Annotated in this window: 54 protein-coding genes and 3 tRNA genes (2 of these 57 only partly in view); 16 read left to right on the forward strand and 41 right to left on the reverse strand. The window is 64.6% G+C overall.

Annotated features, from left to right (window positions below; all coding sequences use genetic code 11):
• The 13 genes from ABB30_RS10230 to uvrB all read right to left on the reverse strand — a co-directional run.
• Positions 1–1,564, reverse strand: the 5' portion of a protein-coding gene (locus tag ABB30_RS10230) for a VirB4 family type IV secretion/conjugal transfer ATPase (RefSeq protein WP_057638208.1). The gene continues 863 nt to the left of window position 1, outside the view; the window shows 1,564 of its 2,427 coding nt (coding positions 1–1,564); it begins with the start codon at positions 1,562–1,564; its stop codon lies beyond the left edge, outside the window.
• A 51-nt stretch (positions 1,565–1,615) separates the two neighbouring features.
• Complete coding sequence (locus tag ABB30_RS10235; RefSeq protein WP_057638209.1) at positions 1,616–1,921, reverse strand: VirB3 family type IV secretion system protein; 306 nt, start codon at positions 1,919–1,921, stop codon at positions 1,616–1,618.
• On the reverse strand, positions 1,914–2,303 hold the full coding sequence (locus tag ABB30_RS10240; protein WP_057638210.1) for a TrbC/VirB2 family protein: 390 nt from the start codon (positions 2,301–2,303) through the stop codon (positions 1,914–1,916). The genes ABB30_RS10235 and ABB30_RS10240 overlap by 8 nt, the downstream gene beginning before the upstream one ends.
• A 60-nt stretch (positions 2,304–2,363) precedes the next feature.
• Positions 2,364–3,182 carry a transglycosylase SLT domain-containing protein gene (locus ABB30_RS10245; RefSeq protein ID WP_083489820.1) on the reverse strand — a complete coding sequence of 273 codons (819 nt, stop codon included), beginning with the start codon at positions 3,180–3,182 and terminating at the stop codon, positions 2,364–2,366.
• A gap of 6 nt (positions 3,183–3,188) precedes the next feature.
• Positions 3,189–4,223 (reverse strand): P-type DNA transfer ATPase VirB11, encoded by a 1,035-nt coding sequence (gene virB11 / locus ABB30_RS10250; RefSeq protein ID WP_425477403.1) that lies wholly within the window; start codon positions 4,221–4,223, stop codon positions 3,189–3,191.
• A gap of 7 nt (positions 4,224–4,230) precedes the next feature.
• Positions 4,231–5,427 carry a TrbI/VirB10 family protein gene (locus tag ABB30_RS10255; RefSeq protein WP_057638212.1) on the reverse strand — a complete coding sequence of 399 codons (1,197 nt, stop codon included), beginning with the start codon at positions 5,425–5,427 and terminating at the stop codon, positions 4,231–4,233.
• Entirely contained in the window at positions 5,427–6,251 is an 825-nt protein-coding gene (locus tag ABB30_RS10260; RefSeq protein ID WP_152980696.1) for a TrbG/VirB9 family P-type conjugative transfer protein, read from the reverse strand. The genes ABB30_RS10255 and ABB30_RS10260 overlap by 1 nt, the downstream gene beginning before the upstream one ends.
• Positions 6,248–7,273, reverse strand: a complete 1,026-nt coding sequence (locus tag ABB30_RS10265) for a VirB8 family type IV secretion system protein (protein WP_083489822.1) — start codon at positions 7,271–7,273, stop codon at positions 6,248–6,250. Before ABB30_RS10265 ends, ABB30_RS10260 begins: the two co-directional genes overlap by 4 nt.
• Before the next feature lie 46 nt (positions 7,274–7,319).
• Positions 7,320–7,748, reverse strand: a complete 429-nt coding sequence (locus ABB30_RS10270) for a TcpQ domain-containing protein (protein ID WP_152980701.1) — start codon at positions 7,746–7,748, stop codon at positions 7,320–7,322.
• 338 nt (positions 7,749–8,086) lie between these two features.
• On the reverse strand, positions 8,087–9,754 hold the full coding sequence (locus ABB30_RS10275; protein ID WP_057638214.1) for a type IV secretory system conjugative DNA transfer family protein: 1,668 nt from the start codon (positions 9,752–9,754) through the stop codon (positions 8,087–8,089).
• A gap of 224 nt (positions 9,755–9,978) precedes the next feature.
• Positions 9,979–10,053 (reverse strand) — tRNA-Val (locus ABB30_RS10280).
• A 70-nt stretch (positions 10,054–10,123) separates the two neighbouring features.
• Positions 10,124–10,198 (reverse strand) — tRNA-Val (locus tag ABB30_RS10285).
• A gap of 79 nt (positions 10,199–10,277) precedes the next feature.
• Positions 10,278–12,314 (reverse strand): excinuclease ABC subunit UvrB, encoded by a 2,037-nt coding sequence (gene uvrB / locus ABB30_RS10290; protein ID WP_057638215.1) that lies wholly within the window; start codon positions 12,312–12,314, stop codon positions 10,278–10,280.
• Positions 12,315–12,487: 173 nt separating this feature from the next.
• On the opposite strand from uvrB, the gene ABB30_RS10295 reads away from it, so the two are divergent.
• Together ABB30_RS10295 and ABB30_RS10300 are read left to right on the forward strand one after the other, a co-directional pair.
• A complete protein-coding gene (locus ABB30_RS10295; RefSeq protein WP_057638216.1) occupies positions 12,488–13,000 on the forward strand; it encodes a GspH/FimT family pseudopilin in 513 nt (170 codons plus the stop codon).
• 50 nt (positions 13,001–13,050) lie between these two features.
• Positions 13,051–13,127, forward strand: a tRNA-Asn gene (locus ABB30_RS10300).
• A 118-nt stretch (positions 13,128–13,245) separates the two neighbouring features.
• Here ABB30_RS10300 and ABB30_RS10305 read toward each other — a convergent pair.
• Genes ABB30_RS10305 through ABB30_RS10330 form a run of 6 tightly spaced genes read right to left on the reverse strand, consistent with a single transcriptional unit; the run spans position 13,246 to position 19,571 of the window.
• Positions 13,246–13,659 carry a type IV pilin protein gene (locus ABB30_RS10305; RefSeq protein ID WP_057638217.1) on the reverse strand — a complete coding sequence of 138 codons (414 nt, stop codon included), beginning with the start codon at positions 13,657–13,659 and terminating at the stop codon, positions 13,246–13,248.
• Between the two features lie 9 nt (positions 13,660–13,668).
• Complete coding sequence (locus ABB30_RS16795; RefSeq protein ID WP_245626481.1) at positions 13,669–17,040, reverse strand: pilus assembly protein; 3,372 nt, start codon at positions 17,038–17,040, stop codon at positions 13,669–13,671.
• Between the two features lie 11 nt (positions 17,041–17,051).
• Positions 17,052–17,579 carry a pilus assembly PilX family protein gene (locus ABB30_RS10315; RefSeq protein WP_057638218.1) on the reverse strand — a complete coding sequence of 176 codons (528 nt, stop codon included), beginning with the start codon at positions 17,577–17,579 and terminating at the stop codon, positions 17,052–17,054.
• Positions 17,576–18,571, reverse strand: a complete 996-nt coding sequence (locus ABB30_RS10320) for a PilW family protein (RefSeq protein ID WP_057638219.1) — start codon at positions 18,569–18,571, stop codon at positions 17,576–17,578. Before ABB30_RS10320 ends, ABB30_RS10315 begins: the two co-directional genes overlap by 4 nt.
• 5 nt (positions 18,572–18,576) lie before the next feature.
• Positions 18,577–19,074 carry a type IV pilus modification protein PilV gene (gene pilV, locus ABB30_RS10325; RefSeq protein ID WP_245626482.1) on the reverse strand — a complete coding sequence of 166 codons (498 nt, stop codon included), beginning with the start codon at positions 19,072–19,074 and terminating at the stop codon, positions 18,577–18,579.
• On the reverse strand, positions 19,071–19,571 hold the full coding sequence (locus tag ABB30_RS10330; protein ID WP_161808853.1) for a GspH/FimT family pseudopilin: 501 nt from the start codon (positions 19,569–19,571) through the stop codon (positions 19,071–19,073). The genes pilV and ABB30_RS10330 overlap by 4 nt, the downstream gene beginning before the upstream one ends.
• Positions 19,572–19,718: 147 nt before the next feature.
• Here ABB30_RS10330 and ABB30_RS10335 point away from each other — a divergent pair, with 147 nt between their 5' ends.
• On the forward strand, positions 19,719–20,744 hold the full coding sequence (locus tag ABB30_RS10335; protein WP_152980697.1) for a sensor histidine kinase: 1,026 nt from the start codon (positions 19,719–19,721) through the stop codon (positions 20,742–20,744).
• Here ABB30_RS10335 and ppnN read toward each other — a convergent pair.
• The 4 genes from ppnN to grxD all read right to left on the reverse strand — a co-directional run bounded on the left by ppnN (position 20,726) and on the right by grxD (position 26,793).
• The gene (ppnN, locus tag ABB30_RS10340; protein WP_057638221.1) at positions 20,726–22,114 is read right to left on the reverse strand and encodes a nucleotide 5'-monophosphate nucleosidase PpnN; all 1,389 of its coding nucleotides are present in this window, start codon (positions 22,112–22,114) and stop codon (positions 20,726–20,728) included. The genes ABB30_RS10335 and ppnN overlap by 19 nt on opposite strands.
• A gap of 110 nt (positions 22,115–22,224) precedes the next feature.
• Positions 22,225–25,434, reverse strand: coding sequence for a TonB-dependent receptor (locus ABB30_RS10345; RefSeq protein WP_083489825.1), 3,210 nt, complete (start codon positions 25,432–25,434; stop codon positions 22,225–22,227).
• Between the two features lie 319 nt (positions 25,435–25,753).
• Positions 25,754–26,440, reverse strand: a complete 687-nt coding sequence (locus ABB30_RS10350) for an SDR family NAD(P)-dependent oxidoreductase (protein ID WP_057638223.1) — start codon at positions 26,438–26,440, stop codon at positions 25,754–25,756.
• Positions 26,437–26,793: a Grx4 family monothiol glutaredoxin gene (gene grxD, locus ABB30_RS10355; protein WP_425477404.1), complete on the reverse strand. Its 357-nt coding sequence runs from the start codon at positions 26,791–26,793 to the stop codon at positions 26,437–26,439. Before grxD ends, ABB30_RS10350 begins: the two co-directional genes overlap by 4 nt.
• A 72-nt stretch (positions 26,794–26,865) precedes the next feature.
• Between grxD and ABB30_RS10360 the strand changes: the two genes are divergently transcribed.
• Positions 26,866–27,438 (forward strand): Fe-Mn family superoxide dismutase, encoded by a 573-nt coding sequence (locus ABB30_RS10360; RefSeq protein WP_057638225.1) that lies wholly within the window; start codon positions 26,866–26,868, stop codon positions 27,436–27,438.
• Positions 27,439–27,490: 52 nt separating this feature from the next.
• On the opposite strand, the gene ABB30_RS10365 is transcribed toward ABB30_RS10360, so the two are convergent.
• Both ABB30_RS10365 and purE read right to left on the reverse strand, forming a co-directional pair.
• Positions 27,491–28,636, reverse strand: a complete 1,146-nt coding sequence (locus ABB30_RS10365) for a 5-(carboxyamino)imidazole ribonucleotide synthase (RefSeq protein ID WP_057638226.1) — start codon at positions 28,634–28,636, stop codon at positions 27,491–27,493.
• Positions 28,633–29,136 carry a 5-(carboxyamino)imidazole ribonucleotide mutase gene (gene purE / locus ABB30_RS10370; RefSeq protein ID WP_057638227.1) on the reverse strand — a complete coding sequence of 168 codons (504 nt, stop codon included), beginning with the start codon at positions 29,134–29,136 and terminating at the stop codon, positions 28,633–28,635. Before purE ends, ABB30_RS10365 begins: the two co-directional genes overlap by 4 nt.
• A 62-nt stretch (positions 29,137–29,198) precedes the next feature.
• On the opposite strand from purE, the gene ABB30_RS10375 reads away from it, so the two are divergent.
• The 3 genes from ABB30_RS10375 to ABB30_RS10385 all read left to right on the forward strand — a co-directional run bounded on the left by ABB30_RS10375 (position 29,199) and on the right by ABB30_RS10385 (position 30,876).
• Complete coding sequence (locus tag ABB30_RS10375; protein WP_057638228.1) at positions 29,199–29,468, forward strand: Trm112 family protein; 270 nt, start codon at positions 29,199–29,201, stop codon at positions 29,466–29,468.
• A 79-nt stretch (positions 29,469–29,547) separates the two neighbouring features.
• A complete protein-coding gene (locus ABB30_RS10380; protein WP_057638229.1) occupies positions 29,548–30,513 on the forward strand; it encodes a DUF2272 domain-containing protein in 966 nt (321 codons plus the stop codon).
• A 9-nt stretch (positions 30,514–30,522) separates the two neighbouring features.
• Complete coding sequence (locus ABB30_RS10385) at positions 30,523–30,876, forward strand: DUF3301 domain-containing protein (RefSeq protein ID WP_057638230.1); 354 nt, start codon at positions 30,523–30,525, stop codon at positions 30,874–30,876.
• A 46-nt stretch (positions 30,877–30,922) separates the two neighbouring features.
• Here ABB30_RS10385 and ABB30_RS10390 read toward each other — a convergent pair whose 3' ends face one another.
• The 6 genes from ABB30_RS10390 to ABB30_RS10415 form a co-directional block, all read right to left on the reverse strand.
• Positions 30,923–31,432, reverse strand: a complete 510-nt coding sequence (locus tag ABB30_RS10390; RefSeq protein ID WP_057638231.1) for a ClpXP protease specificity-enhancing factor — start codon at positions 31,430–31,432, stop codon at positions 30,923–30,925.
• 66 nt (positions 31,433–31,498) lie between these two features.
• Entirely contained in the window at positions 31,499–32,116 is a 618-nt protein-coding gene (locus ABB30_RS10395) for a glutathione S-transferase N-terminal domain-containing protein (RefSeq protein WP_057638232.1), read from the reverse strand.
• A 78-nt stretch (positions 32,117–32,194) separates the two neighbouring features.
• Positions 32,195–32,938 carry a cytochrome c1 gene (locus ABB30_RS10400; RefSeq protein WP_057638233.1) on the reverse strand — a complete coding sequence of 248 codons (744 nt, stop codon included), beginning with the start codon at positions 32,936–32,938 and terminating at the stop codon, positions 32,195–32,197.
• The gene (locus ABB30_RS10405; RefSeq protein WP_057638234.1) at positions 32,931–34,190 is read right to left on the reverse strand and encodes a cytochrome b; all 1,260 of its coding nucleotides are present in this window, start codon (positions 34,188–34,190) and stop codon (positions 32,931–32,933) included. The genes ABB30_RS10400 and ABB30_RS10405 overlap by 8 nt, the downstream gene beginning before the upstream one ends.
• A 2-nt stretch (positions 34,191–34,192) precedes the next feature.
• Positions 34,193–34,813: a ubiquinol-cytochrome c reductase iron-sulfur subunit gene (gene petA, locus ABB30_RS10410; RefSeq protein ID WP_057638235.1), complete on the reverse strand. Its 621-nt coding sequence runs from the start codon at positions 34,811–34,813 to the stop codon at positions 34,193–34,195.
• Between the two features lie 144 nt (positions 34,814–34,957).
• The gene (locus ABB30_RS10415) at positions 34,958–35,884 is read right to left on the reverse strand and encodes a lytic transglycosylase domain-containing protein (protein ID WP_057638236.1); all 927 of its coding nucleotides are present in this window, start codon (positions 35,882–35,884) and stop codon (positions 34,958–34,960) included.
• Between the two features lie 153 nt (positions 35,885–36,037).
• Between ABB30_RS10415 and miaB the strand changes: the two genes are divergently transcribed.
• The 7 genes from miaB to ABB30_RS10450 all read left to right on the forward strand — a co-directional run bounded on the left by miaB (position 36,038) and on the right by ABB30_RS10450 (position 43,083).
• A complete protein-coding gene (gene miaB, locus ABB30_RS10420) occupies positions 36,038–37,444 on the forward strand; it encodes a tRNA (N6-isopentenyl adenosine(37)-C2)-methylthiotransferase MiaB (protein WP_057638237.1) in 1,407 nt (468 codons plus the stop codon).
• Between the two features lie 265 nt (positions 37,445–37,709).
• A complete protein-coding gene (locus tag ABB30_RS10425) occupies positions 37,710–38,714 on the forward strand; it encodes a PhoH family protein (protein WP_057638238.1) in 1,005 nt (334 codons plus the stop codon).
• Positions 38,711–39,196: an rRNA maturation RNase YbeY gene (gene ybeY / locus ABB30_RS10430; RefSeq protein WP_057638239.1), complete on the forward strand. Its 486-nt coding sequence runs from the start codon at positions 38,711–38,713 to the stop codon at positions 39,194–39,196. Before ABB30_RS10425 ends, ybeY begins: the two co-directional genes overlap by 4 nt.
• A gap of 64 nt (positions 39,197–39,260) precedes the next feature.
• Positions 39,261–39,881 carry a hypothetical protein gene (locus tag ABB30_RS10435; RefSeq protein WP_057638240.1) on the forward strand — a complete coding sequence of 207 codons (621 nt, stop codon included), beginning with the start codon at positions 39,261–39,263 and terminating at the stop codon, positions 39,879–39,881.
• Positions 39,882–39,956: 75 nt separating this feature from the next.
• Positions 39,957–40,835, forward strand: a complete 879-nt coding sequence (locus tag ABB30_RS10440) for a CorC family transporter (protein WP_057638241.1) — start codon at positions 39,957–39,959, stop codon at positions 40,833–40,835.
• A complete protein-coding gene (locus ABB30_RS10445; RefSeq protein WP_245626483.1) occupies positions 40,832–42,097 on the forward strand; it encodes a lipoprotein N-acyltransferase Lnb domain-containing protein in 1,266 nt (421 codons plus the stop codon). Before ABB30_RS10440 ends, ABB30_RS10445 begins: the two co-directional genes overlap by 4 nt.
• Entirely contained in the window at positions 42,094–43,083 is a 990-nt protein-coding gene (locus ABB30_RS10450; protein WP_057638242.1) for a magnesium and cobalt transport protein CorA, read from the forward strand. Before ABB30_RS10445 ends, ABB30_RS10450 begins: the two co-directional genes overlap by 4 nt.
• Positions 43,084–43,111: 28 nt before the next feature.
• Here the strand turns inward: ABB30_RS10450 and ABB30_RS10455 are convergent, their stop codons facing one another.
• The 6 genes from ABB30_RS10455 to ABB30_RS10480 all read right to left on the reverse strand — a co-directional run bounded on the left by ABB30_RS10455 (position 43,112) and on the right by ABB30_RS10480 (position 50,223).
• Complete coding sequence (locus ABB30_RS10455) at positions 43,112–44,473, reverse strand: NAD-dependent succinate-semialdehyde dehydrogenase (RefSeq protein ID WP_057638243.1); 1,362 nt, start codon at positions 44,471–44,473, stop codon at positions 43,112–43,114.
• A 72-nt stretch (positions 44,474–44,545) separates the two neighbouring features.
• Positions 44,546–45,391, reverse strand: coding sequence for an ABC transporter permease subunit (locus ABB30_RS10460; RefSeq protein ID WP_152980698.1), 846 nt, complete (start codon positions 45,389–45,391; stop codon positions 44,546–44,548).
• On the reverse strand, positions 45,388–46,302 hold the full coding sequence (locus ABB30_RS10465; RefSeq protein ID WP_057638244.1) for an ABC transporter permease subunit: 915 nt from the start codon (positions 46,300–46,302) through the stop codon (positions 45,388–45,390). Before ABB30_RS10465 ends, ABB30_RS10460 begins: the two co-directional genes overlap by 4 nt.
• On the reverse strand, positions 46,299–47,438 hold the full coding sequence (locus tag ABB30_RS10470) for an ABC transporter ATP-binding protein (protein ID WP_152980699.1): 1,140 nt from the start codon (positions 47,436–47,438) through the stop codon (positions 46,299–46,301). The genes ABB30_RS10465 and ABB30_RS10470 overlap by 4 nt, the downstream gene beginning before the upstream one ends.
• 149 nt (positions 47,439–47,587) lie before the next feature.
• Positions 47,588–48,700 carry a polyamine ABC transporter substrate-binding protein gene (locus ABB30_RS10475; RefSeq protein WP_057638246.1) on the reverse strand — a complete coding sequence of 371 codons (1,113 nt, stop codon included), beginning with the start codon at positions 48,698–48,700 and terminating at the stop codon, positions 47,588–47,590.
• Between the two features lie 122 nt (positions 48,701–48,822).
• Entirely contained in the window at positions 48,823–50,223 is a 1,401-nt protein-coding gene (locus ABB30_RS10480) for a glutamine synthetase family protein (protein ID WP_057638267.1), read from the reverse strand.
• Positions 50,224–50,382: 159 nt separating this feature from the next.
• On the opposite strand from ABB30_RS10480, the gene ABB30_RS10485 reads away from it, so the two are divergent.
• Positions 50,383–51,681, forward strand: a complete 1,299-nt coding sequence (locus ABB30_RS10485) for an NAD(P)/FAD-dependent oxidoreductase (protein WP_057638247.1) — start codon at positions 50,383–50,385, stop codon at positions 51,679–51,681.
• 92 nt (positions 51,682–51,773) lie between these two features.
• Entirely contained in the window at positions 51,774–52,235 is a 462-nt protein-coding gene (locus ABB30_RS10490; protein WP_057638248.1) for a bacteriohemerythrin, read from the forward strand.
• Positions 52,236–52,250: 15 nt separating this feature from the next.
• On the opposite strand, the gene ABB30_RS10495 is transcribed toward ABB30_RS10490, so the two are convergent.
• The 4 genes from ABB30_RS10495 to ABB30_RS10510 all read right to left on the reverse strand — a co-directional run.
• Positions 52,251–53,546, reverse strand: coding sequence for an MFS transporter (locus tag ABB30_RS10495; RefSeq protein WP_057638268.1), 1,296 nt, complete (start codon positions 53,544–53,546; stop codon positions 52,251–52,253).
• A 111-nt stretch (positions 53,547–53,657) separates the two neighbouring features.
• A complete protein-coding gene (locus ABB30_RS10500; protein ID WP_057638249.1) occupies positions 53,658–54,200 on the reverse strand; it encodes a hypothetical protein in 543 nt (180 codons plus the stop codon).
• Between the two features lie 3 nt (positions 54,201–54,203).
• A complete protein-coding gene (locus ABB30_RS10505) occupies positions 54,204–54,932 on the reverse strand; it encodes an ABC transporter ATP-binding protein (protein WP_057638250.1) in 729 nt (242 codons plus the stop codon).
• A protein-coding gene (locus ABB30_RS10510; RefSeq protein WP_057638269.1) for a FecCD family ABC transporter permease crosses the window boundary here: on the reverse strand, positions 54,929–55,824 show its 3' portion. It continues 100 nt past the right edge of the window; only the last 896 of its 996 coding nucleotides appear in the window; the start codon falls outside the window, past its right edge — the gene reads right to left on this strand; its stop codon occupies positions 54,929–54,931. Before ABB30_RS10510 ends, ABB30_RS10505 begins: the two co-directional genes overlap by 4 nt.

Consider the following 55,824-nt stretch of genomic DNA (forward strand, 5'->3'; position numbering starts at 1 on the left):
TGACCAGGTCAGCCAGGAACTGCACGTTGGCATCGCTGCGCTGACACTGGAACGGGTTGAAGCCGGTCGGCTGGCCATTTTCCAGGGCCAGATAGTTGCCGCCGCAGGCGCGCACGAAGATCTCCGCACCCTTGTCCTTGTCGAAGAAGAAGATGGTCGGCGCCGGGTCGTACTTCTGCACCTGGCTGAGCAGGAAGTTGATCAGCGCGGTCTTGCCGGTGCCTGATTTGCCGATGACCATGGTGTTGGCAATGGCCTTTTCACCCAGCGAGTTCTCCGCCGGATGGGTGGCATGGAAATTGAAGTAGTACGGCTGGCCGTTGGTGGTCTGCAGCACCGTGACGCACTTGCCCCACGGGTTGCGGTCCTGCTTGCCGGTGGCAAAGTTGTGCAGCGGCGACAGGCCGAGGAAATTCAGCGAACTGACGTTGGCCTGACGGGTGCGGTAGCGCCAGTTGCACGGCAGCTGCGAATAGAACGAGGCGGCGATGGCCACATCCTCCTTGGCCGAGACAAAGCCTGCGTTGGACAGCTCCGCACGCGCAGTGGCCACCTGCTGCTGCAGCGCCGCCTGGCTGTCGGCATACAGCGCGATGATGTAGTGGTACTCGCCGAGCACGAAATTACCCGAGCTGAGCTGGTCCATGGCCTCGTCCAGCTCGACGATCTGGCTGACCGCCTTGTCGCCGGAGGAGATCATCAGGCCCTTGGTGCGATCCAGCACACGCAAGGCGTCCTGGCGCCCGATCGGGCTGAAGCTGTGGGTGATGACGTACTCGAAGTCCAGGTACTTCAAGCCGTTGAGAATGCCCGGATAGGTGGAATCCGGATATTCCTTGATATTGAGGATGGCTCCGTAGTGATTCTTGCCGGCCGGGGTGGTGATCACATAGTCACCGGTCTTCACCGAGAAGGTCTGGCGGCTGACGGCCAGGTAATCCTTGACCGAGGCATTGAGCACCGGCACCGGCTCGGCCACCCGGTTGAGCAGGTAACCGAAGAATTCCAGGGTTTCGGAAAACACCATGCCGTTGCTGGCTTCATAGATGCCCATGCGCTGCGGCGAGTAATCCTTGAGCACCGCCTCCACGTTCTCGGCCAGTTCCATGACCTTGGAGATCGCCTGCTCCTCCATGGCCCGCAGCTTGCCGATGTCGTCGGTCTTTTCGACAAATGCCTTGCCGCCGGTCACTGGGCGGTAGATCAGGGTCAGGTACAGCTCGTTGACCATGACCCGCTGGCCGGACAGGGAGTCGTAATAGGCCTGCGACAGCTCCTGGTTGAAGCGCTGCGCGTAGCGCGAGTCACCACTGATGCTGCCCTTGCGGCGCACATCGTGGACCCAGAAGGCCACATTGGTGTAATCCGGCGCACGCAGGGTCTGCAGCATGCGGTTGAAGGTGTTGTGGCGATGCTCCAGCTCCCACTCCTCGCGACCGACGAAAGGCAAACCACCGAGGAACCAGGTCATCAGGTAGTCGCCGCCGGTGGTCTTGACCACGGTCGGTGACACATGGCTGGAAAAGGGAACAAATTCGGCGATGGCGGTATCAGGAGAGAACATCACACTTACCAAGGTAGAAGGCCCCGGCACCGCTAAGGTGCCAGGTCCGGGTCAACGCGGAGGCTGCTTGCGATGATCGTTGGGGCTGTACACCCACATGCCATCATTGCCGGCAATGTTGCGTGTACGCAGGCGGAACTGCAGTTTCAGACCGAGAAGGCGAAAAATCATTTCGTCACGCTTGGCCATCATCCGCATCACCATGATCACCAGCGGCACCAGGACGATGAGGAAATAGTTCCGGCTCCACACCATCACCAACAGGACCGCACCCACCCCAACGAAGAACGGCACGACTGGAACGCCCAGGAACATCGCTGGGCGTGTACAGCCGCGGAACATCGCGTTTTTACGCATTCTCGTACTGGCTGGCTTCGATGCTGATGCTGCCGGTGGTGGTGGTCTTGCAGGCTTCGTTGTCCGGCATGATCATCGAGGCGATCTGGCCAGCAGCACCGATCAGCAGGCCACCGATCAGGATCGGCGCCACGTCGGAAATGCGCTTGTGGGCGAAAGCGATCTGGTAACCGGCGAAGATGATGGCGATGGTCACCACGGCGATCGAAGCAATCGACAACAGCCCGTTGATGTTGTCCAGGAAGCCGCACACGCTACCTTCGGTATCGCCGTAACGATCATTGGCCAGTACCGGAGTGATCATGACGGCCAGCAACAGGCCAGCGTTGCGGATGGTCTTGCCGGCGTTGACCAGCTTGTTGTTGATACCTTGCTTTTCCATGGCATTTCTCCTACTTGCAAACAATGGGCACGAGGCCCGGACACGCCGGCTTGCGACCGGCTAGAAAACCCAGGCGCTGTCACGCTCTGGAAGATTGGGTACTGCCATGGTCTGGGCCACGGCAACCGGTACGGCCGGCAGGGCCGATGAAGACACAGCGGCAGTGCTGACAGCCGGGGCCGGCATGACCGTAGTGGACACGGCCACCGGTTGCCCGCGTACCTGCACACTGAGCGGCTGCGCCACGGTCTGGTCGGCTGCAGCAGCTGCGGCGATCGGCGCTGCCACCCGTGATACGGGCTCGGCACGCTGCGGCATCACCGCGTGGGCCAGTCGCTGCGGCACCTCGGCCACGATGCGTCGACTGGTACGGTGCTGTTCGCCACCTGCCAGGGCAATGGCCGACTGCTCGCGTCGCCCCATCAGTGCCGTGGCCTGTGCATCACGTGCCAGCGAGGCAAATACTTTCTGCACGTAACCGTGTCGATAGCCGGTAGTGAAATTTCCGGAGTAATAGCAACTGAAAGCCTTGCCCCAGTCCTGTCCGGAGCGCGCATGGCACTCGGACAGGATGCGCGCACCGGCGCGCACGTTGTTGCACACATCAAAAGCCTGCTCGTAGCTTCCCAGGCCTTGCTTGGACAGGTTGTAACGATTGACCTGGACCAGGCCAACAGAGAAGTTCCTGCCCTGCTCTTCCAGCATTTTGGCCGTGCTCACCGCCTCGGCCAGATTGCGCGGCTGGCGTACCAGACGCCCCCCCACCACACCAATGGCATAGGGGTTGTGCGACGACTCGACCTGGGCAACGTGCTGCATCAGCTGGCCGGGTATGGCCATGTCGTTGCAGGCAGCCATCAACTCCAATCCTGGCAACATGGTCAGTCAGCCTCCCAGCGAGCGTTGCGGATCGAAATCGATCCCGGTGATGTGACGGCTGCCACCATGGGCCGCGATATGCACGACCACGTCGATGGTCAGCTGCAGCAGGCGCTTGATCACGGAAAACTCCAGCCCCGAACCTTCGGCCGATGCCTTGACCATCAAGGCCAGCTGGTCCCAGGTCTGGCCGATGCTGCCGGCGTGACAACTGGTGATCGAACCCGGGTGACCGGAGGCACAGTTGCGGATGAAGTAGAACGATTCATCACCGCGCAACTCGGCCAGGATGATGCGGTCCGGCTTCATGCGCAGGCAGGCCTCCATGCAACTCTTGGCGGTGACATTGGCCGTGCTCTGCCCGCCCTTGGAGTACAGCAGGTGCACCACATTGGGCTGGGTGATGAACAGCTCGCGCGCATCCTCGATGGTGACCAGGCGCTCGTCTTCCGGGATATGGTTGACCAGCGCCTTCATGAAGGTGGTCTTGCCCGAACCGGTCGCGCCTGCCACCACGATGTTCTTCTTGTAATGCACCGCCTTGCGGAAGAAATCCGCATAGCGGCGCTGCGAGCGCAGTTCCAGCAGTTCCTGATCATGTGCACTCAGGCTGGGCGCACCCTCCAGCACCCGCTCGAAGAATCCGTCCTGCTGGTACTGGTCCAGGCTGCGGGTATGGTGCGAAGGCAAACGAATGGTGATGGACACCGTACCCGGTGCGCAGGCTGGCGGAATCACGAACTGGGCACGCTGGCCGGTCGGAAAGGTCAGCGACACCACCGGATCGGTATCGGTGATGCGCTGCCCGGTATTGCTCTCGTTGACAATGGCCACACAGAACTGGCGCGCACGCTCGAAGGTCATGCCTGGGACCTGCACGCATTGCCAGCGCCCACGCGACTCCAGCCAGATCTCGCCCGGCCGGTTGATACAGATTTCCGTCACGTCATTGCTGGCGATGTAATCCCCAATGCCCAGGGCCTGGAACTGGTAGTCCAGGAAGGCGTTGTTGACCGCATCGGTATCGATGGCCATGCCCATGACGTGCTCAGCGCCTCAGGTTGGCCACGACGGAGGAGAAATCCACATCGCGTGCGACATAGACATTGACCACGGTGCCCTGGTTGATGGTCACGGTCGGACGACGGTTGAGCTGCTGGTTGAGCACCTGGTTGGCCATGTTTTCCATGGTGCGTGCCGTGGCACTTTCATACGGCGAGCTGACGATGGTGCCGTTGGCCCCCACTTCATACTCGGCCGGGCCATGCTCGGCAGCGGCGTACTTGAAGCCATCGGCCACCAGGCTGATCAACAGTGCGGCAGAGATCTTCTGCCCCCAGTGATTGTCCAGATCGCCCGGATGACCCGCACCGCCAAGGCCATCGATACCCGGGCTGGACATCTGCACATCCACCCCATTGGGCGTGGTGATGCGGTCCCAGATCACCTGGACGCGATCGGTCATCGCCCCACTGTAGGAACCAAAGACCTTGGAACCGCGCGGCAGCAACAGGGTCTGGCCGGTGGTCGAATAGACCGGCTCGGTCACGATGCAGCTGGTGAAGCCCGGATGATCGGTGACCACGCGGGTTTCCAGCACACAGCGGATATACGTGCCACGTTGCAGCAGCGTATCGCGGCGGTGCAGGAAGCCGGCCTGGCCGACATCCTTGAGCTGGGCCTGGATGGTGGCATCCCCACCAGCGGCACCCGGCATGCCCGTCTGGCCCGGCATCTGGCCCATGCCGAACTCCGGCGACATCCCGGCACCAGCCTGCATGCCACCGGCATCATCGATACGCCGCGAGACCAGACTCGGCCCACGCGGTACAGCGGCCTGGCCCATGTCGCCTCCGGGCATTGCCATCGGCATCGGCTCGGCCAGCGGCAACGGCGGCACCATCGGTACCGGCTCGGCCGGCGGCGGCAGGTTGGGCATCCGTGCGACTGCCGGAGTTTCCGGAATGTACGGGCGCTCCTCACGCGGGGCAGCAGCCGGCTTTTCCGGCTCCTTGCTGCGGCCAAGCATCAACCAGGCCATCCCCAGCACCAGCAGGATCAGCAGGCCGAGGAACATCAACGCCTTGCGGTTCATGCGCTGGTTTTCTTCGGTACGCAGCTGCGGTGCGGCCGCATCCAGATCCGGCACCGGCTCGGCGCGGGCAGCATTGATGTAGGGGTTGCTGGCCAGGGCCGGGTCAATGGCACCCGGGTCGTTCACATTTTCCGTAGGGTTGTGACTCATTACTGCTTCTTCCTCCGCAGCCCGACCACGTTGTCACCATGACGCATCAACAGGTAGGGATAGGTGCCATGAACGATGATCGTGTTGCCTTCCACCGTGGTGTTGACCACAAATTCCTCCGAGCGCTCGCGTTCGCGGGCATACACGGCCGGAAAATTGCCGGTCGGGAAGGAAACGCCGTCGTTCAAACGGACATAGGTGAAACGGCCATCGTCGTAGACCGCCACCGGCACCATCCATGCCGCCTTGCTGCGGGTGGCATAGTCATAGCCATAGTTGTACTGACGGTCTTTTTCGATCCCGGTGGAGGCACGCACCAGATCAACCGGCTCGGGCGCTGCGGCGGCTGATGCACCGGTGGCCGTGGCCGCACCGAAGCTTTCCGGCGGATAGCTGAAGCGGATCTTGTACTGCACACCGGCGGCACGGGCCTGGGACAACTCACGCCAGTCGGTGGCCACCACCTTCAGCTCGAAGATGTAGGAATGGGTCGCCGTGCGCACCACCATGTTGGTGTCCACGTCCACATTCTTCGGCTTCAGGTAAAAGACGTTGTCGCGCCGGCTCAATTCCCAGCCACTGCTGAAGCCGGTGGAGTAATCCAGGATCTGCTCGGACGGATCCAGCTCGATCTGGGTGGTGATGCCAAGGCCGGTGCGCACCGGATATACCGCATCCGGCACGTAGGCATAGGTATCAATCACACGCTGCCCCACCGCCACCGCTCCGGCCGGCACCTCCTGGGCGAGCACTGCCGGCGTGGCTGTGGCAAGCACAGCAGCGGTCGCTGCCGCCATCAGGCCAAGTTTCAAACTCCGATTCATCGTGCAACATCTCCATTGGATGGCGGCAGTACACCGATGGCACCAGCAGCACCTGCCGTTCCCTGCCCTTGCTGTGACTGTTGTTGTTGCAGCTGCTGTTGCTGCAGCATCTGCAATTGCAGCTGCAACTGCTGGATCTGCGCCGGGTCCACCGGCGCGACCGGAGCCGGCATCGCACCATCGGCAGGCAACTGCATCGGCATTGCCTCACCCGCAGCTGCCATCGGCAGCTCCGGCAAGGTGGCGGCCGGCACCGGAGACAGCTCGACCTCGCCCGGCGTGGTGGTGGCCGCATCGCTGTCCACCCGGTAGGTCTTGACCTGGAATCCGAGCGGGTTCTGCACACGGTCGGCATCGCTCAGGCGCAGGTTCGGGTTGTACTCGAATTCGATCATCGCCACCTTGTTGTCGATGACACGGCTGCCGCCGGTTTTCTTGTCAAACAGCACGCGCTGGAAACGCACCGTTGCCGCGCCTTCGCGCTTGGGCCCACCCACGCGCTCCAGCACAATGCTCAGGATGCGGATGCGCACTGCACGGTCACGTCCGTACAGGATCGACGGATTGGCCGGATTGGACTGCCCCCACAAAGCACGCATTTCCGAGGACACCGAGCCGGTACTCATCAGGAACGGCAACTTCCAGTCGCCAGACTGGGAGGTCATCATCAACTCGTAGTCATAGCTTTCGCGGGCCACGATGAAGCGATGGATGTTCGAGCGCGCCACGGCCTGGTCGGCATACAGACGGTTGTCATCGGCCGAGCTGACCAGCCGGCTGACCTGGGCATTGCCGGTTATCGGGTCCAGCACCACCAGATACGGCTCGCGCTCCTTCAGCGGCAGCATCATGAAGATGGCACCGGACATGATCAGCGTCACCGCCAACGAGGTTCCTGCCACCCACCAGGCGCGCTTCTGGCTGCGCTTGGCCAGATCTGCAACGCTGACTTCGTAATTCACCGCACGAGCGACCGCCGCATCCACTGCCGGGCCCGTCTTCTTCCTGCCACCAATCATCATTCCCCCTGTCCGGCACTGCCTTGCTTGTCGTGGCGTTGGTAAGCGATCAACCTGCCGCCAACGCCGGCTCGGCAATCAATGCATTGCCGTCTACCCGGACCATCACGCCCTGTGCGGCATAGGCCTGGGCAACAGCTGCCGCCGCCTGCTGCAGGTCGGTGGCACTGACCTGTGCCACCTGCTGGTGCAGGGTGTAATCAGATTGCAGGCGGTAATCCAGACGGTAGCCGCTGTCGGCGGCCCAACGCTCAAGCATGGTCTTCAGGGTCCGGTCCATCGGCGAAGCCTGATAGACATAGGCCGCATGCAGCGGCAGCTCCTGGGGCTGGTCGGTGAAATGGTTCACCGGCTTCCAACGACCGCCAAACTCCTTGGCCGGCGTCGTACCGCAACCGGACAGTGCAACGCCCAGCCCTGCAACCATCAGCAACAAAAACGGCTTTTGCCTCACAAATCCCCCTGCGTCACGCAACATGAATGCACACAGCTCCACCCAATCACCCGCTATCGGGTGATCAAGAACAGCCTTATGTTTGTCTTGGCGTACGGCAGATCTGTGCCGGGAACAGCACGACACGCGATCCATCGCATTGGTGATGGGCAAGTACCGTGACAGCGCAGCTGCCCCCAAGTCCTTGCCAGATCACTGGCTAGAGGCTGTAGTTATCGAAGCGATATACAGCACTGATGATGTGTGACTCTGGATGTCGACATATGACACGTCAAGCATTCAGCTGACATTTTGCGTCAAAAAGCCGACCAATCATCCAAACAATGACGCAGGTCAACAATTCACATTGAACCAGGGCACAGTCAAACCCTGATCAAGGGCACATCAATTTTTGGCAGCAGACGCGAGGTGAAGTAGCGATCCTTGTAGTAACGGATCTTGTCGCACTTGACCGGGTGCGGGATGCCTTCATACAGGAAGACCTCGCTGTCATTGCCCATGGCCTTGAGCTCCTGCGGCAGCATCAACGCACGGCGCTCCTCGCTGTGGCTGGTGGTCACACTGTTGCTGGGACCATTGGAGTGGGACTTGTTGCGCTTGCGGATGGTGGTGTAACCCAGCATTTCCGAGTAGTCATTGGCATCCTGCTGCTCGCGCGGCGCATACAGGATCTGCAAGGCATGGTTGGTGATGATGGTGCGCGAGACATCCCTGCCGTAGGTCGCATCGAGCTGGGCCATGGACTGGATGATCGGCAGCAGGCGCACGTTGTAGCCGGCCATGTAGGACACGGCCGAGGCAATGATGTCCACTCGTCCGATCGCGGTGAATTCATCCATCAGCAGCAGCACCTGGTGCTTGAGCTCCGGGTTGGCCTGCGGCAACTCCCGCGTGTTGAGGTTGATGATCTGGCTGAAGAACAGGTTGATGATCAGCCGGCTCTCGGCCAGCTTGTTGGGCTGGATGCCGATGTAGATGGTCATGCGCTGCTTGCGCAGCGCAGTCAGGTCGAAATCATCGGCACTGGTGGCCGCATCCAGGACCGGGTTGATCCAGGCATTGAGCGGCTCCTTGAACGTACCCATGATGGAGGCAAAGGTTTCATCGGCCTGCGACAGCAGGTTGGCAAACGCCTGGCGCGACTTGTCACTCAGGAACGGCCGCTGCGCCAGCTGTTGCAGGAACTTGCGCAGGTCGGTGCCATCGCCCGATGACAGGCGATAGATCGCCCCCAGGGTGGGCGCCGCGCCGGCGGGGAAGCCGATGGCGATCTCATCGTCCCGGTTCTCGAACAGGTACAGGGAAAAGGCCATGAAGGCATTGCGCGCCTGGCTGACCCAGAATTTCTGGTCATCACTGCCATCGGGATACAACATCGCCGCGATGGCCATCAGGTCAGAGACACGGAAGGCCGGATCTGCCGAAACATAAGTGAGCGGATTCCAGCGATGGGTGCGGCGATCCTCGGCAAACGGATTGAACAGGAACACCTTCTGCCCCTGGCTGGCACGCCAGCCCGAGGTCAGGTCGTAGTTCTCCTGCTTGATGTCCAGCACCACCATCGATTCCTGGTAGTCCAGCAGGTTGGGGATGACCACCCCCACACCCTTGCCCGAGCGGGTGGGCGCGGCCAGGATGGCGAACTGCTGCCCTGACAGGCGTACCAGGCGGCCACCGAACTTGCCGACCACGATCCCGGTCTTTTCCTTCTTGAACAGCCCGGCACTGGACAGATCCCCCGCCGTGGCAAAACGGGCATCGCCGTGCAGCTGCTGCCCCTTGTCACGCAGCAGCAGGTACAGCACACCCAGGCACAGCAGCAGCGGCAAGCCGAAACCAAGCACGCCAGCCAGGCGGATGCGCCCCACATACGGCTGCACCTGCGGCAGATCCATGGCCGCCAGATAGGTGTAGTAGGTATCCAACTGCATCGGCACATGACCGAGCCCGAGCAAGCGCAAGGTCAACCAACCGGAGAACACATAACCAAGCAGCAGCCCGGCCAGCACGGCCCCCACCACCCACAACATCCTGTTCCTGCGCAACACAACGCCTCCCTGTCCGGACAACCACGCAACCACGGCAGACACGGCACAACTGCCGTGCAACCACTGATGTTGCCCCAGTCGATGACCGATAGTGCCACCGAATCAATGGCAATCTACCGTTTTGCAAAACGCCGCACAGTTCAGGGCGAAAAACAGGCACAAAAAAACCAGGCAGCGCCTGGTTGTTTTTTCACTTCGCGAAGAAGTGGTGGGCGGTACAGGGTTCGAACCTGTGACCCCTACCATGTCAAGGTAGTGCTCTACCGCTGAGCTAACCGCCCACTGGGCACCGAATCTCGTTTCGGCAAAACCAAGGTTTTCTGGTCTCATACGCCACTTCCAACTTGGAAGTGGTGGGCGGTACAGGGTTCGAACCTGTGACCCCTACCATGTCAAGGTAGTGCTCTACCGCTGAGCTAACCGCCCTTCGCGTTCCGCCGTAGCGTTGCGAGGTGCGTATATTAGGCAAGATTTTTCACTTGTGCAAGCCCTTTGTGAAAATATTTCACATCAGGCTCGCTTCCTGCAATTTCTGGATCTGGTCACGCACCCGGGCGGCATCCTCGAACTCCAGGTCTCGGGCATGCTGATACATCACCTGCTCCAGCCGCTTGAGCTCGGCCGCCTGCTGCGCCGCCGACAGTCGCAGGTAGCTGCTGGTGGCGTCGGCCACCTGGGCCGCCCGCTCCCGCCCCTTGCCCTTGCTGCCCCGCCCGGTCGACGGTGCCGCATCACTGCTGCTGCCCACATCCAGTACATCGGTAATGGTGCGTGCCACCGACCGCGGCACGATGCCATGCAACTCGTTGTACTCGACCTGCTTGCTGCGACGACGGTCCGTTTCGTCAATGGCCGCCTGCATCGAACGGGTGATGCGGTCGGCATACAGGATCGCCCTGCCCCGCACGTTGCGGGCGGCCCGGCCGATGGTCTGGATCAGCGAGCCGGTGGAGCGCAGGAAGCCCTCCTTGTCAGCATCCAGGATGGCCACCAACGAGACCTCGGGCATGTCCAGGCCTTCGCGCAGCAGGTTGATGCCGACCAGCACATCGAACTTGCCCAGGCGAAGGTCGCGAATGATCTCCACCCGCTCCACCGTGTCCACATCCGAATGCAGGTAACGCACAGCGATACCATGTTCGGACAGGTATTCGGTGAGGTTTTCAGCCATGCGCTTGGTCAGGGTGGTAACCAGCACACGGTCGCCCTGGGCGATGCGCTCTCGCGCCTGGCCCATCAGGTCATCCACCTGGGTAGCCACGGGGCGAATCTCCACCACCGGATCGATCAGGCCGGTCGGGCGCACCACCAGTTCGGTGATTTCCTCGCTGGCCTCACGCAATTCATAGGGCCCGGGCGTGGCCGACACGTAGATTGCACGCGGGCAACGCGCCTCCCACTCTTCAAAGCGCAAGGGCCGGTTGTCCAATGCCGAGGGCAGGCGGAAACCGAACTCCACCAGGGTTTCCTTGCGCGAGCGGTCACCCTTGTACATTGCGCCGATCTGCGGAATGGTCACATGCGACTCGTCAATGACCAGCAAGGCATCGGCCGGCAGGTAATCAAACAGGGTCGGCGGCGGCTCACCTGGCCCCTTGCCGGTCAAGTGGCGTGAGTAGTTTTCGATGCCGTTGCAGTAACCCACCTCGGCCATCATTTCGATGTCGTACTGGGTCCGTTGGGCAAGACGCTGCGCCTCGACCAGCTTGTTGGCCGCATACAGCTGCTCCAGGCGCTCCTTCAATTCAACCTTGACCGTCTCGATCGCCGCCAGCACCCGCTCACGGGTGGTGGCGTAATGGGTCTTGGGATAGATGGTGTAGCGCGGCAGCTTGCGCAGGCTTTCGCCGGTGAGCGGGTCGAACATGCTCAACTGCTCGACCTCACCATCGAACAACTCGATACGCACCGCCTCGCTGTCCGATTCGGCCGGGAACACATCCACCACCTCGCCACGCACCCGGAAGCTGCCGCGTTCCAGCTCGTATTCGTTGCGCGTGTACTGCAAGGCGGTGAGATGGTTGATCAGGTCACGCTGCTCGATCCGCTCGCCACGCGACAGGATCAGGCGCATGGACAGGTAATCTTCCGGCGCACCCAGGCCATAGATCGCCGAGACCGTGGCCACCACGATCACATCACGCCGGCTCAGCAGGGCCTTGGTGGCGGCCAGGCGCATCTGCTCGATGTGTTCGTTGATCGAACTGTCCTTCTCGATGAAGGTGTCCGACGAGGGCACATAGGCCTCGGGCTGGTAATAGTCGTAGTAACTGACGAAGTACTCCACCGCGTTGTCCGGGAAGAACTGCTTGAACTCTCCGTACAACTGCGCGGCCAAAGTCTTGTTGGGCGCCATCACCAGGGTCGGCTTCTGCACCCGCTGCACGACATTGGCGATGGTGTAGGTCTTGCCCGAGCCGGTGACACCCAGCAACGTCTGCTTGGCAATGCCCGCCTCGAAATTCTCCGACAGCTTGTCGATCGCCTGCGGCTGGTCACCGGCAGGTTTATACGGGGAGGACAGGACGAAACGCTCTGACATGGCCACACACAGCAGGACAAACAGCCTTGAAGTATAGCCGTCTGTCTGAACTCCCCCCGGTGAAAGACGACTGCCGTCCGACCACCACCCCCACCGCCGGCGACAGCCCGCCCTGATCGACCGCACGCACTGCCCGGCACAGGCTGCAGGCATCGCCAACGAAGGGCAAAGCCATGGCCACCACCACGCATGTTCATCCGGCTGTCGCAGGCTTCAGCCTGATCGAACTGCTGATTACCCTCAGCGTGGCGGCGATCGTGCTCGGCATCAGTGCGCCGGCCCTGCAAGGCTTTGCTGCACGCCAGGCCTTGATCAGCGCCAGCAACAGCCTGGTCACCGGCCTGCAACTGGCACGCTATCAAGCCATCACCAGCGGATCGGCCGTGCGCCTGTGCCCTGCCCATGAAAGCGGAGGCTGCGCCGACCGCACGGCCTGGTCGCACGGCTGGCTGGTCCAGCCCGAAACTATCTCAACATTGCCCGTCCAGCACCGAGGCCAGTTGCCGGCAGGCATGACGGTAAGCCTGAGCCAAGGACGCCAGCATGTCCGCTTCCTGCCCGATGGCCGCAGCCCCGGCACCAACCTGACCCTGCAGGTGTGCAGCCGCAGCCAGGCCGCACGGCAGATCATCATCAGCAACAGCGGCCGTGTGCGCAGCGGCCCGATCAGCACCATGCCGTGTTGATCCATAAAAGCCTTGCGCAAGCCGAAATTCAACAGTAGAATGCACGCCATGCCCGAATAGCTCAGCCGGTTAGAGCACTTGACTGTTAATCAGGGGGTCGTTGGTTCGAGTCCAACTTCGGGCGCCACATTCAAAAGCCGCAGCAAACGCTGCGGCTTTTTTGTTGCCCTTATCGCAGGCCAGGCAATCACACAAACAACAACGCCCGGCATAGCCGGGCGTTGTTGTTCATCACTGCCGCGTCATTACCAGCACTGTGCCGGCGATGCACTGGCCGTACCCGACACCGCCCTGCCCCCCACATTGGTCAGGCTCAGGGTGCCGCATTTGGTGTCACGGGCCAATTGCTGCCCTTGTGGCGTAGCCGTGATGGTGTAACTGCGCGCAGCAGCAGCCCCAACAAAACCCACCTGATAATGCGCATCCAGCCCATTGGCACACTGCACCAGCGCTGCGCCAACATAGGTCAGGTTGGTGGTGTAGAAGCGCTCCAGCAGCTGCTGGTTTTCCAGCAGACAGGCCGCCGCCGCTGCCCGCCGGGTCTTGGTGACGTGGTTGTTGTAGCTCGGGTAGGCAATCGCCGCCAGGATGGCGATGATGACCACCGCGATCATGACTTCAATCAAGGTGAAACCCTGTTGCTTGGCAGGACGGTTCATTGCTCAACCTCAGTTCTGTAGGACTTCGCGCCAGGAAACCCGGCCAACATTGCGTGCTTCACGGATCTGTACACTGCCGAGCTTGCCCGACGAGCCACCCACCACGGCCAGGCCCCGCAGCAGCTCGGCCAGGGTCGGCATGCCGACGCCCAGGTCAACCGAGCCCACCGGCAGCTTGTCATCACCGATGACCTCGTCTTCAAACACACCATCACCGTCCAGGTCGAACAAAGACGGCCCGGTGCTGGTGCCGGTGTAGGCATCGAGTGCATTGAGGTAACCGCGACCATCGGCCTGGCAGGCATCAGCCGTGGGAATGACCGAAGAAACGACCAGCACATCGCCATACAACTGGGCATCGCTCACCACCCGCTCGCCTTCGGGCACTCCCGGGGCTGGTGGCTTCTGTGGCGTCAACAGGTCGATGTACCAGCCCTTGGAACCCGACGGCAGCGGCTGGCGACGCTCGAATGCGCGCACCGGAGTACCGGCCAGCGTAGCGGCTTCCTGAATGCTGCGCCGGGTCAGGTTGGCCGAGGCACCACTGCGGGCCTTGTCGGTACCGTCATCAACAAACCCGTACAGGCTCTGCACGGTCTTGGTGGTCATGTCGCCAGTGGTCATCAAACGCCCGGTGCCGAAGAAGACCCAGGGCATGTAAGTGCGCGGATGGAAGGCAACCGTCAACCCACCGGTGATTGGCTGGCGCTGGCCGTCGGCATTGGTAGCCGCGAAAAGGGGCGCGTTTCCAAGCACCCCCCAGGTCGCAGTACTGCCGGCGGCCAGGTCGAACTTCCAGACATTGCCCAGCATGTCTCCGCCATAGACATAGTCCACCGTGCCGTTGCCATCGGCGTCCCAGCCCACCGCCGAAGTCAAGCCATTGGCGTCGGCAGAATCGGTTACCGCAGAGCCTACGCCGGTATCGATCTGCTTGATCAAATTGCCGTTTTGCAGGTTGTACATCAACAAGCCTGCCCTGCCACTGGTGCTGTTCACCCCATTGGCCACAATGACCGCAGTCACGCCATTGTTCAGACGGGCGATGATCGGCTTGGCCTGTACGAGCCCCATCAGCTCGGACTGGCCGCGCACCTCCCATTTGAAATCAGAGGCCCCGAACGAACCGGGTGTGGTTACATCCAGCGCGTAGAGCCCTTTGCCACCCTTGCCCAGGGCACCGACCAGAATGTTCTTGTCCGCCCCCTGGACACGTGTGGAGACGGTGATCGGCCCGTCCACAAAATATCGATGGCCATAATCCGGCCGGCTCATGCCCGCCAGATCGCTCCAGTTGATGCCACCCGGGATGTAGGCAAACAGCTCGTTGCCATTGGTGGCGTCAATTGCATGCATCATGCCGTCATTGCTGCCGATATACAGGGTTTCAGTCTCGGGCACATACGCCGGTGACGAGCTGACGATATCGCCAAGCAGGTGATTGCGATTGCGCAGGGTGCCGCCATTGCGCAGCTCTTTACTGCGGTCGCCGGCCAGGTAGGCAGCATTGTCAGCACCCGTTACCGGGTAGTTGATGACACCGGTTCTGGTCAACTGGGTACGCCGTGCATCGGAAAGCCCGGAAGGGAATGCCACTGCGGCGGTGGCATCATCATTGCCGGCGAATATCTTGCGCCCGCTGGCCGGAATGCCGGCGCTGGCACGCCAGCTGGCCGTGCTGCTGACAGCCCCTGCGGTAGAAACCGGGAAGGCCTGGACCTCACCGGTCCACACACCGGAAATGTAGCTGGCCTGGTAGAGACGGGTGCCACCGTCGATGGAGGTCGAGTTGGCGGCGACATTGGAAAACGAGCCGGTACGTTCGGTGATGGCCGCCAATGCAGCCTTCAGGCCCGCTGCAAAGGCATCCGGATCACTGGCGGCCACGAACTCGCCATGGCCGTTGAGGGCCGCATGCAGCAAGTCGTCGATGTTGGCCACGGCATTATTTGATGGCCTTGGCCACGCCACCGGGGCACCATTAATCCTGGGGCCACCATCGGCAATCACCTGGGCCACAGAGGATTGGTCGACGGTGCCCTTCAGGCCAATGGAAATGCCGAAGGTCACCATATGCTGCCAAAACGCCGGGTTGGCCCCGGTTGTGGGAACATTGTTGGCCAGGTCCGGGCGCAGGTCTTTTTTCCAGTATTCCATCGCCACGTCGGCCAGTGTATTGCCATCACTGGAGGCATAAGGCGCACGGGGCTCATAGCGGTAGCTCTGCCCGCTTGGGCCGGTGATCGTACTACCGGCGCTATTGTCCTGTTCACCGGGATTGTAATTCTGGTTGTTCCAGAAGCCATCGGTGGTCAAGATGGAGAAGTTCTGCCGGCACGACAGCTGGCTGCTCCCCTTTTCAGGGCCATAGGGGCCATTTTCGTCTGTGTTGGAAAAATACTTGCCCGCATCCGCCAAGGCTCCATGCAGCGGTGTACCACCGCTACTGGTCACAGTCTGCATGCGCTGGTACCAACGGGTACGGTTGTTGTTCGCGCCCGAAGCCCCCTGGGGGTCATCGAACAGCCCTCCATTGTGCCCAATCGGAATCGGCTTGGATTGCGTCGGCCAGTTTTGACCAGTCTGGCTGCCATTACGGCCCCAAATGGTACGGAAGCCGACACGAACGTCCGTGCCCAGCTCAGAAAATGCCTGGCTGGCACCGGCCTTGGCCGCCTTCATACGGGTCCGGTGATACGACGCCCAGATAGCAAAATTCTTGCGCTCCTCAGCGTCGCTACGCCCTGTCGGCCTGAGGCTGGCACAACTCCCCCAGTCATTCGCACGGGTTCCGCAGTTCCTGTTGTCAAGGCCTCTCGTGCCGGTCCCGTACTCGGAACGGATGACGACCCCGTCCGTGTGGATTTGGTAACGATAATAGTTGGAGATATTCCGAAGCGTCGCAAGCGGGTAGGCGGAAGGATTTCGCGCCATCGCCTCGTCCTTGGGCACATAAAATGTCTGGGTAGACCGGGAAAGATCAGCCGTCCCCCCCGAAGCCAGGTCATTGCTGGTGAATGCTGCCGTATAGCTTGTGCCACCTGTCATCAGGCTGCCATCGGCATTCATCCACGGCTGGTAATCTTTGTATGGGTTGTAATAGACCGAGCTCAAGGTGTAGGCAAGCTTGCCTGATGTTGAATTGGTGAAATTCGACACATTATCTGGCATGTAATCCGAGGCCATCGAGCCAGAATCATCCAGGATGAACAAGATATTCGGCGCAACCCGGGCACTGGTAGTCAAGGGGTCGGTCGGCAAAGTGATGCTGGCATGCACCGGTGCGGCCATCAGGCTGGCAACAAAGCCGAGCAGCGCGGGTGACTTGAGAAGGAAGTGACCCGCCGGCACCCGACGCAAGGAGGTTTGTTGGTTTTTCATGGCATCCCTCATCACTGGACCACAAAGTTGGACTGCAAGATGACCGTGGAACGGCCGGCGGCGGTGCTGCGAGCGGTAACCCGGTAACTGGGGGCAAGGCACAATGGCGCCACCGGCACCTGGCGGTCACAACCCGGCCAGGTCGGCGACAGCCCCATGTATTCGATGAAATAGGCACCCGGCGGCGGTGCAGGCGATGCATCGGCCAGTTCCGGAGCGTCCACCCAACCGGCAAAGCCATCATCAAGCCAACGCTCGGTGGCGGTGACGTCCGGCTCGGAACACACGCCGTCGGCAGTGCAGCCGGAACCCGGCGCCGCCGGCGCTGCCGCAGCAATCAACTCGCCTTCGCGCAAAGCGGATTCGGCCGCCTGGAAGGCCAGGCTGCGCTCGTACATATTGCCGGCCATGCGCTCCTCGAGCATGGTGCTGCGCAAGATGGCGAGCCCGAGCAGGGTCATGATCAGCAGCAGCACCAGCACCACCAGCAACGAAATGCCGCGTTGCTCACGCCCGAAATGGGGATTACGTCGGTTCATGGATTACGGTTCCTCAGGCTGACCACATGCTCGACATTGCGCGCCAAGGGCACACCGCCAGTGCCGGAATTGGGCTCGCCCTCGACCTCGGCCCGGATGTTCACGGCCACCACCTGATCCCAGGCCGCGACCGTGCTGGCGTTTCCATAGCTGGTCTCATTGCGCTCCAGGTATGTCAACTCAAGCGAACGAACACCCTCAACCACTTCCTGGGCCACAGCCTGCAGGCCACCACCGGCCACCCGGGCCAGACGCTGCTGGTACAGCGCCGGTCGTCCAGCCGCATTGTTGGCCACATACCAACGCACCGCATGCACCCGTGCCAGCACCGTATTGGGTGTGGAGAATTCATAACTGATACTGGTGCCGCAGTTGACTGGCACCCCCAGCGCACTGGTGCAGTTGCCCGGCGTGCCGCCCGTGCCGTGGCCGATGGTGGCACCACTCACCGAACTGATCTGGAACAGCGCGGCATGCCGCGGGCTGCAGGCCAGGGCGAGCTCTCCCGCGGCAAAGCCATGATTGGCATCGCTCAAGGTGAAGGTGGCCGAAGCGGGGGTATGCGCCGTGACCATGCGCACCGGGGTCTCGGTGGCAAACAGCTCGATGGCCTCGGTATCACTCAAGCGCTGCCCGGCCCCCGTACCGAAACCACTGTCAGCGAAAGCCTGGCTCCCCATGTAGCCACGGAGCCCCTGGCCCCAGTTTTCCAAGTTGGTCCACCAGCGCGAGGACGGGCTGTTGATCACGTTGGCCAGTGGCACGCCATTGGAGCAGGGGTTGCCGGACGCTTCGCGGATGTCGCGCGCCATCAGCTCAAAGGCGGTGCGCATACCTTCCTGCACCCGCCCCAGGCTGTCGGTGCTACGGAACGTTTGCCGGTTGGTCAGGAAAATGCCGCCAGCGGCAGCCACCACCAAAGTACCCAGCAGCAGCGCGATCATCAGCTCGACCAGGCTGAAGCCACGTTCGTATTTGCCTTGCATGTTCATCCCCATTACATCCGCACCCGGGTCTGGATTACCTGTTCGGTCTCACCGGCCTGTTCCCCGCCTGTGGAGCCACTACGACTTTCATCCCAGCGCACGCCGACCACGCAAATGGACGTCGCGGCCGTGCACTCGATGCTGCCGCAGACGCTTTCATCAGCCACATCGTTGACGATGGTGGTGCGCAGCGAGGTCAGCCAGCGGGCCTGATCGTTACCGGCCAGGCTGCCACCGGCAGGAGCCGTGCACATCCAGCCACCAGTGGTGTTGTAGTCACCTGCCAGGGCGCGTTCGCGATTGGCACGCATCGCATCGATGATGGCGTAGCTCTGCACCACCGCCTGGCTGCGTTCGGTCGAGCCCTGGCTGTTGCGCAGGGCCGTTGCCTGCATCGCGGCAATGCCGAGCAGACCCACCGCCATGATCAACACCGAAATCAGCACTTCCAGCAGGCTGGTACCCCGCTGGTCACCACGCAACTTCGGCATGAAGCCGGTCTTGTTCATGGGCAATCTCCCTGGCCGGAGGCGCTGGCCACATTGGTACGCGAACCACCGGTGACATTGAGCTGGCGGATATTGTCCACAGGCCTGGACACCGGCATGCAGATATTCATGGTGATGTTGGCCAGCGTACCGTTGGCCAGACGCGCCAGGCCATCGGAGCGAAAGTTCATGACCGGATCATCGCCATACACCCGGGTAGCCGGATTGACCACACCACTGTGCAGCAGCTCATTGGTATCGGCGCGGACCACGATCCACTGCGTCCAGTCGCCGGCAGCCAGGCAGCTGGTGCCGTTCTGTGAACCACAAAAACGTACCTGGCGATTGAGCCGGATCGCCTCGCTGCGTGCCAGCTGCACGCCGGCCACCAGTTCATTGGCCTGGGCCGTCAGGCGCGAGCTGTTCACCAGCCCGGTAAAGTTGGGCACGGCAATACCCAGTACAACAGCGGCAACCACCAGGGTCACCATCAGTTCCACCAGTGTGAAGCCAGCCATGTGTGTGCGCCGGGCAATCGGCCCGTCAGCGGAATCCAGCATCGAAACAATCCCCAGGATGATGGCCGGGTTACGATAGCCCGGCACCGGCATGCCTCCCACCCCTGGGAGACAAGCGGTACAAATCTACCACCCAACGGTCATTGCATGGATCTTCGTCACCCATTGAACGCACTGTGGCAGCCCACCGGACTGGCCTGGTGCGTGATCGGCGCCGAAGCACTGGCCCTGACCCTGGCACTTGCCCCCGGCATCGACGGCGACCGCTTGGTCTGGTTCGGGCTCAACTCGCTTGTCATCCAGTGGATCAGCCTGTCCACCCTGGGCCTGCTGTACCTGGGCCGCCACCGCCTGTCACGCTTTCGCGACGGCATGCAGGCCACCGCCGGCATCGCCCTGCTGCTGGCCGCCACCTGGCTGACCATCGGCCTGCTCTGGCTGGGATTTGCCATGCCGTTGCGATTGAGCAATGGCAGCCTGCTGGAACTGCTCCTGCTCGGCACCAGCCTGGCCCTGGTGGTCGGCCTGCTGGCCGTGGTCGCCTTGCAGAACCACCTGCGCCTGCAACAACTGGCCGTGCAGGCAACCACCGCCGAACTGCAGGCCCTGCAGGCCCGCATCCGGCCCCACTTCCTGTTCAATACGCTCAACTCGGCAGTTGCCTTGGTCCGCAGCGAACCGGGAAAGGCCGAAGACCTGTTGATGGACATGGCAGACCTGTTCCGCGCCGCCCTCGGCTCCACCGGCCACATAGAACTGGCCGAAGAACTGGCACTGTGCCGGCGCTATCTGGCCATCGAACAGGCACGCTTCGGCGCACGCCTGCAGCCGGTGTGGCAACTGCCCGAACCACTGCCATCGCTGCAGTTGCCGATCCTGTGCCTGCAGCCACTACTGGAGAACGCCGTCCATCACGGGGTCGAAGCCTCGCACCAACCCAGCACAGTGCTGATCCATATCCACCACCTGGACAACCAGCTGCACCTGACCGTCAGCAACCCACTCCACGGCGAGCCCGGGCAGGGCCGGCAAGGCCATGGCCTGGGCCTGCAATCGGTGCGTGCACGCTTGGCGCGCCTGCCCCGCCCTGCCAGCCTCACGACCTGGCAGGCAGACGGGCATTTTCATGCCCGCCTGCAATTCACCCTGCCCGATCAGGTCACCACGCGGTAACAGGGCTTGTAGTCACCGGCAATCTTCATGCGGCGCTGGGCCACGAAGGCACGCAACAGCGCATCCAGCGAGGCCATCAGTTCCGGGTCACCATTGATCAGGAACGGGCCATGCTCCTCGATCAGGCGCATGCTCGGCTCCTTGACGTTGCCGGCGACGATGCCGGAAAACGCGCGACGCAGGTCGGCAGCCAGCGCATGGGCCGGGCGATCCTTGTGCAGATCCAGTGCCGCCATTGCCTCATGGGTAGGCACGAACGGCTGCTGGAATTCCAGCGGGATGTGCAGGCCCCAGTTGAAGTAGAACGAATCCTTGTTGTGCAGGCGGTATTCGCGCACCTGCTTGATGCCGGCCGCCATCGCCTTGGCCACCGCCTGCGAATCACCGACGATGATCTGGTAGCGCGCGGCCGCCTCTTCACCCAGGGTCAGGCGGATGAAACGATCGATCTGCTCGAAGTACGGCGCAGCCACGGCCGGGCCGGTCAGCACCAGCGGGAACGGCAGGTCCTTGTTTTCCTCGCGCAGCAGGATGCCAAGCAGATACAGGATCTCCTCGGCGGTACCCACGCCGCCCGGGAATACGATGATGCCGTGACCCAGGCGCACGAATGACTCCAGGCGCTTTTCGATGTCCGGCATGATCACCAGGTGGTTGACGATCGGGTTCGGCGACTCGGCCGCGATGATGCCCGGCTCGGTGATGCCGATGTAACGGGCCGGATGCTTGCGCTGCTTGGCATGGGCGATGGTGGCGCCCTTCATCGGCCCCTTCATCGCACCCGGGCCGCAGCCGGTGCAGATGTCCATGCCGCGCAGGCCCAGCTCGTAACCGACCTGCTTGGTGTACAGGTACTCGTCTCGTGGGATCGAGTGGCCACCCCAACACACCACCAGGTTGGGATCGCCCGGCTGCAGACCGCGCGCATTGCGCATCAGGCCGAACACCGCATTGGTGATGCCCTCCGACGATTCCAGCTCGGCCGCGTACTCCGGGCCCATTTCGATGGCGGTATAGGCCAGGTCACGCACCACCGCGTACAGCAGCTCGGCAATACCCTTGATGATGATGCCGTCCACGAACGCCGATGCCGGTGCATTGACCAGGTCGATCAGCACGCCGCGATCCTGCTGGGTCACCTGGATGTCGAAATCCGGGTACAGGTCACTTGCTGCACGCGGGTCATCGGAGGCACTGCCACTGGTCAACACCGCCAGCGCGCAACGGCGCAGCAACTCATGCATGCCGCCGGAAGAGGCATCGCGCAGGCGTGCCACCTCGACCCGGGAAAGGATGTCCAGCTCACCGCGCGGGAAAATGCGCGCGTTCTGCACCGGCAATGCGCGCGGATGCTGCTCGTTGTTGCTCATGAATTCTCTGTCCTTGTCTCAACCCGTCGACTTTAGCGCCGCCGGCACAAAAGAGAAACGGCCGGGTTGCCCCGGCCGTCTCCTTGGTTCAGAACCGATCAGTCAACCGATCAGAACTTGTACTTGAAGCTCAACATCATCGACCAGCGCGACACCGCGGTGTTGCCCTTGTCGTTGTTGTTTTCCTGCACCTGCTCGTTGTCAGTACGACCATTGAAGCTGTACACATACTTGCCGGTAGCCGGGTCGATGCCAGCGTAGTTGGCGATACGGCGGGTGGCGTAGAAGCCGTAGTCTTCGATCAGGCCCCAATCCTTGTTCAGCAGGTTGCCGACATTCATGATGTCCAGGGCGATCTCAGACTTGTGGCCCTTGAAGAAGCCCGGCAGTTCCTGGCTGATGCGCACGTCGAAGTTGTTGACCCACTTCGAGCGGAAGCCGTTGGCCGGAGCCACCTGGCCCTGATAGGCAGCCAGTTCCGGGTTGTTGGCCAGCCAATCGAAGAACTTCTTCTCCATGTCAGCACCGCCGGTCCACAGCACATCGCCGTAACCGTTCGGGACATAGAACAGGTCATTGGTGCTGGCACTGTCGCCGTTCAGATCGTTGTAATAGATGTAGCTGAACGGACGGCCCGAGCGACCTTCGTAGAACATGCCAAAGCGGGTGGCATAGTCACCGAAGAAGTTGTGCTTGAACTCCAGGGTACCGGTGATACGGTCCTTGATCGCGTAGCGCGAGTTGTAGGCAACGTTCTCGTTGGCGTTGTTGATCAGGGTGCCCGACCAGTTCGAGGTGTTCTGCGAGCTGGCCAGCGGACTGACTTCGGTAGCCTCGGTGTAGGTGTAACCCAGCGACCAGGCCCAGCTGTCGGTCATCGGCTTGGCCAACGAGAAGGTCGCCTGTGCGCCACGACCCTTGTCGGTATTGCGCAGCAACATCACATCACCGACCCAATTCGGACGGTCACCGCGGTTACCGACTGCACCACCAGCCTCGATGCCGAAATCACCCGCATTGGCCGGATCCAGGCCTGCAGCATTCCAGTAGATGGCGCGACCATCCTGACCGTAGGCAATCGGCGAACCATTGCCACTGGTGATATCCAGACGCTCGAAGTACAGGGCGTCATTGACCTTGGTGAACAGCACTTCGGCCGATGCAGTGATGCCGTACCACGGCAGCTCATGGTCGAATGCCAGGTTGGCCTTCCACACCGACGGCAGCTTGGTGCCCGGCTCGATGATGTCGACATTGTCGCGACCGGCAACTGCCGTACCCGGGATGTACGGATTGTTGATGTCCGGGGTGAAGATTGCACCCGGGCTACGCAGGTCGTATTCCTGATAGTTCAGGCCGGTGTTGGCATAGGTGCCGCCCAGCCACACGTTCGGGGCAGCGCCACCGAACAGGCCCACGCCGCCGCGCAGCTGGGTCGGACGATCGCTGTCGAAGGTGTAGTTGAAGCCAACGCGCGGCTGCACCAGCTTGTCATCCACCAAAGTGGTGTTGTTGTAGCCGTATTCGGCTTCGATGCGCGGGTTGTACAGGCGCTGGTCGCTGAAGGACGGCATGTCGACGCGGACGCCGGCCATCACGTTCAGGTTGTAGTTGATGGCCCAGGTGTCCTGCACGAACAGGCCGGTGTTCTTCAGGGTGAAGGCTGCCGGGATATCGGCCAGCGAACCGCCAGCACGCGGTGCACGCAGCTGGTAACGGCTCGGGTTGCCAGCCAGGAACTGGTTCAAGTTGGCAAACTCGTACACGCCGTTGAGGTTACGGCCGTAGAAGTTCATCAGCTCGTTGTCCGAGTGATCGAAACCGAACTTGATGGTGTGGTCGCCCACATACCAGGTGCCGGCGCCGAACAGGCTCAGTTCCTTGGATTCCACGATGTTGACGTGGGTGTTCTGCTCGGTACCCAGGAACAGGGAATTGTTGTTGGCAAAACCATTGATGCGGATCTGCGGCAGGTTCACGCCCGGCACGCGAACGGCCGAGTAATCCTTGTGCGAGACCTTGAACTCGGTGGTGAAGTTGTCGCTCCAGTTGGAGAACACCTCACCCATCCAGGTTTCATAGGCCTTCGGCTGGGCATACCAGTAGCTGCTCAGCGAGACCGAGCTGTTGCCCAGGCCCGGGAAGCGCATCACGTTCTGCTCCATCTTGTTGTAGCGCAGGGCTGCACGATGGTTTTCGTTGATGTTCCAGTCCAGCTTGACCGCGTATTCCTCGATCTCGGTGGTGGCATCCGGAGCGGTCAGGCCGCCCACGTCGTAACCCAGGCCAGCCATGTGCTGCTGCACGGTGGAGATGTCAGCATCAGTGATGGTGCCGCTGCCGTACGGGGTGCTGCTCAGCGCAATGCCCGGGGCTTCACGCTCGTACTTTTCGTAGTTGGCGAAGAAGAACAGCTTGTCCTTGACGATCGGGCCACCCAGGGTCATGCCCATGGTGGTTTCCTTGTCGAAGCCGCTGAAGTCTTCGCGGTCGCCTTCCAGGCGATCACGGACCATGTCCTTGTCGCGGTAGGTGTAATAGACGGTGCCGTGGAACTCATTGGTACCCGACTTGGTCACGGCGTTGACCACCGCACCGGTACCACCGGAAATGGTGGTGTCGTAGTTGGCCAGGTCGATGTTGATTTCTTCGATGGCGTCCATCGAGACCGGCTGACGCTCGGTCGGCAGGCCGTTGGATTCCAGACCGAACGGGTCAGCAGCGCCGATGCCGTCGATGCGGATGGCGTTGTAGCGGGTGTTCTGGCCACCGGCCGAGATCGCACCGTCAGCCTTGCTGACCTGCGAGATGCGCGGGTCCAGGCGCATGTAGTCCTGGATGTTGCGGTTGGCCGACGGCATGGCTTCGATCATGTCGCGGTTCAGGTTGGTACCAGTGCCCATCTTGTTGGCACTGAAGATTTCCGAACCACCGGCCACGGCGTAGGCGGTCACGCCTTCCAGGGTGGCCACGTCGCCGGTCAGGGCAGCGTTGACGGTGTTGACCTGGTTCAGGTTCAGGTAGACACCTTCTTCGGTCTTGGTACCTTCACCCGGCTTGGTGATGGTGATGGTGTACGGACCACCCACGCGCAGGCCGCGGGCGTTGTAGCGACCGGAAGCATCGGTGCTGGCACGGCTGACGGTACCCGACTCATTGTGGGTAATGACAACTTCAGCGCCGACAACCGGCTGGCCGGCAGCGGACATGACCTGGCCGCCGACACCGGCAGAGGTGCTCTGGGCGAAGGCCGGGGCAGCTGCCAGGGCAGCAACCAAGCCGAGGGTCAGCTTGGACATCCGGAGACGTGGGTGGTTCATTGTGGGTAGCCTCGATACGAGTTGGCGATTGATAAAAAACGCGATCCTTCAGCCCCAGGAACGACTGGGCGACTGATCGGCTGAATCTTTGGGGTCCCAACCGGGACGACTTACGTGCAAGGGTTGTTGCAGTCGATACGGTTAAAAACAGGTTAACACAATAGGCACGAATTGTGACGGGCAGACGACAAAATGCTACCCAGAGGCAACACGCAAGCCACTGATATACAAGGAAACGATCAAATCCACGATTACCTGCACCTGACTGGATGAGCAGCGCGCACCATTCCCCCGGTGCGCCCGATGCGCCAGAAGCCGACTAAATTTCCGCCACACCATACCTGTCATCGAGCCACGATGCAGCAACTTCGTCAGGACGACGGATCACCTCGACCTCATGACCGTAGGCACGCGCCCGCAACGCCGTGGGCATCGGCGCCGGGGCCAGGGCCTGCACCCAAACCCCGGCATTGGCCAGCTCCAGGCCCAGCATCTGCACCAGAGCATGCTGGGCACACTGGGCCAGGCCGTAGCCGCCCCAGTACGCCTGCTGCCCCCGCTCGGGCCGATCCACCGCAAACACCACGCCACCAGCGACCGCCCGCAGGGCCGGCAAGGCGGCCTGGGTCAGCCAGATGCGCGCGGTGAGGTTCACATGTACCGCCCGCGCCACGGCGGCCGGGTCGGCGTGCGCCAACGGGGTCAGGCCGGGAAAATCCGCGGCGCAATGGATGAGCAGGTCGAGCCTGCCGTATTCAGCAGCGATGCGCTCGATCAGCTGCTGCAGGTCCTCCGGTTGCGCCCCCTCCAGATCCAGCGGATACAGCTGGATCGCGCCGCCAGCCTGTTGCACCGTCTGGTACAGGGCTTCGAGCCTGCGCAGATGACGGCCGCTGGCCACCACCTCCGCGCCGGCAGCGGCGCAAACCCGGGCCATTGCCCCGCCCAGCCCACCGCTGGCACCGGTAACCAGCACCACCTGCCCGGCAAGCGGCGCAGGACTCATGCCTGGCCAGCCTCGGCAACAATGCGCTGCAGCTCTCCGGCTTCGAGCAGCTCGATGATGATCTCGCTGCCGCCGATCAGCTCACCATGGATGAACAGCTGCGGGAAGGTCGGCCAGTTGGAGAAACGCGGCAGGTTGGCGCGCAGCTCGGCGTCCTCGAGGATATTGACCGTCTGCAGCCTGTCGGCTCCGGCTGCCTGCAAGGCCTGCACCGCACGGCTGGAAAAGCCGCACATCGGCCACTGCGGCGTGCCCTTCATGAACAGGATCATCGGATACTGCTCGACCATCGCCTGGATTTGCTCGATCAACGCCAAGTGCCTGCTCCCGCCTGTGGTTTCCAATCCGGCCATCAGCTGCCGCTAAACTGGCGCTGTAGTCTTCCCATTGTACGCCGGCACGGCCCGGCAGCACCGGAACCGAGCGTGGACAAATACCAACTCCCCTACCCCACCAGCGCACTGCAGCCACATCTGGACACGGACGTGGTGATTGCGCAGCTTGCCCGCCTGCACGCCACACAACAAGCCCTGCATGCCGGCCTGGCCAACACTGACCTGGCCCAGATGGAGCTGGACGTGGTGATCGCCAGCAGCCAGGGCCAGCACTTCGAGCTGGCAGCCAGCCTGGCCAACCAGCGCTTCTTTCTGGACGGACTGTGCAGCAGCCGCAGCGGCGGCGAGCCGGGCGGGCGCATCGGCGAACGCATCAAGAACGATTTCGGCACCCTGGGCGCGCTGCACGATGCCTTTGCCCAACTCGCAGCCGGCATGCCCGAAGGCAGCTGGATATGGCTGGTGGAGCAGGCCGATGGACGCCTTGCCATCACCGCCCACCCACGCATCGGCAACCCAATGACCGGCACCTCACGCCCACTGCTCACCTGCCCGCTCGATCCGGCCATCTGGGGCGACGAGGACAGCGCCGACCTGACGCAACTGCTGCCCCGCTTCTGGAAGCTGGTCAACTGGGATGCGGTCGAACGCAACCTGCGTTGAGCCATGAAAAAGGGCGCCTGACGGCGCCCTTTTGCTTCTGCGTTGCCGGCACTCAACGTGCAGACAGCGCATCGAGCAGCGGCCGGACCTGGTCGTCCCGCCCCAGGGCCTGCCCCACCGGCGCCAGCGCCTGGCACAAGGCGGCCGGCGTATCGGCACGGAAATTGGCATGCCCGACCTTGCGCCCGGCACGCGGCTGCTTGCCGTAGTCATGCCAGAAGCCGGCCGCCTGAGCCAGCACCGGCTCGGCCTCGGGCATGGTGCCAAGCCAATTGAGCATGCAGGCCACGCCCAGAACCGAGGCATCACCCAACGGCAGGCCGAGGCCGGCACGCAGGTGGTTGGCAAACTGGCTGGTCTGCGCCCCATCTCCGGTCCAGTGGCCGGAATTGTGCACGCGCGGCGCCATTTCATTGGCCAGCAGCTGCCCATCGCAATGGAACAGCTCCAGTGCAAACACACCGACATAGTCCAGATGCTCGGCCACCGCACGGGCATGGGCCACGGCCTGATCCTGCACTGCCTGCGGCATACCGCACGGGGCCAGTGATGCCGACAGCACGCCATCGACATGCCAGTTGCGGGTCACCGGCCAGGCGACAAAATCGCCTGCCGCATTGCGTGCAGCCACCACGCTGAGCTCGCAATCAAAATGCACGAAGCCTTCCAGGATCAGCCCAACGCTGCCGGCCTGCTCGCCCAGTGCCTGCCAGGCCGCGGCGACATCGGCCTGCTCACGGATCCGGAACTGACCCTTGCCGTCATAGCCCAGGCGGCGGGTCTTGACGATGCACGGCAGACCGAACTGCGCCACTTTCTGCTCGAGCACCTGCAGCGAGGGGATGTCGGCAAAAGCCGGCAGCGGAATGCCCAGCGACTGGAACAGGGTCTTTTCGCTGAGCCGGTCCTGCGCGACCGCCAAGGCCTGGGCATTGGGGAACACCGGCTTGAGCGCAGTCAACGCGGCCACACTGGCGGCCGGCACGTTCTCGAAATCGAAGGTGATCACATCGACGCTGGCGGCAAATGCACGCAATGCCTGCAGATCATCGAAGGCACCGGTGACCAGCGGCGCCAGCTGCCCGGCACAGGCATCGGCGGCCGGGTCGTAGACGCGAAAACGCAGGCCCAGCGGCGCACCGGCCAGGATCATCATGCGGGCCAGCTGCCCGCCACCGAGGATGCCGACGGTGGTCATGCGCGCGGATCGTCGTGCTGCATCACCAGCGCGGTCTGCGCGGCACGGAAATCAGCCAGTGCCGTGGCAACGGCCGGATGATCGTGGGCCAGCAAGGCCGCAGCAAACAGCCCCGCATTGGCGGCACCGGCGTTGCCGATGGCAAAGGTTGCCACCGGAATGCCCGCCGGCATCTGCACGATGGACAGCAGCGAATCCATGCCGTTCAAGGCCTTGGTCTGCACCGGCACACCCAGCACCGGCACCGCGGTCTTGGCTGCGATCATGCCCGGCAGGTGGGCCGCGCCGCCGGCACCGGCGATGATGGCGCGCAGGCCACGGGCCTGTGCCTGCTCGGAATAGCTGAACAGCACATCCGGGGTGCGGTGGGCCGAAACCACCTTCACTTCGTAGGCAACGCCGAGGGCGTCGAGCTTGTCAGCGGCGTGCTGCATGGTTTCCCAGTCCGAACGGGAACCCATGACCAGGCCGACCAGGGGTGCGGGGGTGTTGGTGCTCATTGTTGGCCGTGTGGTGCAGTAAAGACGTATTCTAGCCGTCTTCCACGCAATACTTGACCGTCATGGACCGCAAACTGCTCGACCTGCTCGTTTCCCCCGACACCCGCCAGCCGCTGTCGCTGCTGGACAGCACCGGTCTGCAGGCGCTCAACGCCGCCATTGCCGCCGGCAGCGTGCTGCGCGCCGATGGCAGCATGGTGGACAAGCCGCAGCGCGAGGCGCTGATCAGCGCCGACCGCAACCACATCTACCGTGTCGAGGATGGCATCCCGGTGCTGCTGCCCGAAGAGGCCATTGCCTGCGCCAGCATCGCCGGCCTGAGCAAGGCCTGAGCAACACCCGTGCCGGCGGCGTGTGCATGCCCACCACGCCGCCACCGGCATACTCAGGCACCCCGCACCGGTCCGAGCCATGCCCTCACCCTACGCACTGTCCCTGCTCACCGTCTGTGTTGCCCTCCTCGGTCTTGCGCCTGCGGCCAGCGCCCAGGACAGCACCGGCACCCCCTCGCCCAGCGTGGCCCCGTGCAGCATTCCACTGCCCCAGGGCAGCAGCGATGCGGCCAGCCGCCTGGTCCGCACGGCGTGCAATGAACACCGCCTCTGGCATGCTCCGTTCATCGACCGCCAGGGCCATCTTTCCCACCTGCCATTGACCGAAGCGGAAAGCGGCATGCTGGCCGATGACGGCCTGCGCGCCTGGCAACGCGTGGCCGGCTACTGGACCGCCAGCGGCACCCTGGCCAAGACACCGGCCCATCCCGGCAGCCAGGCCTGCGCCGCGCTGCAGGACACCGCCTTCGGCAATCCGATGGAAGCGGCGCTGTGCCGCAGCTTCATCCTCGATACCCCGTGGTCGGCCGCCTTCATCAGCTGGTTGATGCGCCAGTCCGGGCTGTATGACTTCCCCGCCTCGGCCGCCCACCTGGACTACATCAGCGCCAGCCATCGCGGCCAGGGCCCGTACCGGATCGCCGACCCCTACCAGGTACGCATCCGCCCCGGCGACCTGCTCTGCCACCTGCGCGGCGGCACCCACCAGATAGACCACGCCGGCCTGTTGCAGGCCTTGAGCGAAGGTCGCACCGCCGGCTGGCAGTCACACTGCGATCTGGTCGTGGCCAGCAACCCCGGCGGTAACCGCACCGCCTACCTGGTTGGCGGCAACGTGCTCAACGCGGTGACCATGCGCCTGTTGCCGATCAACGAGCGCGGCACGCTGCCACCAGCGGTTGCCAACGGCAACGGCGAGCAGTGCAGCGTGCAGTGGGCACAGGCCTGCAGCCTCAATCCCGAACGCTGGGTTGCCCTGCTGCAGCTGCAGGCATCCACACCCGCCCCGCAGGCCCCGCTGGCAGACGGACAGACGAACCCGTAAAGTCGCCCGATGCCCAGCCTGATCCTGCTCATGATTGCCGGCGCCGCCGGTTATGCCTTCTGGAATTCCTCGCGCGCCGCTGCCGAGGCCGCCAGCCACTACAGCCGCAAGGCCTGCCAGGAGGCCCAGGTGCAATGGCTGGACCATTCGGTGCATGCCACGGCCATCCGCCCGTGCCGTCTGGACAATGGCTGGCTCGGTTTCCAGCGCACCTACCGCTTCGAGTATTCGCGCGATGGCGCGGACCGCTATGCCGGCCGCATCGTGTTGCGCGGCGAGCAACTGATCCAGCTGGCCGGCCCGACACGGCCGACGCCGACCCTGGTGTTCCCGGAAAGCCAGCTGCCACCATCGCAGCCCTGACCCCCCACAGATGCCAAAACGGCCGGTATTGCTACCGGCCGTTGCTTTATTTGACCACCCGCAGGAACGGACGCTTGCCCGGCTCACTCGGCGGCGGCGGCTCGTCGTCGCCCTCGTCATCGGCGCGGGCCACGCTGGGCACCGCGGCCAACTGCGGACCACCGGCCGGCACCAGATCCGGATCATCCAGCAGGATCTCGTCATCCTCCAGCTCGGCCGTACCCGGCAGGTCATCGGGCAGCGCCATACCCTGGCCATTCTCGCGTGCATACACCGCCAGCACCGCCGCAATCGGCACCCGTACCGGCTGGCTGACCCCACCGAAGCGGGCGCTGAAACTGACCTCGTGGTTGTCCATGTGCAACTGGGCAACGGCGCGCTCGGCGATGTTCAGGATCACCCGGCCATCGTGCACCGCACTGGGCGGCACCAACACCCCGGCCAGGGTGGCATCCACCAGCAGGTGCGGGGTCATGTCGTTGTCGTTGATCCACTCCACCAGTGCGCGCAGCAGGTAGGGGCGGTGACTGCTCATACGGAAATTACCTTCGCTCATGGACGGCAGTGTAACGCAGCGCCCACAACCGATGAGCACCCCTCATGGCGCAGGCATGGCCTGCACTCAGACCGGCAGCTCGCGCAGCTTGCGTTCGGCATCGGTGAGGCTGCGCACGAAAGCCGGATGACGGAACATGCGGTTGGCATAATCCTCCAGCGGCTTGGCATCCTTGGGCAGTGCCACGCCCAGCGACTGCAGGCGCCACAGGATCGGCAGCAAGGCGCAATCGGCCAGGCTGATCTCCGGATTGAGGAAGAACTTGGCCACCTTGAACAACGGCACCGACTGCGCCACCAGCTCACGCAGGCGCTTGCGCGCCGCTTCGGCCTGGGCCTTGCTGCCGTGGCTGATCACCTGCACCTGCGGCACCCAGTCCTGCTCCAGGCGCACCATGGCCAGCCGCAGGCGGGCACGCCCGAGCGGATCGATCGGCATCAGCGGCGGATGCGGGTAGCGCTCGTCCAGATACTCGCCCACCACACCGGCCGAATACAGCACCAGTTCGCGCTCCACCAGGGTCGGCAGGCTCTGGTAGGGGTTCAGGTCAATCAGGTCTTCGGGCGGGTTGGCCGGATCGGCCAGCACCAGGTCATAGGCAACGCCCTTGCACGCCAGCACCATGCGCACTCGGTGGCTGGTCACATCGTCAGGGGAGGAAAACAGGGTCAAGGTATTACGCATCAAGGTACCTGTGCCCACTGCGGGCGTCATGGGCAACCAGAGGTTGCCGAGAGTGGGGGTTGGCCGTTGCCGGCCAGCTCAATGTACATCCTTCCAGTATTCGCGCTTGAGCAACCAGGCCAGCAGGGTGAACACGGCCAGGAACAGGATCACCCAGACCCCCAGGCTGTGTCGCTTCAAGGCGGCCGGCTCGGCGGCGTAGGAAAGGAAGTTGGTGATGTCGCGCGCGGCCTGCTTGAACTGCGCCGGCTCCATTGCACCGGGCGCGGCCAGCTCCAGCCCGACCACGGCCTTGTTGCCGGTCTCGTCCGCCTCGGCGGCGAGCACCGGCCGCTGCAGGCCCTGCAGTTCCCACAATGCGTTGGGCATGGAAACGTTGGGGTAAAGCTGGTTGTTCCAGCCCAGGGCTGCCTTCTCATCCTGGTAGAAGGACACCAGGTAGGTGTAGAGCCAGTCCTCGCCACGCACCCGCGCCACCAGGCTGAGGTCCGGCGGCAGCTTGCCGAACCATTTTTCAGCCGCCGCCGGCATCGGCGTGGTGATGTGCTCGCCGATCGCCGCCCCGCTGAAGTTCAGGCTGGCCTGGACCTGGTCCTCGCTCAGGCCCAGGTCGGCGGCCATGCGCGAATAACGCAGGTACTTCAACGAATGGCAGCCGGCGCAGTAGTTGGTGAACAGCTGCGCCCCACGCTGCAGCGATGCCTGGTCGCCCAGGTCATTGCCCGCCTGCTGCAACGGCCCACCACTGGCGGCCTGGACCAGCGCCGATGCAACCAACATCAACCCGGCCACGGCCAGGCGCAGCAAACGGCGATCAGTCATGGGTGGTCACCCTTTCCGGAACCGGCTTGGTCTTGTCCATCCGCGTCCACAGCGGCATGGTGATGAAGAAGGCAAAGTACAGCAGGGTCAGCACCCTGCCCACCCAGGTTTCCCACACTGCCGTACCCGGGCCCGAACCAATCACGCCGAGCCAGACAAAGCAGACCACCAGGATGGACAACATCAGCTTGCTGATCGGGCCGCGGTAGCGGATCGACTTGACCTTGGCCTTGTCCAGCCACGGCACCAGGAACAGGACAGCGATGGCGGCAAACATCACGATCACCCCGCCCAGCTTGTCCGGCACCACCCGCAACATGGCGTAGTACGGGGTGTAGTACCACACCGGCTTGATGTGCTCGGGGGTGACCAGACGGTTGGCTTCGGTGAAGTTGTCATGCTCCAGGAACAGGCCACCGAAGGCCGGCGCGAAGAAGATGATGAAGGCGGCAATGATCAGCAGGAAGCCGACCCCGAACAGGTCCTTGACCGTGTAGTAGGGGTGGAAGGGAATCGCATCGGCCGGCTTGGCAGCATCCCAGCGGTTGCCCTTGGGACCGTACTTGACCTCGACCCCGTCCGGGTTGTTGGAACCGACCTCATGCAGGGCGGCCAGATGCAGCACCACCAGCAGCAGCAGGACCAGCGGCAGGGCAATCACATGCAGGGCGAAGAAGCGGTTCAGGGTCGCATCGCCGGGCAGGTAGTCGCCCATGATCCACTCGGTCAGCCCGTTGCCGATCACCGGGATCGCACCGAACAGCGAGATGATCACCTTGGCGCCCCAGAACGACATCTGGCCCCAGGGCAGCACGTAGCCCATGAAGGCCTCGGCCATCAGCACCAGGTAGATCAGCATGCCCAGGATCCAGACCAGCTCGCGCGGCTTCTGGTAGGAGCCGTACATCAGGCCTCGGAACATGTGCAGGTAGACCACGATGAAGAACAGCGAGGCCCCGGTGGAGTGCATGTAGCGGATCAGCCAGCCCCACTCCACATCACGCATGATGTATTCCACCGAGGCAAACGCCTCGGCGGCACTGGGCTTGTAGTGCATGGTCAGGAAGATCCCGGTCAGGATCTGGTTGACCAGCACCACCAGGGCCAGCGAGCCGAAGTAGTACCAGAGGTTGAAGTTCTTCGGGGCGTAGTACCCGGTGACGTGCTTGTCGATGGTCGGCATCAACCCCGGCGCACGGTCGTTGACCCACTGCTGCACGCCACCCACGGCGCGCGCGATCAGCTTGCTCATGCTCACGCCCCTCCCTGCGGATCAACACCGATCACGATGGTGTTGTCATCGGCATAGTGATGCGGCGGCACGACCAGGTTGGTCGGCGCCGGCACGTCCTGGAATACCCGCCCTGCCATGTCGAAGCGCGACTTGTGGCAAGGGCAGAAATACCCGCCCTTCCACTGCGCGTCATACGGCTCGGGGCGGATCTCGGCCACCATTTCCGGCGCGCAGCCCAGATGGGTGCACAGGCCGACCAGGACCGAGATCTCAGGCTTGAGCGAACGCAGCTGCGGGTTGGCCGCCAGCACATAGGCCGGCTGCTGGTCCGCGTTGCTTGATTCGGGGTCGCGCAGACGCCCGTCCAGGCCCGGCAGGGCGGCCAGGATGGCCTGCGAGCGTTTGACGATCCAGATTGGCTGGCCTCGCCACTCCAGGATCATGCGCTGGCCTTCCTGCAGCGCACTGATGTCGGCCACCACCGGCGCACCGGCCAGTTTGGCCCGCGCACTGGGGTTCCATGACTTGATGAAAGGGACTGCGGCAAAACCCGCACCGACCGCACCGACAACCGCGGTGGTGGCGGTAAGAAACTTTCGACGACCTGCGTTTACTGGATCGTTTACCCCATCGTTGGCCATCCGGCACTCCGATTCTTGATTAGGTAGCGTAAGAAGCTGCCGGTAAAAGGTGGGGGCCTTCTACCCTTGAATCCGCTTCGAGTGTAGCTGAACGGTCAATGCACACACAACGCATACAAACCTTGCACTGCAACACACCCGCACTTACTGGCTGACCACACCTTCGCTGCGATAGCGCTCGGCCAACTGTGCCACGCGCACCACGTAATTTTGCGTCTCACGATACGGCGGCACCCCGCCATGACGATCCACCGCGCCCTCGCCGGCGTTGTAACCGGCCGCGGCCAGGGTCAGGTTGCCATTGAAGCGACGCAGCAACCAGGACAGGTACTGCACACCGCCCTGGATGTTCTGGCTGGCATCAAAACTGTCGGACACCCCGAAACGACGCGCGGTGGCCGGCATCAACTGCATCAGGCCCTGGGCGCCGGCATGGCTGACCGCAGACGGGTTGAAGGCCGACTCGGCATGGATCACCGCCCGCACGATCGCCTCCTCCACCCCGAACTGGCGGGCCGCTGCGGCGATCTCGTCACGGTAGGCGTTGGTGTTCAGGCGTACCGAGCCGAAGTTGACCCGGCTGTTGCTGCCGCAGGCAAAGCAACGCTCGATATAGGTATAGGCGATGGTGCGCACCTGGCCGCCAGCGGCGCCGGCCGGGCGCTGGCTGGAGTAATGGCGCACGCCATCCTTCATGTAGCTGTAGACCTGGCCACTGACCGTACGCCCCTGGCGGTTGCTGCCGGCAGCAGGCGCGGTGCTGGTGCTGGCAACGGCCGGGGTGGTGGTCGAGGCAACGGCCGCAGTGGCGGCACCGGCATTGCCGGAGGCGGCGCCGTTGCTGGCAGTGCCTACCGGCGCCGGCGCAGGTGCGGCGGCCGGCTGGATCACCGGCCGCGAGGCCTGCGCACGGTAGCGGCTGACCACCTCGCACTGGGCCCCGGACACGCGCTTGCTCACATACGCCGGCACGCCATCGCTGCCCACGCATTTGTACAGCGTGCCCGCCCACGCCGGCGCGCAGGCCAGCATGGCAAGCAGTGCTGCAGTAGTCCCCAGAGTCCCCTTCATGGAGTGAAGTCTGTCCCAGCTTGCCCCCTGCTGCCAAGCCCCGGCCCAACCCGATCCCCGGGCTGACATACAATGTGTGATTGAACGCCGCAGTTTGCGCGCCCCCTCCACCCGTCTGGAATACGCACCAGGCCCGGGAAGCCAGCCATTGCCATGACCACCGAAACCACCGATACCGCCCCCACCCTGCTGCCCCTGCCCGGCCAGCGCCAGCCGATCCCGGGCGGTGCCCGCGGCAAGCTCTACATCAAGACCCACGGTTGCCAGATGAACGAGTACGACTCTGCCAAGATGGCCGACGTGCTGGCCGCCTCCGAAGGGCTGGAGCTGACCGACAACCCGGAAGAGGCCGACGTGGTCCTGGTCAACACCTGCTCGATCCGCGAAAAGGCGCAGGAAAAGGTGTTCAGCCAGCTCGGCCGCTGGAAGGAGCTGAAGAAGGACGGCCGTGACGTGATCATCGGCGTCGGCGGCTGCGTGGCTTCCCAGGAAGGCGAAGCGATCATCAAGCGCGCCCCGTACGTGGACCTGGTGTTCGGCCCGCAGACCCTGCACCGCCTGCCCGAGCTGATTGCCGCGCGCCGCGCCGAGAAGAAGCCGCAGGTGGACATATCCTTCCCGGAAATCGAGAAGTTCGACCGTCTGCCCGAGCCGCGTGCCGAAGGCCCGTCGGCGTTCGTGTCGATCATGGAAGGCTGCTCCAAGTACTGCAGCTTCTGCGTGGTGCCCTACACCCGTGGCACCGAAGTGAGCCGCCCGTTCGAGGACGTGCTGGTCGAATGCGCCCAGCTGGCCGCCCAGGGCGTGCGCGAGATCAACCTGCTCGGGCAGAACGTCAATGCCTACCGCGGCCCGTACGGTGACGGCGAGTTCGCCGACCTGGGCCTGCTGATCCGCGCCATTGCCGAAATCGACGGCGTCGGCCGCATCCGCTTCACCACCTCCCACCCGCTGGAGTTCTCCGACTCGCTGGTCGATGCCTACCGCGATGTGCCCAAGCTGGCCAACTTCCTGCACCTGCCGGTGCAGGCCGGCTCTGACCGCATCCTGTCGGCGATGAAGCGCGGCTACACCGCGCTGGAGTTCAAGTCCAAGATCCGCAAGCTGCGCGCGGTGCGTCCGGACATCTCGATTTCCTCGGACTTCATCGTCGGCTTCCCCGGCGAGACCGATGCCGATTTCGACAAGACCATGAAGCTGATCGCCGACGTCGGCTTTGACCAGAGCTTCTCCTTCATCTATTCACGCCGCCCGGGCACCCCGGCCGCCGACCTGCCCGATGATGTCTCCGATGCCGACAAGCATGCGCGCCTGAGCCGCCTGCAGGCCGCGATCAATGCCAATGCGGCGCAGATCTCCGAAGCCATGGTCGGCAGCGTGCAGACCGTGCTGGTGGAAGGCCCCTCGCGCAAGGACCCCAACGAGCTGACCGGCAAGACCGAGAACATGCGTTCGGTCAACTTCCCGGCCCCGGCCCGCCTGATCGGCCAGTTTGTCGATGTGCAGATCACCCACGCGCTGAGCAATTCCCTGCGCGGCCGGGTGGTCGGTGCGGCCTGATCCGGCCTGCGGCCTGCGCTTGCTGGCAGGCCGGCAACCGTCTGCCGGCAAACCCGGCAGCCGGTCACTTCGTGGTGATTTTTTCACCCGGCAACCACCAACCCATACAGAACCGGCGCTCACCAAGGTTATCCACAGGGTTTTTCCCAAAGAAATCCACAGCACCGGTGGATAAGTCTGCCGCCCGGGCGCTTGGTTGCCCGCCTCATGCAGGCGTAACCTGCCTTGGTAAACCCGCCTTGACCGGCCCTGCCGGCGGAGCCCCATGTCACAGCCCCACTCTCTCGATTTCACCCTCGATCCGTTGGACAACGAGCGCCTGGCCAGCCTGTGCGGCCCGTTCGATGCCCACCTGCGCCAGATCGAAGGCGCCCTCGGCGTGGAAATTGCCAACCGAGCCAATGTGTTCCGCCTCAGCGGCAGCGAGCCGGCGCTGGGCGCGGCCGCGCGCCTGATCAAGGCGTTGTACGAGGAAGCGGCCGACACCGCCCTGGATGCCGCGGCCATTGCCCTGCGCCTGAGCCAGGCCAATGTGGATGACGTGGTCCTGCGCAGCTATGCAGCGCAGGACGTGGCGGTGAAGGTCAAGCGCGGCACCGTGCGCGGCCGCGGTGCCAACCAGGCCAGGTACCTGCACCAGATTGCCCGCCACGACATCAATTTCGGCATCGGCCCGGCCGGCACCGGCAAGACCTTCCTGGCCGTGGCCATGGCCGTGGATGCGCTCAACGAGTCACGCGTGCAGCGCCTGATCCTGGTCCGCCCGGCGGTGGAAGCCGGCGAGAAGCTGGGCTTTCTGCCCGGCGACCTGAGCCAGAAGGTGGACCCCTACCTGCGGCCGCTGTACGACGCCCTGTACGAAATGCTCGGGGTGGAGAAGGTCACCAAGCTGCTGGAGCGCAACGTGATCGAGATCGCCCCGCTGGCCTACATGCGCGGGCGCACCCTCAACGATGCCTTCGTGATCCTGGACGAAGCCCAGAACACCACCGTGGAACAGATGAAGATGTTCCTGACCCGGTTGGGCTTCGGCTCCACCGCGGTGATCACCGGCGACCTGACCCAGACCGACCTGCCCAAGCACATCAGCTCCGGCCTGCGCGACGCCATCGAGGTGCTCAAGGGTGTGGACGGGGTCAGCTTCACCTTCTTTGAATCACGCGATGTGGTGCGTCACCCGCTGGTGGCCCGCATCGTCAACGCCTACGAACGCCGCGAGCAGGCCACCCGGCCCGCCGCCAGCCACAACGACAACAGCGATACCCCATGAGTACTCCCAGCCTTGAACTGGCCCTTGGCTACGCCCTGCCGCGTACCGGCCTGCCCACCCGCCCGCAGTTCCGCAAGTGGGTGCTGGCCGCCCTGAGCGGCGCCGGCCGCCGCTTCGATTCGGAAGTGGCCATCCAGATCGTCGATGCCGCCGAAGGCCAGGCCATGAACCTGCAGTACCGCGGCAAGGATTACGCCACCAATGTGCTGTCCTTCCCGGCCGATGTGCCTGAAGGGCTGCCGGAGGATTTCGATTTCCCGCAGCTGGGCGATCTGGTGATCTGCGCCCCGGTGGTGGCCCGCGAGGCCGCCGAGCAGGGCAAGGCGCTCAATGACCATTACGCCCACCTGACCGTGCACGGCGTACTGCACCTGCTCGGCTTTGACCATATCGAAGACGAAGAGGCCGAGGAAATGGAGGCGCTGGAACGGGCGATCCTGGCCTCGCTGGACATTGCCGACCCCTACGCCGGCGAGCGCTGAGCGATCGCCGGCAGACACCCTGATCCCGCCCCTCGTACTCCTCTCCTGCACAGTCCCCTTGCCCATGCCCATACGCCCCGCCCTGCTGCATCGCATCCTTGCCACCAGCCTGGCTTTGGCCTGTCTGCCCGCGGCGGCCAGCACCACCCCCATGCAGGACGAAGCACAAGCGGCGCAGCGGCCCGCGCTGGATGCACTGCTGGAATGCAAGGCCGGGGTCGAGGCCTTCGCCAGCCTGGTCGGCCCGGTGGATGATCCCTTGCAGGCCGTGGCCCTGGGCTGGGCCCCGCAGCCGCGCAGCAACCCGTTCATGGCCGAATACCGCCTCAACACCCCGGCCCGGGCCTTCGGCCACCAGAGCGATTGGCTGGCCATTGCAGGTGGCACGGTGATGCTGGTGCTGGAGCAGTCCGCCATCAGCCCGCAGGCACTGGCCAGCGAGCTGAAGCTGGAGGTGCTGGTGGATGAGAACGGCAAGTTCATGGCCGGCCGCGAGCTGCTCAGCCGCGACCGTACCGATCTGGAGCCGGACCAGGTGCTGATCGAGTCGGCCGTGCTGGGCGTGTCCACCGTGGACAGCCATCCGGGCAAGCTGCTGTTGGGCTGCACCTATTCACTGGACGCTGCCGAAGATGAAGCCGCCCCGGCCGGCAATGACCCGGCGCCGGCACAAAGCGCCGATTGAGCATCCCACCAGCCGCGCCGGCCCTGCTAGACTCGTTTCACCGCCCGCCCTGTGCGGGCACCGCACTTCCAAGAGATGTCAGAAGACGACAGTAGTAGCTCGCACGGCGAGCACGAGAAAAAACGCAGCTGGCTGGAGCGTCTGAGCTCGGCCTTTTCCGGCGAACCGCACACCCGCGATGAATTGCTCGCGGTGCTGCAGACCGCCCAGAACGACGGCCTGATTGCCGCCGACACCCTGCAGATGATGGAAGGGGCGATCAACATCGCCGACCTGACCGTGGGCGACGTGATGATCCCGCGTTCGCAGATGGTGTCATTGCCGGTGGAAGGCCGCTTCCTGGACCTGATGAAGCAGGTGGTCGAATCAGGCCATTCGCGCTTCCCGGTCCACGGCGAAAACCGCGACGAGGTACTGGGCGTACTGCTGGCCAAGGACCTGCTGCGCGGCGTGGTCGCCGACAACGGCCCAGCCAACATGCGCGAGCTGTTGCGCCCGGCGGTGCTGATTCCCGAATCCAAGCGGCTGAACGTGCTGCTCAAGGAATTCCGCCTGTCGCGCAACCACATGGCCATCGTGGTGGACGAGTACGGCGGTGTTGCCGGCCTGGTCACCATCGAGGACGTGCTGGAACAGATCGTCGGCGAGATCGACGACGAGCACGACGAGGCCGAGGATCACTCCACCCAGATCGCGATCCAGTCCGATGGCCAGTTCGTGGTCGATGCACTGACCGCGATTGCCGATTTCAACGAGCGTTTCGGCGCCGGCTTCTCCGATGATGACTACGACACCATCGGCGGCCTGGTGGTGGAAGCGTTCGGCCACCTGCCCGAAACCGGTGACGAGCTGAGCCTGGACCGCTTCCTGTTCCGCGTGGCCAAGGCCGATGCCCGCCGCGTGCAGGCCTTCCATGTCACGGTCCTGCCGCCGGTCAGCACGGAGGCCGATTGACCGCCGCGGCCCTGATCAGCCGCTGCCTGCTGGCCGGGGTGCTGTGCACCCTGGCCAGCGTGCTTTTTGCCCCCGGTGCAAACGCCGCACCGGCAGCCGCAGCGCCTGCCCTCACGCCCCCGGCCCGGATCACCCCCATCGCCACGGCACCGCGCATCGGCGTGGTCACCATGGCCCCGGGCGAGGTCTTTTTCGAGCGTTTCGGCCATGACGCGATCGTGGTGGCCGAACCCGGGCTGGAGCCGGTGTCCTACAACTTCGGCTTCTTCGACCCGGGCGAGGAGGACTTTGTCAGCAACTTCGCCCGTGGCCGGATGATGTACTGGCTGGTCGCCCTGCCGCTGGCCCAGGACCTGCAGCAATACCGCGCAGCCGGACGGGGCGCCACCCTGCAGTGGCTCAACCTGCCGCCGGCCCAGGCACGCCAGCTGGCCGATGCCCTGGCCAGCCGCGCCGACTCGCCGCAGGCCCGCTACCGCTACGACTACTACCAGGCCAACTGCGCCACCATGGTGCGTGATGCCCTGGACCAGGCCATGGGCGGGCACCTGCAAGCGCAGCTGGCCGGGCGTTCGGCCGGCAATACCTGGCGCAGTGAATCGGTGCGCCTGGCCCGGCCGGCAGCGTGGATGTGGCTGGGTTTTGACCTGCTGCTGGGCCCGGCCGCCGACCGCCCGCTGTCGCGCTGGGAAGAGGCCTTCGTGCCGATGCGCCTGGCCGACAGCCTGCGTCTGGCCAGCAATACCCAGGGCCAGGCCCTGGTGGCCGAGGAAGTGGTGCTGCTGCCGCACCAACTGCCCCCCGAACCGGCAGAAGCGGCGCGTCGCACCTGGCCGTGGCTGCTGTGGGGCCTGGCCCTGGCCGGCGCCCTGCTGGCCAGCCGGCAACGCCCGCGCCTGCATGGCGCACTGGCCGGTGGCTTCTGGCTTGCTACCGGCCTGGCCGGCAGCCTGATGGCCGTGCTCTGGCTGGCCACCGAACACACCGCCGGCTGGGCCAACCACAACCTGCTGCTGTGTCCGCCGCTGGCCCTGGCCCTGCTGCCCGCCGCCCGCCGCTGGTGGCAACAGCGCCAACCGGCGCGCTGGATGTGGCCGCTCGGCCTGCTGGTACTGGCCTGCAGCGGTATTGCCTTGCTGCTGTACGGGCTGCAGGTGCGCCCGCAGGCCCATCTGGGCTGGATCGCCCTGCTCGCCCCCGCCCATGCCGTATTGGCATGGCAACTGCGCCCCGGCGCGCTGCGTCCATCGAGCCTGGCATGAACACCAACGCCCTGCCCCCGTCGGTCAAGAGCTGCACCCACTACCACAGTGATGGCAGCCGTCGTGCGATCAACCTGGAGCAGGTGCGCCAGGTCATGGACAGCGGCGACGGCTTTGTCTGGATCGGACTGTACGAACCGGACCTGGCCACCCTGGAGCGCATGCGCGAGCTGTTCGACCTGCACCGGCTGGCCATCGAGGATGCGGCCAAGGCCCACCAGCGGCCCAAGGTGGAGGCCTTCGGCAATACCCTGTTCGTGGTCATGCACACCAGCCAGCAGGTGGAGAGCAAGCTGCAGTACGGCGAGACCCACGCCTTCCTCGGCGAGCGTTTCCTGATCACCATCCGCCACGCCGCCTCGCTGTCCTACGAGCCGGTGCGCGAGCGTCTGGAGCTGGAGCCGGAGCTGCTGCGGCTGGGGCCGTCGGTCTGCCTGTGGGCGGTGCTCGATGCGGTGGTGGACAACTACCTGCCGATCACCGAGGAGTTCACCACCACCCTGGACGGGCTGGAGAAGGCGATCTTTGCCGACCGCTACAAGCGCTCCACCGTGCGCCGGCTGTACGAGCTCAAGCGCGAGGTCAACCTGATGCGCATGGCCGTCACCCCGTTGCAGGACGTGCTGTCCCAGCTGCGCCGCCATCCGGGCAAGCTGATTGCCGATGAGGTCCGCCTGTACCTGCGTGACGTGCATGACCATGTGGCGCGGGTGGCCGACACCGTGGATACCCTGCGCGACATGCTCGGCACCGCGCTGAGCGTGAACCTGTCCCTGGTCACCCTGGCCCAGGGCGAAACGGTCAAGCGCCTGGGCGCCTGGGCCGCCCTGCTGGCCGCACCGACCCTGATCACCAGCTGGTACGGCATGAACTTTGCCGACATGCCCGAGCTGGCCAGCCCCCACGCCTACCCGATCCTGGGCGGCGCGGTACTGCTGGCCTGCATCGTGCTGTACCGGCTGTTCAAGCGCGCCGGCTGGCTGTAAGCAGCGCAGCCGGCAACCCCGCCCAGGCTCAGGCGACGTAGACGGTCTTGGCGTTGACCAGTTCCAGGATCCCGGCCTGGCCGAGCTCGCGCCCGTAGCCGGAACGCTTGCAGCCACCAAACGGCAGCCGTGCATCCGAACGCACCGGCGCGTTGACGAAGGCGGCGCCACATTGCAGGGCATTGGCCACCGCCTCGGCGGCGGCCACATCCGCGCCCCAGACACTGCCGCCCAGGCCGAAATCGGTGTCGTTGGCCACATCGATGGCCGCCTGCACATCGGCCACGCGGATGATTGCCGCCACAGGCCCGAACAGTTCCTCGCTGTAGGCCGGCATGCCCGGGCCCACCTGGTCCAGCACCGTGGCCGGATAACCGGCATGGGTGGCGTCCAGCGGCGCACCGCCGATCAGCACCTGCGCCCCGGCCGCCACCGATTGGCGTACCTGCTTGTCCAGCTCTTGGCGCAGATCGGCGCGGGCCATCGGCGCCAGCCGGGTCTGCGGGTCGGCCGGGTCGCCATACACACGCTGGGCAGCGGCCTGGACCAGGCCCTGCACGAAGGCATCGGCCACGTCGGGCAAGACGATGAAACGCTTGGCGGCGATGCAGGTCTGCCCGGCGTTGTCAAAACGCGACGCGGCCGCGGCCTTCACTGCAGCCTCCACATCGGCGTCGGCCAGCACGATGAAGGCATCACTGCCGCCCAGCTCGAGCACGCACTTTTTCAGATGCTTGCCGGCATTGGCCGCCACCGCACTGCCGGCACGCTCGCTGCCGGTCAGGCTGACCGAGGCGATGCGCGGATCGGCCACCACGGTGGCGGCCTGCTCGTTGTCGATGTGCAGCACATCAAACACCCCGGCCGGCAGCCCTGCCTCGGCGAGCAGGCCGGCAATGGCATCGGCGCAGCGCGGCACGTTGGAGGCATGCTTGAGCAGGGCGACATTGCCGGCCATCAGGGCCGGGGCAAGAAAACGGAACACCTGCCAGAACGGGAAGTTCCACGGCATCACCGCCAGCAGGCAGCCCAGTGGCTCGTGGCGCACATGGCTGCGTCGCGCCTCGGTGGCGATCGGCACATCGGCCAGCAGGGCCTGCGCGTGTTCGGCGTAGTACTCGCAGACCCCCGCCGCCTTGTTGATCTCGGCCTCGCCCTCGCGCTGCAGCTTGCCCATTTCCTGGCGCATCAGCGCCGCCAGTGCCGGGGCCTGCTCACGCAGCAGGCCGGCAACACGGCGCAGCGATGCCGCGCGCGCCGCAAAGCCGGCCGCGGCCCAGGCGGCAAAAGCACGCTGGGCAGCAGCCAGACGTTGTTCGATGGCCGCCGCATCATGCAGATCCTGCACGTGCTCGACCTGCCCGCTGAACGGATTGGGGATGGCATCCATCGTGGCAGCACTCCATAAAACAAGGGCCGACCATTGTAGGCCGGCCCTTGTTGCCAGGTTGCATGGATGGCCTCAGCCGTTGTCCTTGAGCGCCTGCTGCATCTCGCGCACGCGCTTGCGCTCGTTGCGCACACCGATCCACCAGCCCGCCACCGCCACCAGCGACACCGCCAGCACCATGATCGTGGCCAGTGCATTGATCTTCGGACTCACGCCCAGGCGTACCGAGGAGAAGATCTTGATCGGCAGCGTGGTCGAGCTCGGCCCGGACAGGAAGCTGGCAATCACCACGTCATCCAGCGACAGGGTGAAGGCCAGCAGCCAACCGGCCACCAACGAAGGCGCGATGATCGGCAGGGTGATGGTGAAGAAGGTCTTGATCCGGTTCGCGCCCAGGTCCATGGCCGCCTCTTCCAGCGAGCGGTCCAGCTCCTGCAGGCGCGAGGACACCACTACCGTCACGTAGGCCAGGGTGAAGGTGACATGGGCGATCCAGATCGCCACCAGCCCCTTGGACGGCAGGCCGAGCAAACCACCCATCGACACCAGCAGCAACAGCGTGGACAGGCCCAGGATCACTTCGGGCATCACCAGTGGTGCGGTGACCAGGGCGCCGAAGGCCGTACGCCCGCGGAAGCGGCCGAAGCGCACCATCGCCAGCGCCGCCATGGTGCCCAGCACCACCGCCGCGCTGGCGGTCCAGAAGGCAATCTTCAGGCTGATCCAGGCCGCCTGCAGCAACTGCCGGTCGCGCAGCAGCTCGCCGTACCACTTGGTGGAAAAACCGGTCCAGACCGTGGCCAGGCGCGACTCGTTGAACGAGTAGACCATCAGCAGCAGGATCGGCAGGTACAGGAAGGCGAAACCGATGGTCAGCACCATCCAGCCCAGCCAGGGCTTCTTGCCGGGCATGCTCATGTCAGCTTGCCCTCCATTTCCTTCTGCTGGAAGCGGTTGAACACCAGGATCGGGATCAACAGGATCAGCAGCATGATGATGGCCACCGCCGAGGCCATCGGCCAGTCGCGGTTGTTGAAGAACTCGCCCCACAGCACGCGGCCGATCATCAGCGTATCCGGGCCACCGAGCATTTCCGGGATCACGAATTCACCGATGGAGGGAATCATCACCAGCATGCAGCCGGCGATGATGCCGGCCTTGGACAGCGGCAGGGTGATGCGCGCAAAGGCCTGCCACGGCTTGGCGCCCAGGTCGTAGGCGGCCTCCAGCAGGCGCCGGTCATGCTTGACCAGGTTGGCATACAGCGGCAGCACCATGAACGGCAGGTAGCAGTAGACCAGGCCGATGTAGGCCGCGGTCGGGGTGTACAGGATCTGCAGCGGCGCATCGATGATGCCGACAGCCATCAAGGTCCGGTTGAGGATGCCCTGGGTATCCAGGATGCCGATCCACGCATATACACGGATCAAAAACGAGGTCCACGACGGCAGCACCACCAGCATCATCATCACGCTGCGCGTGGCCGGCTTCATGCCGGCGATGACATAGGCCATCGGGTAGCCGATGAGCAGGGTCAGCACGGTGGCGACCAGGGCCACCTTGATCGAGCTCAGGTAGGCCAGCATGTACTGGCTGTCACCGAACAGGGCCAGGTAGTTGCCCAGGTTCAGGGTGATCTGCAGCGCGCGATCGCTGTAGCTGGCCACATCGGTGTACGGCGGCATCGCGGTGGCGGCGCTGGAGAAGCTGATCCGCGCCACGATCAGGAACGGCACCGCGAAAAACAGCGCCAACCACAGGTAGGGCGCGGCGGTGACCACCTTGCGGATGTCCGGCCAGGCCGGCTTGAACCGGGTCAAGGCGCTCATGAGACCAGCACCACGCCGTCGTTGTCACGCCAGGACACCCAGACCTCGTCCTTCCAGGTGATGCCGTCGCTGTCCCAGCGCTTCATGTTGGCGAAGTTGGCCATGATCCGGGCGCCAGAGGCCAGGCGCACGTGGTAGACGGAGTGGCTGCCGAAGTAGGCGATGTCTTCGACCACGCCCTGGGCCTTGTTGTACGGGCCTTCCGGCTCTTCCTTGGCGATGTGGACCTTCTCCGGGCGCAGCGCAAAGGCCACCGGCTGGCCTTCGTAGCCGGTGATGCCGTGGCCGACGTAGATCGGTGCCGGGAAGTCCGGGGTACGCACGGTCACGTACTCGGGCAGGTCCTCGTCGATCACCCCGTCAATCAGGTTGACCGAACCGATGAAGCTGGCCACGAAACGGTTGGCCGGCTGCTCGTAGATGTCCGAGGGAATGCCGACCTGCTGGATCCAGCCCTGGTCCATCACCGCCATGCGGTGGGCCATGGTCATCGCCTCTTCCTGGTCATGGGTGACCATCACGCAGGTCACGCCCAGCTGCTCGATGATGTCCACCAGCTCCAGCTGCATGCGCGAGCGCAGTTTCTTGTCCAGCGCCCCCATCGGCTCGTCCAGCAACAGCAGCTTGGGGCTCTTGGCCAGCGAGCGGGCCAGGGCCACACGCTGCTGCTGGCCACCGGAGAGCTGGTGCGGCTTGCGCTTGCCCAGATGGCCGAGCTGGACCAGGCCGAGCATCTCGGCCACCCGCGCAGCCACCGCATCCTTGGCCATGCCGTCCTGCTTCAGGCCGAAGGCGATGTTCTGCTCCACGGTCATGTGCGGGAACAGTGCGTAGGACTGGAACATCATGTTGACCGGGCGCTCGTAGGGCGGCAGGCCGTTGAGCAGCTGGCCATCCAGGCGGATCTGCCCGGCGCTCGGGGTTTCAAAGCCGGCCAGGCAGCGCAGCAGGGTGGACTTGCCACTGCCCGACCCACCGAGCAGGGCGAAGATCTCGCCCTTGCGGATGTCCAGGGAGACATTGTCCACCGCGACGAAGCCGTCGTATTCCTTGCGCACCCCGACCAGGGACAGGTAACCATCGCCGGTGGCGGTGGCGCCGGGGACATGCTCGATCACAGGTTCAGTTGCGGCCATGGCCATTCCTCAAAGGAAAAGGCGGAACTGGTGTCCGCCTGCATGGACGGGCAGCGAAGGCCTGCCCGTCAGATCATGTTGTAGCGCAGGGAAGCGGCAACCGGGCCGCTCCCCTGCGTGGATTGCCCGGCCCCCAGGCCGGTGCTGCCTCAACGGCCGGACTTGATGTCCTGCCACAGGCGGGTGTACAGACGGTCCGTTTCCGGGCTGTTGACGGCGAAGGTGAACATCTTGGCGGCCACGTCAGCCGGCGGGTAGATGGTCGGATCGCCACTGATTTCCGGATCCACCAACGGGGTGGCGGTGGCCACCGGGTTGGCGTACTGGATGAAGTTGGTGTTGTTGGCGGCCACCTGCGAGTCGAGCATGTTGTTGATGAAGGCATAGGCCGCATCAACGTTCTTCGCATCGGTGGGGATGGCCAGCATGTCAAACCACTGCGGCGCACCCTCGACCGGGATCGAGTAGGCCACTTCCACGCCATTGCCGGCTTCCTCGGCACGGTCGCGGGCCTGGATGATGTCACCGGACCAGCCCACCACCAGGCAGGTGCTGCCATTGGCCAGCGAGGAGACGTACTGGCTGGAGTGGAAGTTCTGCACGTACGGACGGATCGACTTGAGCAGGTCGGCAGCCTTGTTCAGGTCAGCCTCGTTGCCGCTGTGCGGATCCAGGCCCAGGTAATGCAGGGCAATCGGCAGCATGTCGGCCGGGGTGTCGAGCAGGGTGACACCGCAATCCTTCATCTTGGCGATGTTTTCCGGCTTGAACACCAGGTCCCAGCTGTTGCCGATCTGGGTGTCCTCACCGAAGCGCTCGGCCAGCTTGGCCACGTTGTAGCCAATGCCGGTGGTGCCCATCATGTACGGCACGCCGTAGTTGTTGCCCGGGTCCTGGCCGGCAATGCGGGCCATGATGTCGGCGTCCAGGTTGGCCCAGTTCGGGATCTTGGACTTGTCCAGCGGGCGGAACACGCCGGCCTGGATCTGGCGGCCGAAGAAGTTCAGGGTCGGCACGACCACGTCGTAACCGCTGTCACCGGCCAGCAGCTTGGCCTCGACCATTTCGTCGCTGTCAAACACGTCATAGGTCACCTTGATGCCGGTGGCGGCTTCAAAGTTGGGGATGGTGTCTTCGGCGATGTAGTCCGAATAGTTGTAGACATTGACTACCTGCTTGGCAGCATCGCCCTGCTCTGCGCCACCGCCACAAGCGGTGAGAACGGCGGCCGCAAGGCCAAGGGAGAGGGTGCGTAGCTTCATCAGTGTCTCCGTAAAAGGCAAAAAGGGTCGCCAGTAACCCCCGGCGCGGGCGCCAGCGTAACGGTGATGGGTCGCCAACGCCAGCACCGCAGTTTGCCGGGATTGGCCCAAAGCCGGTGTGATCAGACGTTGAGCAGCAGGAACTCGCGTTCCCAGGAGCTGATCACCCGGAAAAAGGTCTCGTATTCCTTGCGCTTGACCGAGGTGTAGGCGCGGCAGAAACGTGGCCCGATCATCTCCTGCAGGGCCTGACAGCCTTCCAGGTGGTCCAGCGCCTCGCCCAGCGAGCGCGGCAGGTCATAGCCCAGCTCCTTGGCGCTGCCGGTCTGCGCCTCGGTGGGCACCAGCTTTTCGCGGATGCCGAGCAGGCCACAGGCCAGGGTCGCGGCCATGGCCAGGTAGGGATTGGCGTCGGAACCGGCAAAGCGGCTCTCCACCCGCATGTTCTCCTGGCTGTCCAGCGGCACGCGCAGGCCGCAGGTGCGGTTGTCATAGCCCCAGTGCACATTGGACGGGGAGACCTCGCCGAACATCAGGCGGCGGTAGGAATTCACATTCGGGGCGAAGAAGGCCATCGCTGCCGGCACGTACTTCTGCAGGCCGGCAATGTAATGGCCCAGCAGTTCGCTGATCTGGCCATCGCGCTCGCCGGAGAACACATTGACCCCATCGCTGGCGCGCACCAGCGACTGGTGGATGTGCATCGCACTGCCCGGCTCGTTCTCCATCGGCTTGGCCAGGAAGGTGGCGTAGATGCCGTGGCGCAGCGCCGCCTCGCGCATGGTGCGCTTGAACAGGAACACCTGGTCGGCCAGGTCCATGGCATCGGCATGGGTGAAGTTGACTTCCAGCTGGGCGGCGCCGGATTCGTGGATCAGGGTATCCACGTCCAGCTCCATCGCATCGCAGTAGTCATACATCAGGTCCAGGATCGGGTCGAACTCGTTGACCGCGTCGATCGAATAGGATTGGCGTGCGGTTTCCGGCCGCCCCGAACGCCCGGCCGGCGGCTGCAGCGGGAAATCCGGGTCGGTGTTCTTCTGCACCAGGAAAAATTCCAGCTCCGGCGCCACCACCGGGCGCAGGCCGACCTCCTCGTAGGCGGCCAGCACCCGGCGCAGCACATTGCGCGGCGCCAGTTCGTGCGGCTGCCCGGTGCGGGTCACACAATCGTGGATGATCTGCGCGGTCGGGTCGGCGGCCCAGGGCACCATGCGCACCGTGGACGGGTCCGGGCGCAGCAGCATGTCCGAATCCGAGGGCGGGATCAGCTCGTGGTAGTCATCGGGGAAGTCGCCGGTCACGGTGGTGGCGAAGATGCCCTCCGGCAGCCGGGTGCCGTAGTCATGGCGGAACTTGTCGGCCGGGATGATCTTGCCGCGCGCGTTGCCGGTCAGGTCCGGGACCAGGCATTCGACCTCGGTGATGCGCTTGTCACGCAGCCAGCGCAGCAGGGTGCTCTCCGGCGGCGGGGCGGCCACCGGCAGGCGGCTGCGCGGGCGGGATCGGGAACGGTTGGACATCACTACCTCCGGTGGTTGGCGGCCGCACTCCAGCACCAGCACCGGGCAGCTCGCCTGCAGGCGCACATCCAAGGGCCTGCCAGCGATGGCACGTTACTCTGCCATGCGTGAATCGGGCAACCGCCCCACTGCGCCAGCGTACGCACATGCCCCTATCATGTGCCGGTGAGCACTCAGATCCCCCCGCCCGGTTATCGCCCGAGCTGGTACGCCAGCAGCATCGCGCCGCCCTCGCCCCGGCCCAGCCTGAAACACAACCACCGGGCCGATGTGGTGATCCTGGGCGGTGGCTTCACCGGCCTGGGCGCGGCCATCTCGCTGGCCCAGCAGGGCCTGCAGGTGGTGGTGCTGGAAGCCCAGCGCGTGGGTTGGGGGGCTTCCGGACGCAATGGCGGCCAGGCCTTGGTCGGTTTCGGCTGCGACCAGCAGGTGCTCGAACGCCTGGCCGGCCAGGAGCAGGCGCGCCTGCTGTTTGATTACTCGCGTCAGGGCCTTGCCCTGCTCAAGTCGCGCATCGCCGCTTTCAACATCGATTGCCAATGGCACGACGGCGCCGCCGATGTGGCCATCAGTGCGCGCCAGGCCAGCGGCCTGGCACAGCAGGCCGAACGCATGGCCCGCCTGTATGACTACCCGCTGCAGTTGTGGGACCGCCAGCGCACCGCCGCGGAGGTGGACAGCCCGCGCTTTGTTGCCGGCCTGTTTGACCCCAATGCCGGCCACCTGCACCCGCTGCGCTATGCCCTGGGCCTGGCCCGGGTGGCCCAGCAGCTGGGCGTGCAGATCTACGAGCACAGCGCGGTGCGCCGGATCCAGCATGGCGCCAAGGTCAGCCTGTACACCGACCAGGCCCACATCACCGCCGATTTTGCCCTCATTGCCGGCAACGCCCTGCTCGAGGGCCTCGCGCCGCAACTGGAAAACCGCATCATCCCGGTGGGCACCTATGTCGGCGCCACCCCGCCACTGGGCCGCGAACGGGCGCGCGGGCTGATTGCCAACGACATTGCCGTGGCCGACGTGAACTGGGCCCTGGACTACTTCCGCCTCAGTGCCGACCACCGCCTGCTGTTCGGCGGCATGGCCAGCTACTCGGCCCTGCCCCCGCCGGGCCTGCAGGCCGCAATGACCCGGCGCATGCATGCGGTGTTCCCGCAGCTGCGTGATGTGGGCCTGGAAAAGGTCTGGGGCGGGATGATCGACATCACCCGCAACCGCGCCCCGCACTTCGGCCGGATCGCACCCAATGTGTATTTCGCCCAGGGCTTCTGTGGCCACGGTGTGGCCGCCACCGGCATGGCCGGCGACCTGATCGCGCGCGCCATCGCCGGCCAGGCCGGCGGCCTGGATGCCTTTGCCGCGATCGCCCACCAGCCCTTCCCGGGCGGCCGCTGGCTGCGCCGGCCGCTGCTGGTTGCCGCGATGAGCTGGTACAAGCTGCGCGACCGCCTTGGCTGAACGCCGGCGCGGCAAGCTTGATCCAGATCAACGCCAGCCCCGCCCCACGCTGCCATCCTGCCGCCCAATCGCTCACTGCAAGGGGACGGCACATGGCACTTCTGGTTTGGCAGGATGACCTGGACACGGGCATCGAAGTCATCGATCAACAGCACCGCCGCATCGTGGAGATGCTCAACCACCTGTACAACGCCCAGCGCTCGATGGAGCGTACGGTGGTGGCCGAGGTGATCGACGAACTGGTGGACTACACCCTGTCCCACTTCGCCTTCGAAGAAGAGCTGATGGAGGAAGCCGGCTATGCCTTCTGCGCCGCCCACAAGCGCGTGCACGAGGTGTTCATCAAGCGCGTCTCCGAGTACCACATGCGCTTCCAGGCCGGTGAGGACATCACCGACGAACTGCGCACGATGCTCTCGCGCTGGCTGTTCAACCACATCCGTGGCGATGACAAGGCCTACGCGGAGAAGGTCAAGCGCCACTTGAACAAGTTCGCCCGCGAACACGATGACGGCAACTGGCTGGGCCGCACGCTCAAGCGCCTGTTCCGTTGAAAACCCTGCGCCCTGTCAGGCCTCGCAGGCCGCGCGGCCCGTCCGCGCGGCGATCGCCCACAGGGCCAGGCCGGTGAGCACGGCCACCGCACACAGGTAGCCGCCCACCGCCCACAGGCCGAAGCGGGCGGCCAGCCAGGTCGCCACGTACGGCGCCGGCGCCGCGCCCAGCACGCCGGCCAGGTTGAAGGACAACGAGGCCCCGGTGTAGCGCAGCTGCACCGGATAGAGCTGGGCCAGCAGGGTCCCGCACGGCCCGTAGGTCAGGCCCATCAAGAACAGCCCGGCCGCCAGCATCAGCCCCACCTGGGCCAGGTTGCCGGCCACGAACAGCGGTGCCAGGCACAGGCCGAAGACAAAGATGCCGGCCGTGGCCAGGCCCATCGCCCGCACCGTGGAAGTGCGGTCGGCATACAGCGCCGCCAGCGGGATGCCGGCGGCAAACAGCAGCACGCCGAGCATCTGCAGCAGCAAAAAATCCTGCCGGGCATAGCCCAGCACCGCCGTGCCATGGCCCAGGGTGAACACGGTCATCAGGTAGAACAGCACGAAGGTGGCAAAACCGCCGACGGTGCCCAGCAGCACGGCGCGGCCGTGATCGCGCAGGGTATCGCGCAGGGGCAGGCGCACCGGTGCGCCGCGCGCAAGGGCACGCTGGAAATCCGGGGTTTCATGGATGGCCAGGCGCACCCACAGGCCGATGATCACCAGCAGGGCCGAGGCCAGAAAAGGGATGCGCCAGCCCCAGGACAGCAACTGCCCTTCCTCCAGCCACAGGCCCAGCAACAGGAAGGAGCCGGCCGAGAGCAGAAAGCCCAGCGGCGCGCCCAGCTGCGGGAACATGCCGTACCAGGCCCGCTTGCCCGGTGGCGCATTCTCGGTGGCCAGCAACACCGCCCCGCCCCACTCCCCGCCCAGGCCCAAGCCTTGGCCGAAACGGCACAGCGCCAGCAAGGCCGGGGCCAACAGACCGGCCTGGGCATGGGTGGGCAGCAGGCCGATGGCCACGGTAGAGACCCCCATGGTCAGCAGCGCCGCCACCAGGGTGGCCTTGCGCCCGATGCGGTCGCCGTAGTGGCCGAACAGCGCCGAGCCCACCGGCCGCGCGATGAAGGCCACCGCAAAGGTGGCCAGCGACTGCAACAGCGCCGCCGTCGGGCTGCTGTCGGGAAAGAACAACGCCGGAAACACCAGCACCGCGGCGGTGGCGTAGATGTAGAAATCGTAGAACTCGATCGTGGTCCCGATCAGGCTGGCCGCCAGCACCCGCGCTGGCGAGTTGGTCGGCCCTGCAACGGCAACGGCGCTCATCACATCCATCCACACATACCGAAGATGGGCCGATTGTGTCATCGCCGGCGCCGGCCGCACACGACCGTTACCGGCGCGACCAATCCGGCGACCGCCCAGGCCGTGCCGTGCTCATGGCGTCTGCGGGCGGCCGTAGCTGAGGCTGACGAACGTCGTCTCGGCCAGGCCCCGCCGCTGGTTGATCACCAGGGTCAGCACGAACAACACATTGCACAGCAGGTTGAGCCAGCGCGGCACGACCATCGGCACGCTGATGCCTTCCTGCTCCACCCGGACCAGGGCACGGATGGCCTTCTTGCACGCCGAGCGGCCCAGATGCAGGGCCGGCACCGGCTGCGCGCCACGCGGCAGGACAAAGCCGGCGCACTGCCCGCCGGGCTGGCTGCGCCAGTGCGCCAGGCGCGCCTTGAGCCAGTCGATGTCGGCCTCGCTGATGGCCAGGCGACCGCGCACCGAGCCGTTGGCATGGAAGGCCAATGGCTGGATCAGGGCCAGATCGTCGCGGATGTCGTGGCCGTCAGCGTCCTCCAGCAGACTCAGTGCCGCGCCCAGATGGCCGCACAGCTCGTCGGTGAACACCTCGAAATCACACAGCGCCCCGTCCTCGTAGATGAAGGGGTAGCAGTTCTCGTCGAAGTCGCGGCTGTGTTTCATCGGTCACCGGTAGCTGATGTGGGGAGGATCGGCGGCAAGGTCCACTGCCACCGGCAGGCCATACACCGCTTCGAGCAAGGGAGCCTGCAGCACCTGGGCCGGGCTGCCGGCGGCCACCAGCCGCCCCTGTGCCAGCAACAGCAGGCGGTCGCAGTAACGTGCGGCCAGGCCCAGGTCATGCAGGGCCACCAGGGCAGCACGCCCGCCATCGGCGAACTGACGCAGGGTCTGCATCACCGCGCGCTGGTAGTACAGGTCCAGGCTGGCCACCGGCTCGTCGGCCAGCAGCAGCTGCGGCTGCCCGGCCAGCACCCGGGCCAGCCAGACCCGCGCCTGCTCGCCACCGGACAGCGCATCGATGCGCCGCCCGCGCAGGGCATCGGCGCCGGTGGCCTGCATCGCCGCGGCAATGGCCGCCGCATCGTTGTCGCCCCAGGGCAGCCGGCCCATGGCCACGATGTCTTCCACCGCCAAGGCCCAGGCGCTGTGCCCGGCCTGGGCCAGGTAGCCGAGCCGGCGCGCACGCTGGCGCGCGGGCAAGGCCGGCAGCGGCTCGCTCTGCAGCAGCAACACACCGCGGCTTGGCAGCAGCCCGGCCAGGGCCGCCAACAGGGTGGACTTGCCGGCCCCGTTGGGACCGATCACCCCGACCAGCTCGCCGGGCACGATTTCCAGATCAATGCCGTCCAGACGCTGGTCCACGGCCAGCGCGCTACAGCGCAACAGGCTCATCGGCCACGCTCCTTGAACACCAGGCGCACGAACAGCGGCGCGCCGACCAGGGCGGTAAGCACGCCCAGCTGCAATTGCCGCCCCGGCGGCATCAGCCGCACCAGCATGTCGGCCAGCAGCACCAGGCCGGCACCGGCCAGCGCGCAGGGCAGCAGCAGGCGGTCGGCACGATGGCCGACCCAGCCGCGCAACAGGTGCGGCACCATCAGGCCGACAAAGCCAATCCCGCCGGCCACCGCCACACTGCCGCCAACCAGCAGGCCACAACCCAGCACCAGCCAGCGGCTGCCACGGCCCACCGCAAAGCCCAGGCTGGCGGCCACGGTTTCACCCAAACTCAGCGCATGCAGCAGACGGCGCTGGGACAGCACCAGGGCGCCACCAGCCAGCAAGGCCGGCAACAGCACCCACAGCTGGTCCAGGCCGCGGTCGGCGACCGAGCCCATCAGCCAGAACACCAGCTCCTGCAACGCATACGGATTGGGCGCCAGGGTCAGCACCGCGGCCAGCGCCGCACCGGCCACGGTGGACACCGCCAGCCCGGCCAGGATCACCCGCGACGGGTTGCCACTGCCGGCCAGCCACAGCACCACGAACAGGGCGGCCAGGGCACCGGCCAGACCGCCCACGGCCGAGGCATACGCCCCCAGCGCCGGGAACAGGCCGAAATAGAACACTGCCGCCGCGCCCAGGGCCGCGCCCTGGCTGGCACCGGTCAGGGACGGATCGGCCAGCGGGTTGCGCAGCAGGCCCTGCAGGGCGGCACCGGCCAGGCCCAGGCAGGCTCCGGCGGCCAGGGCCAGCAGGGTCCGCGGCAGGCGCACCTCGCCGATGACGATGGCCGCCAGCGTGGTCTGGCCCTGCAGCCATTGCCACAAGCCGTCCAGCACCG

Source organism: Stenotrophomonas ginsengisoli (assembly GCF_001431485.1).
GTDB lineage: Bacteria > Pseudomonadota > Gammaproteobacteria > Xanthomonadales > Xanthomonadaceae > Stenotrophomonas > Stenotrophomonas ginsengisoli.

Excerpts from the sequence above, each read along its gene's own strand:
- ABB30_RS10235 (WP_057638209.1), bottom strand. The coding sequence starts at position 1,921 with ATGCGTAAAAACGCGATGTTCCGCGGCTGTACACGCCCAGCGATGTTC.
- ABB30_RS10240 (WP_057638210.1), bottom strand. The coding sequence starts at position 2,303 with ATGGAAAAGCAAGGTATCAACAACAAGCTGGTCAACGCCGGCAAGACC.
- ABB30_RS10245 (WP_083489820.1), bottom strand. The coding sequence starts at position 3,182 with ATGTTGCCAGGATTGGAGTTGATGGCTGCCTGCAACGACATGGCCATA.
- virB11 (WP_425477403.1), bottom strand. The coding sequence starts at position 4,223 with ATGGGCATGGCCATCGATACCGATGCGGTCAACAACGCCTTCCTGGAC.
- ABB30_RS10255 (WP_057638212.1), bottom strand. The coding sequence starts at position 5,427 with ATGAGTCACAACCCTACGGAAAATGTGAACGACCCGGGTGCCATTGAC.
- ABB30_RS10260 (WP_152980696.1), bottom strand. The coding sequence starts at position 6,251 with ATGAATCGGAGTTTGAAACTTGGCCTGATGGCGGCAGCGACCGCTGCT.
- ABB30_RS10265 (WP_083489822.1), bottom strand. The coding sequence starts at position 7,273 with ATGATGATTGGTGGCAGGAAGAAGACGGGCCCGGCAGTGGATGCGGCG.
- ABB30_RS10270 (WP_152980701.1), bottom strand. The coding sequence starts at position 7,748 with ATGTTGCGTGACGCAGGGGGATTTGTGAGGCAAAAGCCGTTTTTGTTG.
- ABB30_RS10275 (WP_057638214.1), bottom strand. The coding sequence starts at position 9,754 with ATGTTGTGGGTGGTGGGGGCCGTGCTGGCCGGGCTGCTGCTTGGTTAT.
- uvrB (WP_057638215.1), bottom strand. The coding sequence starts at position 12,314 with ATGTCAGAGCGTTTCGTCCTGTCCTCCCCGTATAAACCTGCCGGTGAC.
- ABB30_RS10295 (WP_057638216.1), top strand. The coding sequence starts at position 12,488 with ATGGCCACCACCACGCATGTTCATCCGGCTGTCGCAGGCTTCAGCCTG.
- ABB30_RS10305 (WP_057638217.1), bottom strand. The coding sequence starts at position 13,659 with ATGAACCGTCCTGCCAAGCAACAGGGTTTCACCTTGATTGAAGTCATG.
- ABB30_RS16795 (WP_245626481.1), bottom strand. The coding sequence starts at position 17,040 with ATGAAAAACCAACAAACCTCCTTGCGTCGGGTGCCGGCGGGTCACTTC.
- ABB30_RS10315 (WP_057638218.1), bottom strand. The coding sequence starts at position 17,579 with ATGAACCGACGTAATCCCCATTTCGGGCGTGAGCAACGCGGCATTTCG.
- ABB30_RS10320 (WP_057638219.1), bottom strand. The coding sequence starts at position 18,571 with ATGAACATGCAAGGCAAATACGAACGTGGCTTCAGCCTGGTCGAGCTG.
- pilV (WP_245626482.1), bottom strand. The coding sequence starts at position 19,074 with ATGAACAAGACCGGCTTCATGCCGAAGTTGCGTGGTGACCAGCGGGGT.
- ABB30_RS10330 (WP_161808853.1), bottom strand. The coding sequence starts at position 19,571 with ATGGCTGGCTTCACACTGGTGGAACTGATGGTGACCCTGGTGGTTGCC.
- ABB30_RS10335 (WP_152980697.1), top strand. The coding sequence starts at position 19,719 with ATGGATCTTCGTCACCCATTGAACGCACTGTGGCAGCCCACCGGACTG.
- ppnN (WP_057638221.1), bottom strand. The coding sequence starts at position 22,114 with ATGAGCAACAACGAGCAGCATCCGCGCGCATTGCCGGTGCAGAACGCG.
- ABB30_RS10345 (WP_083489825.1), bottom strand. The coding sequence starts at position 25,434 with ATGAACCACCCACGTCTCCGGATGTCCAAGCTGACCCTCGGCTTGGTT.
- ABB30_RS10350 (WP_057638223.1), bottom strand. The coding sequence starts at position 26,440 with ATGAGTCCTGCGCCGCTTGCCGGGCAGGTGGTGCTGGTTACCGGTGCC.
- grxD (WP_425477404.1), bottom strand. The coding sequence starts at position 26,793 with ATGGCCGGATTGGAAACCACAGGCGGGAGCAGGCACTTGGCGTTGATC.
- ABB30_RS10365 (WP_057638226.1), bottom strand. The coding sequence starts at position 28,636 with ATGACCACCGTCGGCATCCTCGGTGGCGGGCAGCTGGCCCGCATGATG.
- purE (WP_057638227.1), bottom strand. The coding sequence starts at position 29,136 with ATGAGCACCAACACCCCCGCACCCCTGGTCGGCCTGGTCATGGGTTCC.
- ABB30_RS10375 (WP_057638228.1), top strand. The coding sequence starts at position 29,199 with ATGGACCGCAAACTGCTCGACCTGCTCGTTTCCCCCGACACCCGCCAG.
- ABB30_RS10380 (WP_057638229.1), top strand. The coding sequence starts at position 29,548 with ATGCCCTCACCCTACGCACTGTCCCTGCTCACCGTCTGTGTTGCCCTC.
- ABB30_RS10385 (WP_057638230.1), top strand. The coding sequence starts at position 30,523 with ATGCCCAGCCTGATCCTGCTCATGATTGCCGGCGCCGCCGGTTATGCC.
- ABB30_RS10390 (WP_057638231.1), bottom strand. The coding sequence starts at position 31,432 with ATGAGCGAAGGTAATTTCCGTATGAGCAGTCACCGCCCCTACCTGCTG.
- ABB30_RS10395 (WP_057638232.1), bottom strand. The coding sequence starts at position 32,116 with ATGCGTAATACCTTGACCCTGTTTTCCTCCCCTGACGATGTGACCAGC.
- ABB30_RS10400 (WP_057638233.1), bottom strand. The coding sequence starts at position 32,938 with ATGACTGATCGCCGTTTGCTGCGCCTGGCCGTGGCCGGGTTGATGTTG.
- ABB30_RS10405 (WP_057638234.1), bottom strand. The coding sequence starts at position 34,190 with ATGAGCAAGCTGATCGCGCGCGCCGTGGGTGGCGTGCAGCAGTGGGTC.
- petA (WP_057638235.1), bottom strand. The coding sequence starts at position 34,813 with ATGGCCAACGATGGGGTAAACGATCCAGTAAACGCAGGTCGTCGAAAG.
- ABB30_RS10415 (WP_057638236.1), bottom strand. The coding sequence starts at position 35,884 with ATGAAGGGGACTCTGGGGACTACTGCAGCACTGCTTGCCATGCTGGCC.
- miaB (WP_057638237.1), top strand. The coding sequence starts at position 36,038 with ATGACCACCGAAACCACCGATACCGCCCCCACCCTGCTGCCCCTGCCC.
- ABB30_RS10425 (WP_057638238.1), top strand. The coding sequence starts at position 37,710 with ATGTCACAGCCCCACTCTCTCGATTTCACCCTCGATCCGTTGGACAAC.
- ybeY (WP_057638239.1), top strand. The coding sequence starts at position 38,711 with ATGAGTACTCCCAGCCTTGAACTGGCCCTTGGCTACGCCCTGCCGCGT.
- ABB30_RS10435 (WP_057638240.1), top strand. The coding sequence starts at position 39,261 with ATGCCCATACGCCCCGCCCTGCTGCATCGCATCCTTGCCACCAGCCTG.
- ABB30_RS10440 (WP_057638241.1), top strand. The coding sequence starts at position 39,957 with ATGTCAGAAGACGACAGTAGTAGCTCGCACGGCGAGCACGAGAAAAAA.
- ABB30_RS10450 (WP_057638242.1), top strand. The coding sequence starts at position 42,094 with ATGAACACCAACGCCCTGCCCCCGTCGGTCAAGAGCTGCACCCACTAC.
- ABB30_RS10455 (WP_057638243.1), bottom strand. The coding sequence starts at position 44,473 with ATGGATGCCATCCCCAATCCGTTCAGCGGGCAGGTCGAGCACGTGCAG.
- ABB30_RS10460 (WP_152980698.1), bottom strand. The coding sequence starts at position 45,391 with ATGAGCATGCCCGGCAAGAAGCCCTGGCTGGGCTGGATGGTGCTGACC.
- ABB30_RS10465 (WP_057638244.1), bottom strand. The coding sequence starts at position 46,302 with ATGAGCGCCTTGACCCGGTTCAAGCCGGCCTGGCCGGACATCCGCAAG.
- ABB30_RS10470 (WP_152980699.1), bottom strand. The coding sequence starts at position 47,438 with ATGGCCGCAACTGAACCTGTGATCGAGCATGTCCCCGGCGCCACCGCC.
- ABB30_RS10475 (WP_057638246.1), bottom strand. The coding sequence starts at position 48,700 with ATGAAGCTACGCACCCTCTCCCTTGGCCTTGCGGCCGCCGTTCTCACC.
- ABB30_RS10480 (WP_057638267.1), bottom strand. The coding sequence starts at position 50,223 with ATGTCCAACCGTTCCCGATCCCGCCCGCGCAGCCGCCTGCCGGTGGCC.
- ABB30_RS10490 (WP_057638248.1), top strand. The coding sequence starts at position 51,774 with ATGGCACTTCTGGTTTGGCAGGATGACCTGGACACGGGCATCGAAGTC.
- ABB30_RS10495 (WP_057638268.1), bottom strand. The coding sequence starts at position 53,546 with ATGAGCGCCGTTGCCGTTGCAGGGCCGACCAACTCGCCAGCGCGGGTG.
- ABB30_RS10500 (WP_057638249.1), bottom strand. The coding sequence starts at position 54,200 with ATGAAACACAGCCGCGACTTCGACGAGAACTGCTACCCCTTCATCTAC.
- ABB30_RS10505 (WP_057638250.1), bottom strand. The coding sequence starts at position 54,932 with ATGAGCCTGTTGCGCTGTAGCGCGCTGGCCGTGGACCAGCGTCTGGAC.